General features: G+C 57.4%; 52 protein-coding genes, 1 tRNA gene and 1 other annotated feature (1 of these 54 cut by a window edge). Of the genes, 10 read left to right on the top strand and 43 right to left on the bottom strand.

Features of this window, described 5'->3' with window-relative positions; genetic code table 11:
* Positions 1-107, bottom strand: a binding site (T-box leader); it reaches 151 nt to the left of the window's first position.
* A 139-nt stretch (positions 108-246) separates the two neighbouring features.
* On the top strand, positions 247-1,323 hold the full coding sequence (locus CDO73_RS14735) for a HEAT repeat domain-containing protein (protein WP_088489283.1): 1,077 nt from the start codon (positions 247-249) through the stop codon (positions 1,321-1,323).
* A 139-nt stretch (positions 1,324-1,462) separates the two neighbouring features.
* Here CDO73_RS14735 and CDO73_RS14730 read toward each other — a convergent pair whose 3' ends face one another.
* The 7 genes from CDO73_RS14730 to CDO73_RS14700 form a co-directional block, all read right to left on the bottom strand.
* Positions 1,463-2,317 carry a methyl-accepting chemotaxis protein gene (locus tag CDO73_RS14730; RefSeq protein ID WP_088489282.1) on the bottom strand — a complete coding sequence of 285 codons (855 nt, stop codon included), beginning with the start codon at positions 2,315-2,317 and terminating at the stop codon, positions 1,463-1,465.
* An 86-nt stretch (positions 2,318-2,403) separates the two neighbouring features.
* Complete coding sequence (locus CDO73_RS14725; RefSeq protein ID WP_088489281.1) at positions 2,404-3,123, bottom strand: hypothetical protein; 720 nt, start codon at positions 3,121-3,123, stop codon at positions 2,404-2,406.
* Positions 3,120-4,031, bottom strand: a complete 912-nt coding sequence (locus CDO73_RS14720; protein WP_088489280.1) for an ATP-binding cassette domain-containing protein — start codon at positions 4,029-4,031, stop codon at positions 3,120-3,122. Before CDO73_RS14720 ends, CDO73_RS14725 begins: the two co-directional genes overlap by 4 nt.
* Before the next feature lie 266 nt (positions 4,032-4,297).
* Entirely contained in the window at positions 4,298-5,869 is a 1,572-nt protein-coding gene (locus CDO73_RS14715) for an ABC transporter substrate-binding protein (protein WP_088489279.1), read from the bottom strand.
* A 75-nt stretch (positions 5,870-5,944) separates the two neighbouring features.
* Positions 5,945-6,865, bottom strand: coding sequence for a carbohydrate ABC transporter permease (locus CDO73_RS14710; protein ID WP_088489278.1), 921 nt, complete (start codon positions 6,863-6,865; stop codon positions 5,945-5,947).
* A gap of 15 nt (positions 6,866-6,880) precedes the next feature.
* Positions 6,881-7,819, bottom strand: a complete 939-nt coding sequence (locus tag CDO73_RS14705) for an ABC transporter permease (RefSeq protein WP_256972712.1) — start codon at positions 7,817-7,819, stop codon at positions 6,881-6,883.
* A gap of 304 nt (positions 7,820-8,123) precedes the next feature.
* Positions 8,124-9,194: a LacI family DNA-binding transcriptional regulator gene (locus CDO73_RS14700; RefSeq protein ID WP_088489276.1), complete on the bottom strand. Its 1,071-nt coding sequence runs from the start codon at positions 9,192-9,194 to the stop codon at positions 8,124-8,126.
* 387 nt (positions 9,195-9,581) lie between these two features.
* Between CDO73_RS14700 and CDO73_RS14695 the strand changes: the two genes are divergently transcribed.
* Positions 9,582-9,655 (top strand) — tRNA-Pro (locus CDO73_RS14695).
* A 72-nt stretch (positions 9,656-9,727) separates the two neighbouring features.
* On the opposite strand, the gene CDO73_RS14690 is transcribed toward CDO73_RS14695, so the two are convergent.
* From CDO73_RS14690 to CDO73_RS14620, 15 genes are all read right to left on the bottom strand, one after another.
* Complete coding sequence (locus CDO73_RS14690) at positions 9,728-10,207, bottom strand: DinB family protein (protein WP_088489275.1); 480 nt, start codon at positions 10,205-10,207, stop codon at positions 9,728-9,730.
* Between the two features lie 80 nt (positions 10,208-10,287).
* Positions 10,288-11,466 carry an amidohydrolase gene (locus tag CDO73_RS14685; protein WP_088489274.1) on the bottom strand — a complete coding sequence of 393 codons (1,179 nt, stop codon included), beginning with the start codon at positions 11,464-11,466 and terminating at the stop codon, positions 10,288-10,290.
* Positions 11,467-11,737: 271 nt separating this feature from the next.
* Positions 11,738-12,490, bottom strand: a complete 753-nt coding sequence (locus CDO73_RS14680) for an amino acid ABC transporter ATP-binding protein (RefSeq protein ID WP_088489273.1) — start codon at positions 12,488-12,490, stop codon at positions 11,738-11,740.
* On the bottom strand, positions 12,487-13,197 hold the full coding sequence (locus tag CDO73_RS14675) for an amino acid ABC transporter permease (protein WP_088489272.1): 711 nt from the start codon (positions 13,195-13,197) through the stop codon (positions 12,487-12,489). Before CDO73_RS14675 ends, CDO73_RS14680 begins: the two co-directional genes overlap by 4 nt.
* The gene (locus CDO73_RS14670) at positions 13,197-13,991 is read right to left on the bottom strand and encodes an amino acid ABC transporter permease (RefSeq protein ID WP_088489271.1); all 795 of its coding nucleotides are present in this window, start codon (positions 13,989-13,991) and stop codon (positions 13,197-13,199) included. Before CDO73_RS14670 ends, CDO73_RS14675 begins: the two co-directional genes overlap by 1 nt.
* Before the next feature lie 52 nt (positions 13,992-14,043).
* Positions 14,044-14,904, bottom strand: a complete 861-nt coding sequence (locus tag CDO73_RS14665; protein ID WP_088489270.1) for a transporter substrate-binding domain-containing protein — start codon at positions 14,902-14,904, stop codon at positions 14,044-14,046.
* A gap of 61 nt (positions 14,905-14,965) precedes the next feature.
* Positions 14,966-15,490, bottom strand: coding sequence for a GNAT family N-acetyltransferase (locus CDO73_RS14660; protein WP_088489269.1), 525 nt, complete (start codon positions 15,488-15,490; stop codon positions 14,966-14,968).
* Between the two features lie 254 nt (positions 15,491-15,744).
* Positions 15,745-16,656, bottom strand: coding sequence for a response regulator (locus CDO73_RS14655; RefSeq protein WP_088489268.1), 912 nt, complete (start codon positions 16,654-16,656; stop codon positions 15,745-15,747).
* A gap of 4 nt (positions 16,657-16,660) precedes the next feature.
* On the bottom strand, positions 16,661-18,016 hold the full coding sequence (locus CDO73_RS14650) for an ATP-binding protein (protein ID WP_088489267.1): 1,356 nt from the start codon (positions 18,014-18,016) through the stop codon (positions 16,661-16,663).
* Positions 18,017-18,118: 102 nt separating this feature from the next.
* Entirely contained in the window at positions 18,119-20,305 is a 2,187-nt protein-coding gene (locus tag CDO73_RS14645) for an HD domain-containing phosphohydrolase (RefSeq protein ID WP_179218712.1), read from the bottom strand.
* Positions 20,306-20,386: 81 nt separating this feature from the next.
* Positions 20,387-20,698 carry an STAS domain-containing protein gene (locus CDO73_RS14640; RefSeq protein WP_088489265.1) on the bottom strand — a complete coding sequence of 104 codons (312 nt, stop codon included), beginning with the start codon at positions 20,696-20,698 and terminating at the stop codon, positions 20,387-20,389.
* 37 nt (positions 20,699-20,735) lie between these two features.
* The gene (locus CDO73_RS14635) at positions 20,736-22,808 is read right to left on the bottom strand and encodes a FapA family protein (protein WP_179218711.1); all 2,073 of its coding nucleotides are present in this window, start codon (positions 22,806-22,808) and stop codon (positions 20,736-20,738) included.
* 36 nt (positions 22,809-22,844) lie between these two features.
* Positions 22,845-23,975, bottom strand: coding sequence for a PP2C family protein-serine/threonine phosphatase (locus tag CDO73_RS14630; RefSeq protein WP_088489263.1), 1,131 nt, complete (start codon positions 23,973-23,975; stop codon positions 22,845-22,847).
* Positions 23,976-24,093: 118 nt separating this feature from the next.
* Positions 24,094-24,633 (bottom strand): chromate transporter, encoded by a 540-nt coding sequence (locus CDO73_RS14625; RefSeq protein WP_088489262.1) that lies wholly within the window; start codon positions 24,631-24,633, stop codon positions 24,094-24,096.
* A gap of 53 nt (positions 24,634-24,686) precedes the next feature.
* On the bottom strand, positions 24,687-25,328 hold the full coding sequence (locus CDO73_RS14620; protein WP_088489261.1) for a chromate transporter: 642 nt from the start codon (positions 25,326-25,328) through the stop codon (positions 24,687-24,689).
* Positions 25,329-25,603: 275 nt separating this feature from the next.
* Here CDO73_RS14620 and CDO73_RS14615 point away from each other — a divergent pair, with 275 nt between their 5' ends.
* A complete protein-coding gene (locus CDO73_RS14615) occupies positions 25,604-26,791 on the top strand; it encodes an ROK family protein (RefSeq protein ID WP_088489484.1) in 1,188 nt (395 codons plus the stop codon).
* 130 nt (positions 26,792-26,921) lie between these two features.
* Here the strand turns inward: CDO73_RS14615 and CDO73_RS14610 are convergent, their stop codons facing one another.
* Positions 26,922-27,797: a helix-turn-helix transcriptional regulator gene (locus CDO73_RS14610; RefSeq protein ID WP_256972704.1), complete on the bottom strand. Its 876-nt coding sequence runs from the start codon at positions 27,795-27,797 to the stop codon at positions 26,922-26,924.
* A 175-nt stretch (positions 27,798-27,972) separates the two neighbouring features.
* Here CDO73_RS14610 and CDO73_RS14605 point away from each other — a divergent pair, with 175 nt between their 5' ends.
* Positions 27,973-29,955, top strand: a complete 1,983-nt coding sequence (locus CDO73_RS14605; RefSeq protein ID WP_088489260.1) for a glycoside hydrolase family 127 protein — start codon at positions 27,973-27,975, stop codon at positions 29,953-29,955.
* A 290-nt stretch (positions 29,956-30,245) separates the two neighbouring features.
* A complete protein-coding gene (locus CDO73_RS14600) occupies positions 30,246-32,822 on the top strand; it encodes a beta-L-arabinofuranosidase domain-containing protein (protein ID WP_088489259.1) in 2,577 nt (858 codons plus the stop codon).
* A 74-nt stretch (positions 32,823-32,896) separates the two neighbouring features.
* Here the strand turns inward: CDO73_RS14600 and CDO73_RS14595 are convergent, their stop codons facing one another.
* The gene (locus tag CDO73_RS14595; RefSeq protein WP_218821629.1) at positions 32,897-33,379 is read right to left on the bottom strand and encodes a hypothetical protein; all 483 of its coding nucleotides are present in this window, start codon (positions 33,377-33,379) and stop codon (positions 32,897-32,899) included.
* Between the two features lie 232 nt (positions 33,380-33,611).
* Between CDO73_RS14595 and CDO73_RS14590 the strand changes: the two genes are divergently transcribed.
* A complete protein-coding gene (locus CDO73_RS14590) occupies positions 33,612-34,181 on the top strand; it encodes a TetR/AcrR family transcriptional regulator (RefSeq protein WP_218821628.1) in 570 nt (189 codons plus the stop codon).
* A gap of 120 nt (positions 34,182-34,301) precedes the next feature.
* On the opposite strand, the gene CDO73_RS14585 is transcribed toward CDO73_RS14590, so the two are convergent.
* The 4 genes from CDO73_RS14585 to CDO73_RS14570 form a co-directional block, all read right to left on the bottom strand.
* Positions 34,302-35,276: a glycoside hydrolase family 43 protein gene (locus CDO73_RS14585; RefSeq protein ID WP_088489258.1), complete on the bottom strand. Its 975-nt coding sequence runs from the start codon at positions 35,274-35,276 to the stop codon at positions 34,302-34,304.
* 17 nt (positions 35,277-35,293) lie between these two features.
* Positions 35,294-36,151: a carbohydrate ABC transporter permease gene (locus tag CDO73_RS14580; protein ID WP_088489481.1), complete on the bottom strand. Its 858-nt coding sequence runs from the start codon at positions 36,149-36,151 to the stop codon at positions 35,294-35,296.
* Between the two features lie 25 nt (positions 36,152-36,176).
* A complete protein-coding gene (locus CDO73_RS14575; RefSeq protein ID WP_088489257.1) occupies positions 36,177-37,070 on the bottom strand; it encodes a carbohydrate ABC transporter permease in 894 nt (297 codons plus the stop codon).
* A gap of 105 nt (positions 37,071-37,175) precedes the next feature.
* On the bottom strand, positions 37,176-38,513 hold the full coding sequence (locus tag CDO73_RS14570; protein WP_088489256.1) for an ABC transporter substrate-binding protein: 1,338 nt from the start codon (positions 38,511-38,513) through the stop codon (positions 37,176-37,178).
* A gap of 418 nt (positions 38,514-38,931) precedes the next feature.
* Here CDO73_RS14570 and CDO73_RS14565 point away from each other — a divergent pair, with 418 nt between their 5' ends.
* Complete coding sequence (locus tag CDO73_RS14565; protein WP_088489255.1) at positions 38,932-39,900, top strand: ArsR/SmtB family transcription factor; 969 nt, start codon at positions 38,932-38,934, stop codon at positions 39,898-39,900.
* A gap of 151 nt (positions 39,901-40,051) precedes the next feature.
* Here CDO73_RS14565 and CDO73_RS14560 read toward each other — a convergent pair whose 3' ends face one another.
* From CDO73_RS14560 to CDO73_RS14550, 3 genes are all read right to left on the bottom strand, one after another.
* Complete coding sequence (locus CDO73_RS14560) at positions 40,052-40,972, bottom strand: carbohydrate ABC transporter permease (RefSeq protein WP_088489254.1); 921 nt, start codon at positions 40,970-40,972, stop codon at positions 40,052-40,054.
* A 36-nt stretch (positions 40,973-41,008) separates the two neighbouring features.
* The gene (locus CDO73_RS14555; RefSeq protein ID WP_088489253.1) at positions 41,009-41,971 is read right to left on the bottom strand and encodes an ABC transporter permease; all 963 of its coding nucleotides are present in this window, start codon (positions 41,969-41,971) and stop codon (positions 41,009-41,011) included.
* 67 nt (positions 41,972-42,038) lie between these two features.
* Positions 42,039-43,655, bottom strand: coding sequence for an extracellular solute-binding protein (locus tag CDO73_RS14550; protein WP_088489252.1), 1,617 nt, complete (start codon positions 43,653-43,655; stop codon positions 42,039-42,041).
* Positions 43,656-43,988: 333 nt separating this feature from the next.
* Here CDO73_RS14550 and CDO73_RS14545 point away from each other — a divergent pair, with 333 nt between their 5' ends.
* Entirely contained in the window at positions 43,989-44,849 is an 861-nt protein-coding gene (locus tag CDO73_RS14545; RefSeq protein WP_088489251.1) for an AraC family transcriptional regulator, read from the top strand.
* Between the two features lie 99 nt (positions 44,850-44,948).
* Here the strand turns inward: CDO73_RS14545 and CDO73_RS14540 are convergent, their stop codons facing one another.
* The 12 genes from CDO73_RS14540 to CDO73_RS14485 form a co-directional block, all read right to left on the bottom strand.
* Positions 44,949-45,731: a class I SAM-dependent DNA methyltransferase gene (locus CDO73_RS14540; RefSeq protein WP_088489250.1), complete on the bottom strand. Its 783-nt coding sequence runs from the start codon at positions 45,729-45,731 to the stop codon at positions 44,949-44,951.
* Positions 45,732-45,811: 80 nt separating this feature from the next.
* Positions 45,812-46,729: a CvfB family protein gene (locus tag CDO73_RS14535; protein ID WP_088489249.1), complete on the bottom strand. Its 918-nt coding sequence runs from the start codon at positions 46,727-46,729 to the stop codon at positions 45,812-45,814.
* The gene (gene rsfS, locus CDO73_RS14530) at positions 46,726-47,073 is read right to left on the bottom strand and encodes a ribosome silencing factor (protein WP_088489248.1); all 348 of its coding nucleotides are present in this window, start codon (positions 47,071-47,073) and stop codon (positions 46,726-46,728) included. The genes CDO73_RS14535 and rsfS overlap by 4 nt, the downstream gene beginning before the upstream one ends.
* Positions 47,074-47,076: 3 nt before the next feature.
* Entirely contained in the window at positions 47,077-47,697 is a 621-nt protein-coding gene (gene yqeK / locus CDO73_RS14525; protein WP_088489247.1) for a bis(5'-nucleosyl)-tetraphosphatase (symmetrical) YqeK, read from the bottom strand.
* Positions 47,669-48,271, bottom strand: a complete 603-nt coding sequence (locus tag CDO73_RS14520; protein WP_088489246.1) for a nicotinate-nucleotide adenylyltransferase — start codon at positions 48,269-48,271, stop codon at positions 47,669-47,671. Before CDO73_RS14520 ends, yqeK begins: the two co-directional genes overlap by 29 nt.
* Positions 48,272-48,315: 44 nt before the next feature.
* On the bottom strand, positions 48,316-48,606 hold the full coding sequence (gene yhbY / locus CDO73_RS14515; protein WP_088489245.1) for a ribosome assembly RNA-binding protein YhbY: 291 nt from the start codon (positions 48,604-48,606) through the stop codon (positions 48,316-48,318).
* A 126-nt stretch (positions 48,607-48,732) separates the two neighbouring features.
* Positions 48,733-49,599, bottom strand: coding sequence for a shikimate dehydrogenase (gene aroE / locus CDO73_RS14510; RefSeq protein WP_088489244.1), 867 nt, complete (start codon positions 49,597-49,599; stop codon positions 48,733-48,735).
* A gap of 32 nt (positions 49,600-49,631) precedes the next feature.
* Entirely contained in the window at positions 49,632-50,756 is a 1,125-nt protein-coding gene (gene yqeH, locus CDO73_RS14505) for a ribosome biogenesis GTPase YqeH (RefSeq protein WP_088489243.1), read from the bottom strand.
* A complete protein-coding gene (locus CDO73_RS14500; RefSeq protein WP_088489242.1) occupies positions 50,753-51,280 on the bottom strand; it encodes a YqeG family HAD IIIA-type phosphatase in 528 nt (175 codons plus the stop codon). The genes yqeH and CDO73_RS14500 overlap by 4 nt, the downstream gene beginning before the upstream one ends.
* 108 nt (positions 51,281-51,388) lie before the next feature.
* Positions 51,389-53,626: a transglutaminase TgpA family protein gene (locus CDO73_RS14495; RefSeq protein ID WP_088489241.1), complete on the bottom strand. Its 2,238-nt coding sequence runs from the start codon at positions 53,624-53,626 to the stop codon at positions 51,389-51,391.
* Positions 53,623-54,879, bottom strand: coding sequence for a DUF58 domain-containing protein (locus CDO73_RS14490; RefSeq protein ID WP_088489240.1), 1,257 nt, complete (start codon positions 54,877-54,879; stop codon positions 53,623-53,625). The genes CDO73_RS14495 and CDO73_RS14490 overlap by 4 nt, the downstream gene beginning before the upstream one ends.
* A gap of 3 nt (positions 54,880-54,882) precedes the next feature.
* A complete protein-coding gene (locus CDO73_RS14485; RefSeq protein ID WP_088489239.1) occupies positions 54,883-55,839 on the bottom strand; it encodes an AAA family ATPase in 957 nt (318 codons plus the stop codon).
* Between the two features lie 279 nt (positions 55,840-56,118).
* Here CDO73_RS14485 and CDO73_RS14480 point away from each other — a divergent pair, with 279 nt between their 5' ends.
* Both CDO73_RS14480 and CDO73_RS14475 read left to right on the top strand, forming a co-directional pair.
* The gene (locus tag CDO73_RS14480) at positions 56,119-57,192 is read left to right on the top strand and encodes a M42 family metallopeptidase (protein WP_088489238.1); all 1,074 of its coding nucleotides are present in this window, start codon (positions 56,119-56,121) and stop codon (positions 57,190-57,192) included.
* A 128-nt stretch (positions 57,193-57,320) separates the two neighbouring features.
* Positions 57,321-57,578, top strand: coding sequence for a helix-turn-helix domain-containing protein (locus CDO73_RS14475; protein ID WP_088489237.1), 258 nt, complete (start codon positions 57,321-57,323; stop codon positions 57,576-57,578).
* Positions 57,579-57,671: the final 93 nt, after the last annotated feature.

The following is a 57,671-nucleotide window of genomic DNA, read 5'->3' as shown; positions in this document are numbered from 1 at the left end:
CATATCTCCGAGGCGAGTTCGCGCAGGATTCGTTACCGGGCTTGCACCGACCGCCGGCTCTCTAATCAAACGTTTCCCTGACTACTATTCCTCATCATCGACAAGTATGGATTTTTTGCTTGCAATGCCCCTATTATATAGAAAACAAAAGCGAAAAGTCAATGACTGCGCGACCGATTCGCCCAAGCTGTGGTATACTGATAGGCGCATTCGACGACCGACGCATTTTTAGGAGGAATCCATATCATGTTTACGCCCGAACAGGTCAAACCTTTTATCACGCACGCCGACCCCCTTGTCAGCAACGCGGCGATCGTATTTTTGGCCGAAACGTATAATTACCCGAAGGACGCTGCCGCTCTGGTGCTGGAGAAACTGGTAGCCGCCCCGGACAAGCAGGACGTCTACCTGCATCGCGCGAGATCGTTTCCGCAGACTCCGATTACCGTACAAGCGATGCTGCATCTCTTCAAGGCCGGAATGGTTACGGGAAACGCGCGAATCTTCCTTTCTTATATGCTGCTCGGCAGCAGTCCGGAGCTGCTCAAGCCCGTGCTGAAGCAAATCCAAGAGATCGACGAAGATTGGTACGAAGAAGCGGCGCAGCGCGTACGCATCTCGGAACTCGGCGACGACGAGATCCGCAGCCTCCTTAATGAAGAAACGCGAAAAAACAGCGGGCGCGATTACGGCGATATCGACTACGATCTGCTCGATTTCCTGCTGAGCGAATTGATCGAACGCGAACTGCTCCAGCCGCGCGAGACCATGGACGAACTTCAAGAGCTGTATACGCAGGACCCGACGAATATTCGCACGATCTATCTGATTCAGGCGGCCAGCAAGCTGAAGATCGCTTATGTGCTGCCGCTGCTCTACGACGCGCTGAAATCCGATAACGATCTGCTGGCCGAACAAGCGGCGGACGCGCTCGTGCGTATGGGCAGCGACGAAGTGATCGAATATCTGGTGAAGATGTATAATGAAGAAAAAGACGGCTTCCTTCTGCTCGCGATCGCCGACATCTTCGCCCGCATCCTGCTGCCTTCTTCCGAAGAAGCGCTGATCGCCCTGCTCGAAAAAGAAGATCATTTCACCCGCATCGCCAAGCTCGCCGACAGTCTCTGCCGACTCGGTTCCGAGAACGCCGTCCCGGTCGTGCAGGAATTGGTCAAGATCGGTTACGACAAAGACTACGTGGAGCTGAAAGAGTCGATCTATGCGAGCTGCGTGATGCAAGGCCGCATGCTGCCGGAGCTGGATCAATGGCGCCGCGAGATCGCGGAAGAAGACGAAGCCCGGGAGAAAAGGCTGCGGGGTTGAGCGGCAGATTATAAGTTCGTGCTGTCATCAAGCCGTCTTTGGCGCAAATAAAGTCTCGATCTTCATTCTTCATGCACCAAAAAGGGAAGCAGCGCGGCAGGCTGCTTCCCTTTTATGCGTTTGGTTGTTTTTCGACTATTCACAGCACTTTCGCGATCTGCCGGATCTCCGTCGCGGAAGTCGTGAACTGCTCCATCGAAGCCGCGATTTCTTCCGTGGCGGCCGCCTGCTGTTCGCTCTGCGAAGAGCAGCGCTCGAGCGTATCGTCGAGCCGTCCGATCCGCGTGCGGATCGTTTTCAAGATCGTCTCGATCTCGCGCGCGGAAGAAGCGCTCGATTCCGCCATCTTGCGGATTTCGGAGGCGACGACGCCGAAGCCTCGTCCGTGGTCGCCCGCGTGAGCCGCTTCGATCGACGCGTTGATGCCGAGCAGCGTCGAATTCTCCGAGACTTCGCGGATGAACGACAAGATCTCGTCCGTCTTCTTCAGCTCGGTCACGACGCTGCGTCCCAGTTCTTGAAGTTCGGCGATCTCGGCAGCCAGTTCGGTCGCCGTTCCGGCGATCTCGTTGGTCGCCGAGCGGACTTCTTCCGAACTGAGCGCCAGATTCTCGGCCGCTCCTTCCAACGCCTGCTGATGGCGCAAATTAATGCCCAGCGTCAGCACGCCGGCCGGACGTCCGTTCCCCTGCCGCGTTCCGATCGGTTTGGAGACCGATTTGAACGCCATGCCGTAGACTTCCGCGCCTACGTTCGCGCTTACGGTCCGTCCCTCTTCGAGCGCCTGCCGGATTCCGCCTTTCGACGGAATCGCCGCACCCGGTTCGATCGGGACTTTCACTTCCTCGCCGGGCAGGTAGGTCAAGAATCGCTCGTCATCGGTCAACGCGAACATCACGTCGATCGGGAAGATCTCCTGCACGATCGGCAGGACCAGATCGAACGCCTGCTTGAGCCGTTCTACCTCTTCTCGTCCGGAAATTGCTTCGTTCATTATTCTCCCCCTTCCTTTCATCCAAAAGTATAGCACGGCTTACTTTTTACGGATGCGCACTTTATCGCAGCAAGCAGGCATTTTTTTTACTCTCCGGGATAATCGAGCTGCTTGCGGTTCAAGACGAACAGAAACAGGCTGATCGACAAGGCGGCATAGAGGGCGGCCGCTCCGATCGGCAGCCACTTACTTCCCGCGGACAATTCTCCGTAAGCCGTCAAAGCATGCATCGTCAGCGGCACGGGCGGCAAAGCGTGCGCCAGCCACGCGAGCGGTTCCGGCAGCGAATTCGCGATCCCGCCCGCTCCCAGACCGAGCGCCGTCCAGATGCATAATCCGAGAATCGCATAGAAGCGGGAATAGATCAGTTTGACGCTGAACCAGCCGGACAAAGAAACGCCGAGCAGCGCCATCGCCATATGATACAGCATCCCCATCGCCAGTTCTTCCGGATACGGCAGGCGTTCGAAGCGTCCCAGAAGAGTCGGGTACAAGACGGCCGCAGCTCCCAATGCGCAGGCGAAGATCCAAGCATACAACAACTTGGCGCCGCCCAGCCGCACGATGCTTCGGGCATGAGCCAGCGTCGCCATCTCTTGATTGGCCGTTTCGACGTCGATCGTCAAACTGCCGATCGCGGCCGCCGCGACGAATAGCAGCGCGGACGTAAACGCGTAGCTCTCCATGATCGGATTGGGTACCGTGCTGTAGATCAGCAAAATAATGCCCAGATAGATCACGCTCGGCGCTCCGTAACGATAAGAACGAATAAAGCAGCGATGAATATAAGCGAGCAGCGCGATCATGGCGTTCCCTCCTCGCGGCGCAGCGACAGCAGCGTGCCGCCCGCCGCCCAGAATCCGCGCATGAAGTCTTCGCAAGCCGTATCGGGAATCCCGCATCTCAAGACCGATCCGGCCGCCGTCCAGAGCACCGCCGGGAATTCCGCCGCCAATGCGGCGCGTCCGGTCTCCGGCAGCAATCCGTCCAGCTCGTAATACGCGGCGATCCGCACGTCGTCCGCAGCCCGATTCTTTTCCGGAACCAGACGCCCTTCGCGCAGCCGATAAGTCAGGCTTACCGACTCCCAAGACGGAAGCGGATCGTGCAGAGCCGTAATAACGGCCGCTCCTTCAGCGCGCAGGCCGTGCAGCAGCTTCAGTAATCGGGCCGAAGACTCCGAATCCAACCCGGAGAACGGTTCGTCGAGCAGCAGCAGCTTCGGTTCGTTCAGCAGAGCCTGCATCAGATTGACTTTCTGAAGCATGCCTTTGGAATAATGCAGCAGCATCGAAGCATTTCCTGCCGGCAGTTCGAGCAGCTCGTGCAGTTCTTCGATCCGCTGCGCCAACGGCGCTTTCGCCATGCCCGCGATCCGTCCCATATGCGTCAGATATTCTTCCGACGTCATGCGCAGTTTCGGCAGCCGGTCCGGCGCGAAACCGATAGACAGATCGCGCTGCCGAACGACTTCTCCGGAACTTGACGGGATCATGCCCGCGGCCAGCTTAAGCAGCGTGCTTTTGCCCGAACCGTTGCCGCCTCGCAGAATGACGCTTTCGCCTCCGGTCAAAGACAGCGTGATATCGTTCAGCACCGTTCTTGCGCCGTAACGCCGGCTGACGCCGCTTAGCACCAGCAGCGGCCGATCCGCTTCTGCCTTTGCGCTCGTCGCGTTCGGCGCGATCGACTTCCGACTCCGTAAATTCAGCATTTCAGCAACACACCTATCATCTCCTTCTTTTCCATCTTAAAGGAGTCGGCGGCTGTTTTCAAAATAGCGGACGCAATGCGCGGGGCGAGGCCCGGACGAACAGCAGATCGTCGGCGGATTCCGTATATGCCAAAATCCCGACCCTGCGATTGCAGGATCGGGATTCGCGCTGAACCGAAACCTTCGGAACAGAGAACTGGCCTTCGCCGAGACGTTCAGGACGCTTCGGTTAGGTCGCTTAGATTGCGGCCTGTTCCTTTACCGAATTATTTGGCCGCTTCCATTTTGGTTTTGTATTCATCCAGTTGTTTTTGCAGCTCGGCTTTGACTTTGTCGTAACCGGCCGTTTTCAGTTTGTCGCGGAATTCTTGTACGGCTTGCTCCGGATCGGCAACTTTACCGAAGTTGATTGCCGGACCGAGTTCGCCCGCTACCTGCGAGATCGCCGTCAGTTCGCTTTCGACCGGCGTCTTGTCGAAGACGAATTGGCCGTAAGGGTAAGGGATCTTGATCTTGTCGTATTCGGCATACAGATCGCCGATCTTATCCCACGTCGTGTCGCTCGGGATTTCGTATTTGTCCATGCGGCCGCCCCAGAAGTCGGAGTAGAATTGGTCGCGGGCTTCGTCGTAAGCGGCCGGACGCGTTCTTTTGCCGTCTTTGAGTTCGTACTGCGTGCCTTCCAGACCGTAGTTGATCAGATGGTAGATCTCTTCGTCGTTGCGGATCAAGTCGTATGCCATCAGCGCGCGTTCCGGATTTTTGCTGTGCGCGCCCAGCGAAGTGCCGCCGTGCGTGATCGACAGTTCCGTCAGGTTTTTGCCTCCGGTCATATTGAACGGGAACATTTGCAGTTCGGAACCCGGCTGCGCTTTGTCCATTTCGACGCGCAGACCCGAGAAGGTTTGCGTATGGTGTTGATCGAGACCCGACAGACCGGCTTTGAGCGCGACGCGGTTGTCGTTCTTGTTGTTCAGGGCGTCTTCTCTCCAGAAGCCTTTATCCGCCCAACTCTTCATCAGCTTCGCGTAATCGAGGAACGTATCGCTGAAGATCGGCTCGGCTACCGTATATTTCTCGTCGTTCGATTTCGCCGTGAAGACCGGCATGTAGCCTGTCGAGATCGGCAGTTCCAAGTTATCCGTGTACGATTGCACGTAGCCGCCCCAAGTCTGAGCGCCCGAAGCCATATCCCACGGAATCACGTCCGGTTTGTTGTCTTTGATGTATTGCAGATATTTGCCGATGGTTTCCCAATCTTTGATCGGCTCGGTAATGCCGGCTTCTTTGGCCCAGTCTCCGCGGTAGAAGAACCCGTGGTTGACCCATTGCGTGTACTGGTCTTCCGGAATCAGCACGATCTTGCCGTTGTATTTGCTTTCGTTCCAGTGGTCCTCGGACACTTCGGCCCAAGTCTTAGGCGCGTATTTCGGCAGCAGTTCGTCGAGGTTCATGAACGCTCCGCGCTGCGCGTTGGCCCAAGTATCCAGCCAGTCGGTGCCGATCGTGATCAGGTCCACCGGTTCGCCGGAAGCGAGCAGCAGATTGTATTTCGTCTGCCAATCCGCCCATTCGACCCATTTCCATTCCAGTTCGGCGTTGATTTTTTCTTTCATCAGCGCGTTGACTTTCTCCATCACTTTCTCGAACTGTCCGTTGGTCGGCTTGTCGCCGAGCACCACGTAACTGATCTTCACGAATTTGGACGTGTCCGGCGTGCCGTCCTCGTTCGTCGCTTGCGTGGAAGCCGCTGGTTTGCCGCCGCCTCCGCAGGCCGTCAGCGCGACCAACAGGACTACGCTCAGCAGCCATGACCCTCTTTTTTTCCACTTCGACATTCGTATACCCCCTCTGAATAAGTTGGTTCTGTCCAAAATGTTCAAAACGGTTGGCTTATAGAACGGAAGCGGCGATCAACCTTTGACCGCGCCTACCGTGATGCCCTTAATGAAGTAACGCTGAACGAACGGGTAGAATAAGATGACCGGGCCGGTCGCGATGACGGCGATCGCCATCTTCATCGTTTCGATCGGCACGTCGCTGAGCGGAACGTTCGAGGCGGCGGCCGAGTTGCGGATCGCGTCCGCCTTGGTCACGACGTTGTACAGATAGAGCTGCAGCGGCCGGTAATCCATATCGGCCGACAGGAACAGCATCGAGTTATACCATTCGTTCCAGTAGCCCAGCGCGATGAACAATCCGATCGTCGCCAGCGCCGGCGTGGTCATCGGCAGGATCAGTTTGACGAAGATGGTGAAATCGCCGGCTCCGTCGATCTTGGCCGATTCGGTAATCGCGTGCGGGATCGAACGGACGAAACTCTTCATCATGATGATCAGGAACGGACTCAGCAGTCCCGGCAGCAGCACGGCGAGATAGTTGTCTTTCAAGTGCAGATATTGCGTCATCAGCAGGTAGAACGGAACCAACCCGCCGGAGAACAACGTGGTGAAGTAGATGAAGAACGAGATCTTGTTGCGGAACAAGAAATCGGGACGCTGCAGCGCGTAGCCGGTCATGGCGACGATCAGCAGGCCGACCGCCGTGCCGACGACCGTGATCCCCATCGTGACGGCGTAGGAACCGAGAATTTGCGTCGGATTTTCCAGCACGATCTTATAAGCGAACGTACTGAACTCTCTCGGCCAGAAGTTAAAGCCGAATTTCTTGACGGCGGCTTCGGTGGTGAAAGAAGTGCCGAGGACCAGCAGAAACGGAAGCAGGCAGCACAGCGCGAACGCGCCGATAAACACATAGCTGATAGCCCCGATCAATAAACCGCTGCGGTCCGTTGCTCTGCGGGTGCTCTTCACCCGATCGTCTATAACGCCCATCGTATGCCCCTCCTTCTAAAAGAGTGAATTTTCCGGCGACAGCTTGCGCACCAGCCAGTTGGCCGTCAGTACGATCACGAAGCCGAAGAGCGATTGATACAAGCTGACCGCGCTGCCGAGCGAGAAGTTGAAGTTCGTCATCAGCGAGCGGAAGACGTAAGTCTCGATAATGTCGGTCGTGGCGTAAAGCGCCGTGTTGTTGGCTCCGACCAAGTTGTAGATCAGACCGAAATTGCCTTTGAGGATGCCGCCGAGCGAGAACAGCAGCAGGATGATAAACGTCGGTTTCAGCCACGGAAGCACGATATGGCGGATACGCTGGAACGCGTTGGCTCCGTCGATCTCGGCCGCTTCCACGATCTCGTTATCGAGACCCATGATGGCCGCGAAATAGACGATCGAACCGTAACCGGTAGCTTGCCAGAGGTAGGTCAGCACGATGATGAACGGCCAGGCATTCGGCGACGAATACACTTTGAGCGGTTCCATGCCGAGCGCTTGCAGAACGTGGTTGAGCAGACCGTAGTCGTAGCTCAGGATGTTGTAGGCGATCAGGCCGATCAGAACGGCGGAGATGAAGTGAGGCAGGAACATCAGCGTTTGGGAGATTTTCTTGAACCATTTGCCCCTGAGTTCGTTAAGCAGCACCGCGACCATGATCTGGAGCAGGTTGCCGAGCAGGATGAACGCCAGGTTGTACGCGACGGTATTGAAGGTGAGCCTCCATAAGTCGCCGGTGATGACGAGGAAGCGGAAATTTTCGAAACCGACGAACGGGCTGTGGAAGATGCCGTCCGAATAGTTGTACTTGATGAACGCCAGGTAAAGTCCCGGCATCGGCAGATACGCGAATACGATAAAAAACGCGATTGCCGGCAAGCACATAATCAGCAGCGTACGATTGTTCTTGAACTTTTTCCACCATGAGCCCGTCCGCTTGTTGGCGTATTCCATGCTCGATTCTTTCTCGGTCAATACGGACATTTCATTCCCCTCCTTCGATGTCAACAGCAGGTGCCGCAAGCGATTCAGAGTGAAACCGATTACATTTTTGAAACCATAAAAGGGAGCCTATCCTTCAGGTTTATGCGATCTTCTCATACCCAATCTACGAGTTAAGGCCATAATCCCGGGCGGCTCCCTGGCGTGCTACGAGTTTTAGTGAAACCCGTTTCATTCTGAATTGAAATGTAAGGGCTTTCTTTTGACAACAGAATAATCCCTGAACAAGCGCTTGTCAATCTTTTTCGCAAAAAAATTAACTCGAAGGCCCCTGATACGGAGCGGTCGTTTCCCGCACGATCAGTTCCGGCACGATCGTCTGGAGCAGCGGAACTTTCTTGCCGGCGATCATTTTATCCAGCGTCCGCGCGGCTTGACGTCCGGTTTCCTGAGACAGCAAAGACACCGTCGTCAGCTCCGGAATGCAGTACGTCGCCTGCGGAATATCGTCGTATCCGACGATCGAGAGCTGTTCCGGCACGGAGACTCCCGCACGGTGCGCCGCTTTCAAAGCGCCGATCGCCAGCAGGTCGTTCATGCAGAAAATCGCCGACGGACGGCGTTTCGAATCCAGCAGTCGCGAAGCGAATTCTTGTCCTTTTTCCACGGAGAATCCTTCGGTCATCACCCATTCGCGATGCACGGGCAGTCCGGCGTCCTTCATGGCGGTCCGGAATCCGGCCAACCGCTGCTGCGTATTGGTCATCTTGGAGAAGCCGCCGATCACGGCGATATCCCGGTGTCCCAGATCGATCAGATGCTGCACGGCGAGCTGCGCGCCCAGCTTCTGGTCGGCGGCGACCCGGTTCAGCTTGGTCTTCGGCAGGCTTCCGTTCAGCAGCAGCACGGGCACGCGCTTAGCCAATTCTTCCAATTCCTGAGCCAATGCCGGTTCCGGCTTGGCCAAGTCCACGCGTCCGCCGATCATGACGATGCCGTCGACCTGCTTCTCCATCAGCAGGCTCAAATATTGGGATTCCCGTTCGTACTGCCGATCGTAGAGCCGCTGATTCTCTTCGTTGGTCGAAATGGTGTCGCAGAGAAAATACGTATAACCGAGCTTGCGCGCCTCGTAATCGAAACCGGACAGCACCTCGGGGAAAAAAGGATTCGTGATGTCGGGCAAAATAAAACCGATCATGCCCGTTTCTTTGCGCGTCAAGCTTCGCGCCAACGCATTGGGTTGAAATTGATGTTTGTGCATGAGCGCGACGATCCGGTCCCGCGTTTCTTTCTTGACAGGCGCCGTGTTGTTGAGCACCCGCGACACGGTCGCTACCGACACATTGGCTTCCCTTGCGATATCGTATACGGTTACAGGTCGCATGTCCGATCCCTCCCCAGCGAAACCCTTTTATGAAACGGGTTTCATTTTGCTCATAATTATACGCTTGGCAGGGCCGCGAAAGCAATCGAAATCCTTCATGAAAAAGCAGGCAAATTCTACTCTTTCGGCGCGCGGATCGAATCTTGTCGTTCAAGCGCGATAAGTCAGTTTTTCGCTCGAATCGTTCACCGATTTCGGCGGCGGATCGATATACTCTGTCGTCCGGGCGAACGCTCGAAACGCAGCCGCGCATCAACCTCCGGCGCGCGTTCCTTTTCCGTATAAGGAAAATAGCTTGTCGCGCCGAAACTTTTTATATTTTTCCGAGAAAGTGTTGACACCAAGCAAGCAGGAGCGTATAATCTAGTTTTGTAAGAAATGAGTCGTCGAGACGTAGCTCAGCTTGGTAGAGCGCTTGCTTCGGGAGTAAGAGGCCGCAGGTTCGAATCCTGTCGTCTCGATTCATAACAGAAAGAGAAGGTTCGGCTATTGCCGGACCTTCTCTTTTTTTTGCGTTATGCGAAAGCAGAAGATCACAAACTCGGACTGGCCGCTTTCTGCGCCGCTTTGATCCGGTCGATCTGACCGAGATGCCGGTCGACATGCGCCGAGAATCCTCGGACGATATCGGCGATCCGCACCGTTTCTCCTTTGACGTTGACTCCGCTTTTCTCCCACTCGTGCGGCTCGAGACGGCGCAGCAGTCGTCCGTTATACTGAAGCTGCGCTCGGAAAAAGTCCAAAATATCCGCCGCCGACGCTTCGTTCGTATGCTGGCTCTCTACCCATTCGTTCTGCGAAAACGCGGGCAGCGTCTCCGCCGCGCCGGCCAGAACGGCGCGAAGCCGGAACGAAACGACGATCGCATGATCCGCCAAGTGGCCTAATACTTCCGTAATGCTCCAACTTTCTGCCGCCGCTTTCCACGTTAAACGGCTTTCGCTTTCTCCTTCGATCGCTCGCTGCAAACGCGCATGGGTATCCAAGAAATCTTCAATGATCGGTTCGCTCATCGCAAATCCCCCTTTTTCGTTTTCTTTCGGAGTAAACTTTGATTTTCTATTATGAATTTTTCACATCCTGATTGATGAGATTATGTTGACGTATTCGGCTCGGCCAATCGATATAATGTCCGTTCGGCAAGATCCGCCAGCAGGGCGGCCGCATCCGGCAGCGCGGCTTCGTCCAGTTCGAACGCCGGATGATGCCATTCGCGGCTTCCGGAAGTTCCTACGAACAGAAAAACGCCCGGGACGTGCCGCTGATAGAAAGAGAAGTCTTCGCTGGCGGGCGAAGTCACGCCGCCCCGCGCCGTCAAGCCGAGCGCGGCGGCGGATTGCTCCGCCAAGCGGGTCAGTTCGGCGTCGTTGACGACCGGCGGCGGGCCTCCGCTCCAGCGTACGGAAGCTTCCGCGCCGTACGCGGCGGCCACGCCCGCGGCGATCTCTTCGGCGCGTTCGCGGACCCGGGCGTGCAGGGTCTCGTCGAAAGTGCGGATCGTGCCGCTCAGCACGGCCGTATCCGGAATGACGTTCCACGTATTGCCGGCGTGGATCTGCGTCACGCTCACGACCACCCGTTCCTGCGCGCCGATGCTCCGCGAAGGAATCGTCTGAAGCGCCGTGACGATCTGGGCGGCGGCCACGATCGGATCGATGCCGCTTTCCGGCACCGCGGCATGGGTCGCCGTGCCGCGGACGGTTACCGTAAAACCGTCCGACGCCGCCATGATCGGCCCGGGCGTGATGCCGATCGTGCCGACCGGCAGATCCGGCTTGTTGTGCTGGCCGATAACGGCGCCGACGCCTTCCAGCGCGCCGGCTTCGATAAGCTGCTTCGCGCCTTTGGCCCGCTCTTCCGCGGGCTGGAACAGCAGCCGGACGGTGCCCGGCAGCCCGCTCTCGCGCAGCTTGAGGCTCTGCGCCGCGCCGATCAGCGCGGCGGCGTGAAAATCGTGCCCGCAGGCGTGCATCCGCCCCGGATGCTCGGATGCGAAAGGCAGCCCGGTCTCTTCTTCGATCGGCAGCGCATCGATATCGGCCCGCAGGGCGACGATCGGCCCTTCTCCGCCGCCGATCTCGGCGACCAGCCCGGTCTTCAAGCCGTAATCGGCGACGCGTACGCCGATCTTCTCCAAGACCGCCTTCAGGTAGGCGGTCGTCTCGTATTCTTCCCCGGACAGCTCCGGGTAACGGTGCAGATGCCGCCGGATCTCGATCCAGTCGGCGGCGGCAAGTACGACCGGCTGCGTTTCGGCAGAGCGGCTGCTCATGGCGGACGCCTCCTTCCTTTTGCTGAAAGTTTGACTCTTCGGACTGCTTCGCCGAAGAGGAATCGCGCGTTCGGCGCGGCTGCGGCCACATTTGGTCTTCGTCCTGTCTCAACTGCGGTGACTTCGGCACGGCTCGCCCTTATTCGGGCTGCGCATCATCGAAGTCGCGTGCGTTCCACACGGCTCGCCCCTATCCGGGCTGCGCATCATGGAACGCTGGATACGTTCGACACGGTTCCGCCCTTATTCGGGCTTCACCTTGCCGAAGTCACTAAATACTATAATTAGCCTCCGGAGTAATCCGGCGAAGAAACTGCTTCGTCCGTTCTTCTCTCGGACGCTGGAACACTTCGTCGGGCGTGCCTTCTTCGACGATCAAGCCGCCGTCCATGAACACGACGCGGTTCGCCACGTCGCGGGCGAAGCCCATCTCGTGCGTCACGACGATCATCGTGATGCCTTCTTTGGCGATGGCGCGGATCACTTCCAGCACCTCGCCGACCAGTTCGGGATCGAGCGCCGACGTCGGTTCGTCGAACAAGATCACTTCGGGTTCGAGCGCGAGCGCGCGGGCGATGCCGACGCGCTGCTGCTGGCCGCCCGACAAGCGGCTCGGATAAGCGTCCAGCTTCGCGCCGAGGCCCACTTTCTCCAGCAGTTCCACGCTGCGGCGGCGAGCTTCGGCGAGCGGCAGCTTTTTGACCACGAGCAGAGCTTCCATCACGTTCTCCAGCGCCGTCTTGTGACGGAACAGATTATACTGCTGGAATACCATCGCCGTTTTGCGCCGCAGCCGCAAAATATCGCTGCGCCGCGCGCGGGAGCAATCGACCCTTAGATCGCCTACGGCGATCTCGCCGCTGCCCGGCTTTTCCAGATAATTGATGCAGCGCAGCAGCGTCGTTTTGCCCGATCCGCTGGCGCCGAGAATGACGACCACTTCCCCCGTGCCGACGTTCAAGCTGATATCCCGAAGAACCGGATTCCGTCCGAACGATTTGGAGATTTTGCTCAACTGGATCATGCTACACCTCCCCGATTATACGCGCCGACTCTTTTTTCGATCAGCGCCGCGGCCCGTTCGATCAGCACCGTCAAGCCCCAGAAGATCAGCGCAGCCGCCAAGTAAGCTTCGAAGAACTTCCAGTTCGTCGAAGCGACGATCTGCGCCTGAGCGTTGATGTCCACGACCGATACGGCGAACGCCAGCGTCGAACCGTGCAGCATCCCGATGACGGAATTGGCCAGGTTCGGCAGCGCGGCCGCCAACGCCTGAGGAAACACGATGCGCCGCAGCGATTGGATCTGCGTCATGCCGACGGACTGCGCCGCTTCGAGCTGCCCGCGGTCTACCGCTTGAATGCCCGCCCGCACCACTTCCGACATATAAGCTCCGGCCGTGATCGAGAACGAAATATAGGCGAAGCCGATCATCGGGATCGAGACCGCGCGGAAGCTCCAGCCGAACTGCGCGGCCAGCGCGTCGATGATCATCGGCAGACCGAAATAGATCAGCAGCAGATGCGTCAGCATCGGCGTCCCGCGAATGAACGTGACGTAAGCCGACGCGATCTGGCTCAATACCGGAACCCGGTACAGCCGCAGCAGCGCCGTGACCGTACCGATCAGAAATCCGGCCGAGACGCTGACGACCGTAATGGACAGCGTCGTCGGAATCGCGCCCAAGAGCTGCACGAAAGCCGTCCAGATAAACGAAGGATCAAGCTGCATCAGATTCCGCCTCCTTTTCCCGCGTCCGCTTCGGCCAGACTATTCCATACCGAACGGTAGGAACCGCGCCGCTTGAGCTTGAACCGTCCGGCGCTGCCGGAACGCTCCCGGATCTCGTGCCGGGTCAACCGGCGTTCCGCCGCCGCCAGCAGCCGTTCGAGCGTAAAGCTGATGATCAGATAGATGAACGCAAGCGCGATATACGTTTCGATAAAATGCTGGGTCAACGCGCCGAGCGTCTGCGCTTTGCCCGTCATCTCCATGACGCCGAGCGTGAACGCGAGCGACGTGTCTTTGAGCAGCGCGATGACCAGATTCGAGAACACCGGCACCGCGATGGCCAGCGCCTGCGGCAGCACGATGCGCGAGAAAGCCTGATAAGGCGTCATCCCTGCCGCGTAAGCCGCTTCGACCTGTCCGCGATCCACCGCTTCGACCGAAGCGCGGATCATCTCCGCCGCGTAAGCGCCGGTATGCAGGCCGTAAGTCAGTATGACGAAGAACATCACGGGAGCCCGCGTCAGATCGAGTCCGACAAGCTTCAGGATCTCCGGCAGTCCGTAATAGAACAAGAAGAGCTGGATCAGAATCGGCGTTCCGCGGAAAAAAGACAGATAGATGCCCGATAACGTCCGCAGCACGGGAATCTTGTACATGCGCGGGAGCGCGACCAGAAATCCGGCCACGAGCCCCGTCAGCAGCGAACCGGCGACGATCAGGAGCGTGACGCCGAGCGTCTCCAGCAGCTTCGGCAGGAACGAAAAGACGTAGCCGATATCAAAAGGCGCGCCCATAACTCAAACTCCTTTCGTTTGGCAGGTAATCAGAACGATCGTTTGCCGATCTTTACTCGGCATGGTCTCCGGTCACGTCGCTGCCGAGCCATTCGGTGCTCAGCTTGCTCAGCGTGCCGTCTTCTTTCAGCTCTTTGACCGCGCCGTCGATCGCGTCGGACAGCGCCTTCTCGTCGGCTTCGTCTTTGCGGAACACGTAGAGCACGTCGTCGGAAGACAATTCGTCGCCGACCAGCTTCAGCTGTTTCTGCGGATCGATGACCGGGACCACGAAGTCCGCCGCGATCGTCGCGTCCACGCGTCCCGAGACGATCTGGCTGACCGTATCGTTCGCCTGTCCGCTCTGGTACACGATATCGATTTTCGAGTCGTGGTCTTTGTTGTAGTTCTCCAGAATCTGCGCTTCGGCGCTGGTCGCGCTGGTCAAGACTTTTTTGCCGGCCAGATCGTCCAGCGATCGGATCGAATCGTTGTCTTTCGCCACGACGATCCGGTTGCGCCAGTGCGCGTACGGCTCGGCGTTAAAGGCGTATTTCTGTTCGCGTTCCGGGTTCTTCTCCATGACGTGGGCGACCAGATCGATCTTGTCCGTCTCCAGACTGAGCAGCAGATTGCTGAAATCCATCGTCTGGAATTCGAATTCGTACTGCGGCAGCAGCTCGTCGATCTTGCGCAGCAGTTCCACGTCGAAGCCGGTCAGTTTGCCGTTCTCGTCGATAAAGCACACCCGAGGAAATCCCGTGCCTGTCCCGACCACGATCTTGGTGACTTTGCCGGACGTTTCTCCCCCGCTTCCCGAAGCCTGCGCCGCCGGTTCTCCGCTCGTGCCGCAGCCGGAAGCGACCAGCATCAGAGCAAGCGTCGCGAGACTCAACCATTTTTTGTTTTTGCTTTTCGTCGTTTGGAATTTCATCTGTATTTATCCCCTTCGAATAGAATGTCTTTTTTGCCGGAGCCTGACGGGAACTCTTGGTTTATGCGCGGCCGCGAACAGGATCGGCGTAACGGTACTCGGCGATATTTTTGCGCAGCAGGTACATGATGCCGTCCCCGTTCTTGGCGTCGATCTCCAAGATGCGCTCGTAACCGCGGCGTTCGTACATCTGTACCAGCCACGGATGTTTCTGAGCGGTCGCCAGCGTCACTTCGGAATGGCCGTGCCGCCCGAAGACGATCTCTTTTTCCACCCAATCGAGCAGCCGTCCTCCGTATCCTTTATTGGAACGGTCGGGATCGGCGGCGAACCATTTGACGAAAGGCAGGTCCGTAATCGCTTTGGCTTCTCCGCTCGTCGACAACGTCACCGTCGCGACCGGTTCGCCGCCCGCTTCGAGCAGATAACATTCGTTCTCCTCGATATTTTTCAGCACCAGCGGCAGATCGGCATGGGCCGCAGGCCATCGCAGCCCCAATTCGCGAATCAATCCGTATGCCCGGTAGGTAATATCGACCAATCGCTTTGCATCTTCCGGTACGGCTCTCCGATACACTTCACTCATTTCGCTGCTCCTTTGCGCCTTAATTTTACAACACCTATTTGTTTACTCGGGATTGATTGCTGTTAACTTTATCACTCTCGCCTTCCTCCCGCTAATAGACTTTTTCGATTTGCTTATACAAAACATTGATAAGCAGCGTCCGGTCCGAAGACTCGCTTCCGCAAGCGCGCCGCTTCTTGTTCGCCGGGGCCGCCGATAGGATTGCACGCCGAAAAGGAGAGCCGAAAGCTCTCCTCGGTTTCTTCTTATGCGGCTTAACCCGTCTCCAGGCGGTCGAGCATCTCCAGATACATAACCTGCAAAAACTTTTTGATGCTGACTTTGGTTCGGCCTTCGCCGTGCGCTTCGTCGATCTCTTTCATCTTGGCCCGAACATCTTCGAAGTCGAAATACAGCGGCGCGTAATGTTCGAACTTGGGGTTGCCGTAATCGGTCAACCCGATCGACGCCAGATGGGTCAGCGCGGCGGAGACCGTACGCCGAATCCGCTGCTCGGCGGCTTTGGCCTCGCGTTCGATTTCGCGCGGCGTTCCGCCCCGTTGCGCCGCCGCTTCTTCGTAGAGCTGGCGCAGAGGCGGGAATTCGCCGCGTTCGTCGCGCCGGATCAAGCTCTCCATAATCGCCGTGATGTCCGCGCAGCCCGCTTCGCCCAGAATGCCCAGATTCATATAGATCGGACGCAGCACCTCCGCCGCTCCTCTCCGTTTGGCCGCCGAGATTCCGCCGCGGCCCTCGGTCTTGCCGACGCCGCCCAACTTGGAGAGCGAGGCGCGCAGTTCGGTCAGATACCGGCTCAACTCCGCATGCTCGCTCACCTTGGACAGCACCGCCTCCACTTCGATCCGGTTGATCGGTTTGCGCAGGAAAAATTCGATGCCCGAGCGATAAGCTTCTCCGACCATCTCGCCGTCCTCGATCTGCGAGATCATGACGCATTTGCCGCCGAATCCTTGCTCCCGCAGCCGCTCCAGCGTCTCGATGCCGTCTTGGTCGGGCATCAGCCAATCGATCAGCACGATATCGGGCGACGTCTCCGTCACCACCCGAACGCCTTCTTCGCCGCCGCGCGCCGTGCCGACCACCTCGCCCAAGCCTCCGCTTTCGATGATCTGCTCCAACATCGCGCGCACGGCCGGATCGTCGTCGATAATACAATAAGACGCCATGCGTCTATTCCCCCTTTTTCAATCGCTCCGTCGGAAAATCGGCTTCGAACGCCGTCGTCCATCCGTCTTCTCCGCTCGGCAGCAGCCGGATGTCTCCGCCCAATTCATGCGCGATATCGCGCACGTGCGACAATCCGATTCCGGTCGCCGCGGTTCCGCTCTCGCCGAACTTGGTCGTGAACCCCGGTTCGAACACCAGCGACCGGTTCTTCTCGGGAATGCCTCGCCCGGTGTCGCGCACCGTCAAGCGCGTGCGGCCGTCGGCTTGGCGAATCTCCAAGCCGATCACGCCGGAACGCTCCGTCGCTTCGACCGCGTTCGCGAGCAGATTGTTCAGCAGCGACAGCAGCGGCAGATGCTGCGCGGTCGCGTAATCGTCCGATGCTTCTACGTCGAACAAGATCGGCTTGCCCAGCATCGCCGCGTATTTCCGATTGCCGCGAAGCGCGTAGTCGGCGATCTCCGTAAGCGTCAGCAGCGTCTTCGATTCCTGATCGAACAGCTTGAGCAGCCCCGCCGCGATCCGCTGCGAATCTTTCTTGACCTCGTGCAGTTCCTGCGTGAGCTTCAACTGCCGCCGTCCCATTTCTTCCGATCCTTCGCGCTTGAGATCGGCATACAAGCGATAACTGTCGCCGGTGACGCGTTCGATGGCGGCCATCGACTTGCGCAGATAGAAGATTTCTCCGTAAAGGCCCGAGTTGACGGTCAGCATCTGTTCTATCCGTTTGCTTTGTTCCAGGTGCAGCGCCCGAATCTGGCTGACCGCGATGCTGCTGTACAATCCCGTGACGAAAAATCCTCTCGCGAGTCCGACGACCGCGATATACCCCCATGTCGCGGGATTGGCGATATCCGAACCGTTCAGCAGCCAGCGGCAGACCATCTCCGCCCCGTTCGATACCAGATCGATGCCCGCGCAGCAGGCGCCGAGCGCTAACGCGTTCATGCTACCGATCCGGCGCTGAAGCGGCAGAAGACCCGCAGCGAACACCAAATAATACAAGCCGCTCGACGTATGCATCCGCAGGCTGTTTTCCAGAAGGAAATCGCCGGGCGCGAAAATCAGATCGAGCAGCACGCGAAACAGAACCACCGTGACGGCCGCGTACAGTCCTGCTTTGACGTACGGCAGGCGATTCATCAACAGCAGAAACAGCAGGAACGCGCTCCCGCCGAGCGCGATCCGAAACAAATCGCCGGGAACCGGATTGATCTTGAACTCGCCCGCGGCCGCCGTGCCCAGCGCTACCGCGAGAAGCTGTACTTTTTCGTTGCGGAAAATGGCATGCACGAATCCTCCGCTCTCCTTTTTCGGACGGATGCTCCGCCTTTTTTGATCGCTTATCCATGGTATCATATTCGAAACGTTTCCTTTTCCGGCCGCAGCAAAAAAAGACGGACGTCGCGTCCGCCTCGATTCGTTTTGCCGTCGCTCCCGGCAGATCGCGAGCCGATTCCGTCAAGCTTTGACCGTATTAGGCATCTCGCCGCTTGCTTTCCGAATTTCGGCGGCCGCCGAATGCCTGCCTTCGAATTCGAGCAGCAGCTGCGTGCCGCTCGGGTCCGTGTAGAGAAAAAGCCGGTCCGCCGAAGCGTACATCACGCCGAACCCGCGCCCCAACGAGCGTTTGCTGCTGTAGCCGGAAGCCACGAACGTCTTCGGCAGTTCGTGCAGCGCGATCCCCGAACCTTCGTCGCGAACCAGCACTTGCAGCGAATCGCCGCGCGCGAACGCGGTCACTTCTCCGCCGAGCGCGTGTTTGAGCATATTGGTCGAAGCTTCGGATACCGCCAACTTGACCTGCATCAGCCGCTTGGGATTCTCCTGCGGCATGAAGGAAGCGGCGAGGTCGCGGCTGCGGGCGATATCCGCCCGGGCGGTCACGTTCAGACCGTCCAGACGTTCTCCCAGACGCTCGCGCAATTCTTCGGCGCTGCGGCACAACTCCACTTTGCCTTCCGACAACGCGAAGATCACCTCCCGATAAGCAAGCAGCGTCTCTTCGCGCAATTTCTGCCGATAAGCGAACGCCGGCGTAATATCCGTCAGCGCGATGCGCACTTCTCCGTGACCGGGGTAAAAATGGGCTTCGTAGGTCCGGCCGGCATGCGTCAATCGTTCATAGAACGATTTCTGTTCCGCTTCCGCCCGCCGGGCCATGCGCATGAGCGAAGGTTCCAGCGCCGGATCTTCCAATCCGTACAGCAGCCCGTCCGAAGCCAGCTGCAGCTGAATGCTGGACCCTACGTAATCGCCGTAGTGATCGCTTTGCGGTTCTTGAGGCGTACCGGAAGCGGATCGGAGCGTCGTCGCGCCGCGATCGCCTATATCCGTGCGCTCGGCTGCTTGATCCGGATTCCCGAACGAAGCGGCCGCCTCCAGCCCTTGACGAAATAACTGCTCGCGCAGCCAATGCACGAAGTGAACGTTGACGACCGCGGCCAGCTCCGGATCGATTTCCCGTCCCGCCAGCTTGCGAACCTGTTCGCACACGGCTTCGTCGTCCGCTCCGCGATGCAGCAGATGGTCCAAACGGCTGCATAACGCCAAGATTCGGGACTCGTAAGGAATGGCTTTGCCTTGAAGCCCGTCCGGGAAGCCTTTGCCGTCCCAGCGTTCGTGATGATGCCGCACCCAACGCGCCGCGCGTTCGTCTTGCGTGAGCGTCAGAATGATCTCGGCGCCTTTCTCGCTGTGGGAGCGGTACTCGTCTTCTTCCGAGAGCGACAACGCGCCCCGCTTATTGAACAGGTAAGCCGGAAGCGCCGATTTGCCGATGTCGTGTTGAATCGCCGTTTGAACAAGCACCCTTTTCTTGTCGCGCGGATAAGAGAGCCGGTCCGACAAGCAGTCGGCGATCGCTCCGGCGCGCATGCCGTGACCTTCGAGATCGGGCGAGAGACGCGATTCGAACAACAAACTGAATCGTTCGTACGTTCGGCGCCAACCGGCGACTTCGCGTACGTAAATATTGGAGAAATACAAAATAAAGAACAAAAACAATCCCGTATAAGCAAGTTCCGAAACGGAATCGTCTTCAAGCAAGCGGCTCAGAAAATGCGGAATGACCGCGATGCAGAGCAGAATCGGAACGACCGTCTCGCGCAGCCGCCCGCGAATCCCGGCCCATACGGAAGTGCCGGTCAAGATCTTGCGCATTCCGGCAGCCAAAGGAACCTTGACGGCTTTGAAAGCGAGTGCCGCCGCGGCCGCTTTGGCGTATATGGACGCATCCGGCCAAATCCCCTCCAAACCGTGAAGCGCCAGAGCGGCTCCGCAGGTGCTGAGCGTATAGATGCCGATACGCGCCAACCAGCGGGTCGGATCGAATCCTTTCCGGCGGAATCCGCTTTGACGCGCTTCGTTCGACAAGCAGCTGATAAACACGCCGAGCAGCGCGGTGTACAAACCGAAGCCGATCAGCAGCGTCAGGAACCCGATCAGACCTGCGGCGAATTCGTCTCCGCTGATCAACCGGATCGGAAACAAATCGAGCAGCAGCGTCAGAAACAAGATCGGCAGAACGGACGCCCACAAGACCTGACCGGAACCGACGGCGAGAATCGCCCCGTACACAAATCCGGCCAGCGCCCAGAACGGATAAGGATTTCCTTTGCCGTTTGCCGCGTTGGGTAATGTATTCAAGCTCATCGGTTCCTTTCTTGTAGAATGTCCGGTGCGCCGCATTCTTCGCGATCCCGCTTCCTGCCGACACTCAAGCTTTTGTTATTCGAAGACTTCTTCGCCGAGAATCTCGCGGATTTGCAGCAGTTCGAAGACTTCCATCACTTCGGGGCGGATCTGTTCGATCTTGACGGAACGCCCGCCTTCCCGCAGCTCGTCGACCATGCGAATGATCAGGCCGATCCCCGACGAATCGACAAAATAAATTTCTCCGAAGTTCAACCGGACCTGGTCATACTCCGATACGACGGGCAAAATATCTTCTTCCAGCATCTCGCCGCTGTCGATGTCGAAATCGCCTTCCAACATCACGACGGCTTCCGTTTCGTTTTTGTGGATCTGATACGCAAACATGAACATCCTCCCTTTATTCGCAAAATGTCCGTCCTTCTCAAAATAACAGCAGTTCTTCCCGAGAGCCCAAACGCGCGTGCACGTTGGATGCGGCTTCGACGAACTGGAACGAACGCCGGCCGATCTGAACGACCGTGCCTTCCAGAACCCGCGCGGCGCGAATCGCGGATTTTTCCGGAACTTGAAGCTTGGTGGATACGCCGCCCGGAGCGCCGACTTCTTTGACGTTCATTCCTTTGGCCGCGAAATAGACGCCGCCGCGCAGCGTGCCTGCCGTCTCCAACTTCCCTTGACAGTAGATCGTGGCATTGTAAGCGCCTTTGCCGATCCGAACGTCGCCGCCGCAGTAAATATGACTGTTATGGGTATATTGAAGCTCGGCGAACACCGGACGGTCCTGCGGACCGCAGAAGCCTTCGGTGATCTCCAGCGTGCGGCGGCGGAACGCGTCCAGCTCGGCGGCATTGCGGAAACCGCCGTAACGCAGGTCGAGAAAGCCGAATTTCAAGCTTCCCGCGTATTCTTTCCATTCTTCGTCCATCTGCGTTTCGTTTTTCGCGGCCAGCTCGACGAAACGCGACAGCACGCTGTGCAATCCTTTGAACTTTCCTCGCAGAAGGACGCTTAACAGCGCGCCCAGTCCGCCCTGCTCGATATCGTTAAGCTTGAACGCGGCGGTCTGGCTCAACTGTTCGATCGCCGATTGAAGAAGCTGCGTCTGCGAAGCGATCTCCAACATCAACGGTTCGACTTGATCGAGAAATTCGCTGCGGCGGCCGACGTTCACCTGAGCGCCGATGAGGCTTCCGGAAGCGATCAAGGAATACGAAGCGTCCACGGCCGCCCCGCTGACCGCGCCGCGAATCGCGATGCTTCCGAACGCTTCCACCTTCATGCCGTTCTGTACGCCGCCGGAAATCTCCACGTCTCCCCGGAAACGGATATTTCCGGATTTCAAATCGACGTCTCCGCGATGTTCGAGCTTCGGCAAGACGGATAAATGGACGCGGTATCCCTGCTGCTTGATGCGCGGCATGCCCTGCCGCATCGCGACCGCCCGGCGGCCGTCTTCGCTTACCGATACGCCTTCGCCCGCGGCAAGCGCAATGGATTGAACCTGACGAGGCAGGATCGGGCGATCCATCACGTCCCGTCCGGGACGTCCCGGCTTGGCCGGAAGCGTACGCACCAACACCTGCCCTTCGATCACGGTAGGGAACTCCACGATCTCCCGATAATCGATCGTGCCGTCTTCGCGGCTTTTCGGACTCGTCCGCTTGGTTTCGGTCTCGAAATTCGTATCGAACTTGCCGTCTTCCCCCTGCACGGCAGGCGCTCCTTCGGCAACGACGAACGTTCCGGGATGCTCGGAGCGGCAGGCTTCGGCGATCGCCGCGGCCCGAATGCCGAATACGACGCCCATATCTTTCAACCGGCCGCGAACCTCCGCTTCGTCGATCGGCATCAACGCGCGGGTCTCCGTTACCGGAACCGTCAGATGCGGCTGCGCTTTGCTGTCGACCAACGAGAAGCGGCGTTCGAATCCCGGCTTGACGTGCATCTCGGCGCGCAAGCAGGCTTCGTCGAGTTCGATCCGCCAGACCGGCGGCTCCGCGATCGGCGAGGTATCCAGCTCCAACTCGTCGCCCGGCGCGACCGACACTTTGCTTCCGACGGGCACGCCGTTCTTGAGCAGCACGGCGCCCGCGGGAGGAGTGAGCAGCGGCAGGCGGCCGCCGGAAGCGGCGATGCGAAACCGGCCGTTCACGATGGCGATCTCGCCGGACTCTTCTTGCGTTTCCCGCGCCGCCTCTTCATCGGCCCTGCCGTACGAAGCGACGGGCTTTGCCGGCCCGCTTGAAGCCGTTTCCAACGTTTCGGGCGCGAGTTCTTGCTGCGCGGAGGACGGTGCGGCAGGCGTTTGCGCAGCCGGGATGTCCAAGACGGTCACTTTGACGACAGTCAGTCGATTGCCCAATCCCAACATGCCGCGCCCGCCGGGATCGACGATCTCGATCTGTACCGATTCGCGCGGCACCGCCAGCAGTTTCAGCGCTTCGTCGACCGCGATTTCCGCGTTTTTGGCTCTCGTTATAACGGATCTTTCCATCGACATTCCTTCCTTTCCCCCGCACCGCGCTTGCCGTCAGTTCAATTGAACCGATACGATGCAGACGTCGTCGTTCTTGCCTTGTCCGAGCACCGCCAGTTTCTCGGCGAACCGGTCATTGGGCAGATAGCGAATCCGGGAAGCGTATTTTTCCAAGTCGGCGATTCCGCCTCTGATCGATTGCCTCGGCGTCTCCACCAAGCCGTCCGTATACAGCAGAATTTTACCCGGCGCGTCGTAGCGGCAGATCCCGCCTCGGCCTTCGATCGTTTTTCGAATGCCCAACGGCACGCCGGTGTTCTCCAAATACTGCGCTTTGCGGTCCGCTTGCAAGAACAGGGCGGGCGGATGTCCGGCATTGAAATAGCGGATCTCGCGCGCTTCTTCGTCGATCAACAGATAAATGGCGGTCAGATAGATGGAATCCCGGCTGCCGCCGAACAAACTCCGCACCTGCCTGTTGAGTTCCAGATAGACCCGAGACGGCTCGGAGAGGCGTTTGACGATGCCGTCGAGCAGCGAACGGACGGACATGCTTATGAGCGCGGAAGACAAGCCGTGTCCGGCTACGTCGATCAGCATGATGCCGCAGCGTTTCTCGTCGATCCGCGTCCAATAGAACATATCCCCCGACACTTCGTCCGACTGGATATACTGGGCGTGAATCTCGATTCCCGATTCGATCAGCGGAGGAGGCAGCACTGTTTTTTGGACCCGTTTGGCTAGCTGAAGTTCTTTGCGCAGCCCGATTTCGCGGCTTTTGCGAATATCGGTTTCTTTTTTGAGACGGATGGCCGACTGCACGCGCGCGAGCAGTTCGTATTCCGGCGCTCCTTTTTCGATGAAATCCATGCCGCCCGCTCCGAAAGCTTCTTTGAAGTGACGACGGTCTCCCGTAAGGAAAATGATCGGCAGATCCGTATACGGCGGACAAGACTTGATCAGGCGGCACGCTTCGATTCCGTTCATGTGCGGCATCACGATATCCAGCAGAATCAGATCGAAAGCGGCCGCTTTGCGAGGAACGCGTCCTTCGCTCATCCCGAGCCGGGAAAGCGCGTCTTCCGCCGAAACGGCCGTCTCGATATTCGAATAGCCGGCCTCCGATAACACCTGTTTGAAATAAGCGAGGTTCAACATCGAATCGTCGACGATTAATATGCACATGGCGCTTCTCCTTCAGCGAAAACTCGCGGTCGATAAGCTTCGGGGCCAATCATAAGATCAAACTGGATTTATCTATATCATCGACGGAAAGGAAAGAAATGTTAAGCGAAAAGAAGCTTTAGAAAATAACGATGCCGGCAACCGCAGCCAGCAAAATGACCGCGAAAGGATGAAATTTGTAGCGTACGATCGCCAGCAGGCATCCTCCGCAGATCAGCAGCATGCCGAGCGTCTGCCAAGCGAACAGGCTTCCCGATCCGGCGGAGCCGCCGAACCCGAAATGAAAGGCCGCGTAGAGGATCAACGCCGTGACGACGGGCCGCAGCCCGTAGAACAAAGCGCGCACGCTCGGATGATCATGAACGCGCACGAAAAAAGCCGCCAGCGCCGCGACCAGAATCAGCGAAGGCAAAGTGATGCCCGCCGTCGCGATCAGCGCGCCGGCCGTTCCGGCCCGGTCATAACCGATCAGCGTCGCGCTGTTGGCCGCGATCGAACCGGGAGCCATTCCCGCCAACGAGCCGATCTCCCGAAATTGCGCGGAATCGATCCAGCCTCTGCTCGTCGCTTCGCGTTGAATCAGGCTCATCGCGGCATATCCGCCGCCGAAAGCCATACAGCCGACTTTGAAAAACAAAACAAACAATTCTCCCAGCATCATCGTTCTCCTTCGATCCGTTGCGATTCGGTTCCTTCTTATTCGGTTCTGTCTTAAATGTAATATTCGGGCAGCATCGTTTCCGGTTCGTCGCTTCGGCGGACCGGTTCCGTGCGAAGATCCAACTTGTTCATTCGGCGGATCGCTACGACGATCATTCCGACCGCGGGTCCGCCGGCAATCAGCCAGATCGAATGAAGCGGCGTGAAGAGCAGAAGCCCCAGCGCGGCCGCGCACAAGGCATACGTCACGGTATCGAACAGCGAAGATCGGACCATTTTCCATCCGGCCAACAGAATCAAAGCGACGACGGCGGCATGGACGCCTTTGAGGGCGGCTTCCACTTTGGCGTTATCGCGGAATGCCGAGTAAGTCAGACTCAGCAGCAGCACGATCGCCGCCGTCGGAAGCGCGATCCCGACGACCGCCGTCAGCGCGCCGATCGCGCCGCCCAGCCGATAACCGACGAAAGCCGCCGAATTCACGGCTACGCCGCCCGGCGCGGAACCCGCGATCGAGACCATATCGCCCATTTCTTCTTTGTCCATCCATCCTCTTCGTTCGACGATCTCCCGTTCGATCGTGGCGAGCATGGCATAACCTCCTCCGAAAGTCGAAGGGCCGATCTTCAGAAAAGCCATAAAAATTCGCGGCAGCATGTCGAGATTCGTCCCGCTTCGCAAAGCCGATTTCATCTTTTTCGTCTCCTTTCCCGTTCCAACGTCCGTTCGAGTCGTTCAGACTATCATCATAACACATAATTTCATTTTGGATTTAAGTAGAATGAAAAATCATTGAAATAAAGCGAAAAAAGTCGAAAAATAAGTCCTATCCGCTTTATGACGCGAACTATAAACCAAATTGAAAATAAGTTGATTATTCGCATGTTTTTAGTGTAGTAATCGACGTCCCGCTCCTTTATACTGATGAATAACCAACTAACAAACTCGGAAATGGAGAGATAGATGTGATAACCGCTCGTTCTCAAACTTCGATCCGAAAGGACGTGTATCGGCGAATTCTGGAGCTCGGTACCGTATCCAAAGCCGAGTTGATGCAGGAATTCACTTTGACCAGCAGCAGCATGACCCGGTTGTTGGACGACTTGACCGCGCAGGAAATCATTCGCGTATCGGGACTGGGCAGTTCGACCGGCGGACGGAAGCCGATCCTGTTCCAGACCAATCCGACCTATCGTTATCTGCTCGGTCTGGAGATCTCGCGCATCTATTCCACGCTCGGGCTCTACGACATGCAGCTGAATTCCTTGACCTCCAAGCGCTGGAAGATGGATGCGACGATGACGCCGGAGCGGCTTGTCGAACAGGTCGGCGAACAAACCGAACTTTTTCTGGCCGAACAGAAGATCCCGAAGCAGAAGCTGCTCGGAATCGGCGTCGGCTCCGTCGGACCGTTGGACCGGGAAAACGGACGGATTCGAAAACCCGAATTTTTCCCGGCCGCGGGTTGGGAAGAAGTTCCGATCTGCGAGCTTCTGGAAGCCCGTCTCGGCGTGACCGCCAAGCTCGATAACGGTTCGAATACCGCTCTGCTCGGCGAACATTGGGCGCTGCGCGGCCGAAGCCCTCGGCATCTGCTGTATCTGCATGCCGGCGTCGGGCTTCGCGCGGCCATGATGTCCGAAGGCCGGTTGATTCGCGGCGCGGCCGACGCGGAAGGCGCGATCGGCCAGATGATCATCGCGACCGACGGCCCTCGTTTCGAAGGACGCGGCAATCACGGGGCTTGGGAAGCTTTCGTTTCCGTCCGCGCGCTGGAGCATCGGGTACGGACCCAGCTCAAGATCGGGCGGCCGAGTCTGCTCGGCGACCGGCATCCGGACGAGATCCGTTTCGCCGATCTCACCGAAGCCCTGACTGCCGACGATCCGTTGGTCAAAGAGCAGTTCGCCGAAGCCGCCGCTTATCTGGGGATCGGATTGGCTAACCTGATCAATGTCCTGCATCCGGATATCGTGGTGCTCGGCGGGCCGCTGATCGAGGCGCATCCGCTCGTATTGGAGATCGCCGAAGCGACGGCGATCAAGAATATCGCGAGCGGCGGCGATTACGCGCCGGCGTTCTCGCTGGCGGAGCTCAAAGAAAACGCCGTAGCGGCCGGGGCGGCTTTTATGCTGCTTCAAGAGTGGGCGGTATAAGCGCGCCGTCTCGGTTCGGCGGCATGGACGAGATGAAAAGCAAAGACCGGGAGCGAAATACGCTCCCGGTCTTTGCTTTTTGCGAAACGAGCCGAAGTTCTCGGACGCGCTGCGCCGTCGCGACGCCCCGTCAGCGCGTATACCGCTGGCGAAATCGCAGCGGCGGCACGCCGAACCGCGCCGAGAAGCGGCGCGAGAAATAAGGCGCCGTCTCGAAGCCTACCCGCTCGGCGACGGCCGCGACCGGAGTTTCGGTACGCAGCAGAAGCAGGCGCGCCTGCTCCAATCGGTACTCTTCCAGATATTCCATCGGCGTCAGGCCGTTGATCCGCTTCATGCAGCGGGTCAAATAATTGTAGTGAAAATGCAGCGCCTCCGACAGCGAAGCGGCCGTCAGCGGCTCCGCGTAATGAGACCGCAGATACCGTTCGGTCCGTTCGGCTATGCTCTCCGCCGGACTTCCGGACGGTTCGCGCCGGCGCAGATCGAGCGAACGCAGCAGTTCCTCGAATACCCGTTGGCGTTCCCATACCGCGCCGGACAGGCTCCGCTCTTCCAGACGCAGCAGCCGTTCGCCTTCCGCGCTCCCTCCGGGAAGCCTGCCGAGCTGCGGCAGCCGAATCGTATACGGCGGCGTTCCGAACTCGGCGGCATGCCGTTCGCGGTCGGCGAAAGCCGGTTCCGCCGTATCGCCGATCCCCCATTCGCCCAGCGCGCGAAAATGAATCCAAACGAAACTTGTCCGTGCTTCGCAAGGCCGGACCGAATAATGGTAGCGATCCGGAAGAAGCAGCAGCGTATTCCCCGCTCCCGCTTCCCACTGCCTGTCTTCTTCGCCGATATGCAATCGCCCTTGTTCGACGAGGATCAAATCGAACATGCCTAGACCGCTGCGATCGGGATGGGCATCCCCCGGTTCGTAGACGGTTCTTCCGCATTCCATGAAATACGGGAACGGCGGTACCGCCAGATGAATGGTCGTTTCGATCGGGGACAAGCTTCTCACCTCTTTCACGGATCCGATTCGAATTTCGGGAAACCGTATTCATCATTATACCCGCCGAGTGTGAAATCGGACAAAAAATCGGGTCATTCTCTCGTTCGTCCCTTTCGCTCCGACTGCCTATAATGGAGTCGTACCCGCAGATCGCTATCTATTACTTTCGAAGGGAAGAATCCGAATGAACTCCATCCCGCACCGCTCCGCAGCGTCCCGAGAAGCCGCCGTTTCGCCGACGGGCGTCAAGGTGAACGACGAATTCTGGTCCGGCTATACCGATCTCGTCCGAAACGTGGTCATTCCTTACCAATACGAAGCGCTGCATGACCGCGCGCCCGGCGCGGAACCGAGCGGCGCCGTGCAGAACTTTCGCATCGCCGCCGGGCAGGCCGAAGGCGAATACGTCGGTTGGGTCTTTCAAGACAGCGACGTCGCCAAATGGCTGGAAGCCGTCGGCTACTCGCTTCAGATCGAACGCGATCCCGATCTGGAACGCCGGGCGGACGAGCTGATCGACCTTGTGGCGGCCGCGCAGCATCCGGACGGTTATCTGAACACGTATTTCACGATCAAAGAACCGGGCAAACGGTGGACCAACCTGACGGACTGCCACGAATTGTACTGCGCGGGACATATGATCGAAGCCGCGGTGGCCTATTACGAAGCGACCGGCAAAGACAAGCTGCTGAACGTCATGAAACGCATGGTCGACCATATCGGGACCGTGTTCGGACGCGAAGAAGGCAAGCTGCGCGGCTACGACGGTCACGAAGAAATCGAGCTGGCGCTGGTGAAGCTGTATCGGCTGACGGGCGAAGACCGTTATCTGAAATTGGCGGCTTTCTTCATTAACGAACGGGGGCAGGAGCCGAACTTCCTGCGCGAAGAATGGGAACGGCGCAAACGGCGCGGGCATTTCAATCCCAATGTTCAGGATCGGTTGGACGCCGCTTACTTCCAAGCGCATAAGCCGGTACGCGAGCAGTCCGAAGCGGTCGGCCATGCCGTTCGCGCGGTCTATCTGTACACGGCGATGGCCGATCTGGCCCGGCTGACCGGCGACGCCGAACTGGAAGCCGCCTGCCGCAGATTATGGTACAACGTCACTCGCACGCAGATGTACGTCACCGGCGGCATCGGCTCCACGCATCACGGCGAAGCGTTCACGTTCGATTACGATCTGCCCAACGATACGATCTATGCCGAGACCTGCGCGTCGATCGGCTTGATCTTCTTCGCGCAGCGCATGCTGCTGCTGGAACCGGAAGCGGAATACGCCGACGTCATGGAACGGGCGCTCTATAACAACGTGCTGGGCTCGATGGCCCAAGACGGCAAACATTATTTCTACGTCAATCCGCTCGAAGTCTGGCCGCAGGCCTGCTCGTGCAATCCGGGCAAACATCACGTGAAAGCCGAGCGGCAAGCTTGGTTCGGCTGCGCCTGCTGCCCGCCGAACGTGGCGCGGCTGCTGGCTTCGCTGAACCGCTACGTCTATACGCGGCGCGGCGACACGCTGTACGCCAACTTGTACGTCGGCAGCGAATTGTCGGACGAGTTCGGCGGCGTTCCGGTGCGGATCACGCAAAGTTCTGAACTGCCGTGGAGCGGCTCGGTGCGCTTCGCGATCGAGAGCGAACGCGAAACGACTTTCTCGCTGGCGCTTCGCGTTCCGGGTTGGTGTCCCGGCATGACGGTCGCCGTCAACGGAGAACGCGTGATCTTAAGCCCCGATCAGATGCAAGGCGGTTATCTCATGCTGAAGCGTTCGTGGCGCGGAGGCGACGCGATCGAAATCGACCTGACGATTCGAACTTCGTTGGTCTATGCCGACGTTCGCGTGCGCGCCGACAACCACAAAGCCGCGATCCAACGCGGACCGTTGGTCTACTGCGCGGAGAGCGTCGATAACGGCGAGATCGTCGCGGCTCTCGGTCTGCGGCAAAACGCGGCGTTCTCCGAACGTCCCGCTTCCGATCTGCCGGGCGGCGCGATCGCCGTCGAGACCGAAGCTTGGCGAAGCGTCTCGGAAACGTCCGATCTCCTCTACCGAACCGAAGCGCCGACCCGGGAAAACGTTCGGCTTACGGCGGTTCCTTACTTCTTGTGGGGCAACCGGGGACGCGGCGAAATGACGGTGTGGTTGACGGCGCAAAGCGAATAAACGATCTGACGTTTTGACACCCGTTTTCGAACCTTTGAACCGGACGCTTTCATGCCCGCACGACCGCGAAAACGCGCGTCGGAAGCCGCTTTCCGCTTCCGGCGCTTTTCGCGCTTCGTTTTTCCGATCGCTTCGACGGCAGAGACTCGAATCGAAAAATCTAACCTTTTCACCCTTATTCGAACGTTGCGCCATTTACCGAAACCTTGAGCGCCGATAAGCTGAACATGAACGGAAGCGTCTTCGCTTTCGGCTGGATTATACAACTTTGATCAACGGGGAGAATGGATATGGCTATCGACTTTTCTTCGCCGATCGGGCTGCTGGACGACTATCGTCCGGATCAGGTTCGGATCGACGATCTTTACCTCTGCAACGCTTTCGACAAAGAAATCCGCTATTTGAAAAGTTACGAATCCGACCGGCTGCTCGCCGGTTTCCGCGAGACTCGCGGTCTAGCGCCGCTCGCAAGCAAATATCCGGGCTGGGAAACGACCGAAATCCGCGGACATACGCTCGGCCACTATCTCAAAGCGGCCGCTCAAGCTTACGCGGCTTCCGGCGACGCCGAGCTGCTCGCCAAATCGGAAGCGCTGCTCGACGGTCTGGCCGCCTGCCAATTCGAGAACGGTTACCTGTCGGCGTTTCCCGAAGAGCTGTTCGACCGGATCGAACGCCGGCAGCCGGCTTGGGTGCCGTGGTATACGCTGCACAAGATTCTGGCCGGCCTGACGGCGGCTTACGAACAAGCCGGCCTCGCCCGGGCGCTCGATATCGCCTCCCGTCTCGGTGATTGGGTCGCCGCGCGAACGTCGGCTTGGACGCCGGAGATCCAGTCCATCGTCTTGTCGGTCGAATACGGCGGCATGAACGACGCGCTGTACGATCTGTACAAGCTGACCGGCAAGCCGGCCCATCTGGACGCCGCGCACAGCTTCGACGAGCTGACCTTGTTCGGTCCGGTGCGCGAAGGCCGCGACATTCTGCGCGGCAAACACGCCAACACCACCATTCCGAAGTTTATCGGAGCGCTGAACCGCTACCGCACGCTCGGGGAAAGCGAACGTTTCTATCTGGAAGCGGCGGAGAGCTTCTGGCGCATGGTCGTCGAACATCATAGTTACGTGACCGGCGGCAACAGCGAATGGGAACATTTCGGCGAGCCCGATCTGCTCGACCGCGAACGTTCCAACTTCACCGCCGAGACCTGCAATACGTACAATATGCTCAAGTTGACGCGGGAGCTGTTCAAACTGAGCGGCGACGCCAAATACGCGGACTTCTACGAAAATACGTTCTTGAACGCGATCTTGTCGTCGCAGCATCCGCATACGGGCATGACGATGTATTTCCAACCGATGGCGACCGGCTATTTCAAAGTCTACAGTTCGCCGTTCGACCATTTCTGGTGCTGCACCGGCACGGGCATGGAGAGCTTCACCAAACTGAACGACAGTTTGTATTTCCGCGGCGGGAACGGCATCACGATCCACCAATATGTTTCTTCGGAACTGATCGACGAAGAACGGGGCTTGAAGCTGAAGCAGGAAGCGTCGCTGCCGGACTCCGATCTCGTGACGCTGACGGTGTCGCCGACCCGCCGGACGCCGGTTCGCGCGGCGCTGCGCTTGCGTCTGCCGGAGTGGCTGGCCGGCGAAGCCGAGCTGACGCTGAACGGCAGCCGCCTTGCCGACGTCCGCGCGCAGGACGGGTTCGCCGAAGTCGACCGCGTCTGGAACGAAGGCGATCGCCTTACGCTTCGCCTGCCGATGACGATGCGCGCGATCGGCCTGCCGGACGCGCCGCACGCGGTCGCGTTCAAGTACGGCCCGGCGGTGCTCAGCGCCGGGCTGGGCCGGGAGGACATGACGGAGTCCGCTACCGGGGTCGCGGTCAGCGTGCCGACGAGAAGCATGCTCGTCAAAGATTTCGTGACCGTGGACGGAAGCCCGGACGAATGGCTGGAGTCGTTCTCCGCGCGCTGGGCGAAGCGCGAAGGCAAGCTCGAATTCGTGCTGCGGGGCACCGACGAGGACGATCGTCTGGTCTTCGCGCCGCATTACAAGCGGCACGGCGAACGTTACGGGATCTACTGGCGGATCGTCGAGCGGGATTCGCCGGAGCTTCAGCGGCATATTCTGGAGGCCAAGCGCAAGAGCCGCGCGGAAGACGCGACCGTCGACAGCCTGCCGGTCGGCAACGACCAGTACGAGCTCGAGCACAAAGTCTGCGGCGAGAAGACGTTCGTGGACGTCTGGGACGGCAGCACGACCCGCCGCGCCGAGAACGGCGGCTGGTTCGGGTATACGCTCAAGGTTCGTCCGCGCGAAGAGCAGATTCTCGAAGCGACGTTCTTCTCCGGCCATCGCGGAGACCGGCCGATCGCGATCGAAGCCGGAGGCGCGCTGATCGCCGACGGCATTCCGCCTTCCGATACGCAGCGCGGTTTCCATACCCACCGCTACCCGTTGCCCGCCGAACTGATCGGCGATCGCGATTCGCTGGATATCCGCTTCCGGGTAACCGAACAGGAGACCGGCGTCTTCGATATTCTGCGAACGATGACGCCGTACGACGGCGACCCTTCGCTGCGCCTTCTGGAATTCGGCGAAGGAACGCTCGATGATCCGTTCGAACCGTCGCGAACGCGATATGTTTTGACCGTGTCCGCCGACACGGAGCAGGTGACGTTCTCGGCTTCGCCGCTGCGCAAAAACGGCTTGGTCCATGCGAACGGCGTGCTGATCGAAGATACGCTGCGGCGCGAACTTGCGCTTGCCGATCAGGAAACGCTGCTGCGGCTGAACGTGCTCGCCGAAGATCACGAGACGGCGAAAGAGTATATCGTCCGAATCGTAAAATCTTAAGCCCGACCCGATACGGCTTCGACAGAAAACACCGGCAGCTTCGGACGAAAAATCCGAAGTCTGCCGGTGTTTTTTTATCGAATCGCTTTTCGGCTCATGCGGCGAATCCCGATCCAAGCCAGGATCAATAAGATCTGCGCTAAGACGACCAGCCATAAGATCTGCGTATACCCGCCGATCAGGCAAAAGACCGTGTTGGCCAGCGGGAACCCCAAGAACGTGAACAGGATCGGAAAATCTTTTCGGGCATCGAACGAATCGCGAACTTTCCCGTCCCAGAATTTGAAGAAAGCCAGCGCGAGCATTCCGGCCGAAACGGCAGACAGCGCGATCAGCATCACCCACTGCATATCGGAAGTCCGCGGGAAGAACGGTCCCATATAATTCAAGAAGTTCGACAGCGGCGAAAACATGCAGATCGACGACAGGATCGCGGCCAGAAACGGATACAGATACCCGACCGCGCGGCTGTAGCCTTTCTTCTTATGCCACCATTCGCCGATCAGAATAAAGGTCGTCCAATAGCCGGCGATATAGATCCAGCCCGTGAAATTCATGACCGGTTCCCCGTAGATCAAAGGTTCGCCGGGCAGCGGATCGAACGACCATCTCGCGATGACGCCCTCCGTTTAAAATTGGATTGTATCGAACGTTCGAACAAATTATAATTTCACTGTGTAAGTAAAACAACAGGTAGTTCGATAACTTTCTGTTCGTTATCTGACACGCCGCTCTGCATCTGTTCGTTATCCGGTTATCGTTCATCATTTTTTTGTTCGGGAGGAGATTATGACGGAACCCAAAGTGGATCATCGGGTGAGATACACCAAGATGGTGATCAAAGAAAGTCTGCTGAAACTGCTGAAAGAACGTTCGATCAACAAGATTACCGTGACCGATATTTGCAAAGAAGCCGGCATCAACCGCAACACTTTTTATACGCATTACGCGAATCCGTTCGAACTTCTCTCTTCGATCGAAGACGCGCTGTACGAGGAAATCAAGCAGGTCGCGACGCTGTCTTCGTCTCCTCGGAAGCTGTCTTACGAGATCTGCAAATACATCAAAGCGAATAAAACGTTATGCGAAGTGCTGTTCTCGGAAAACGGCGACAAAGAATTGTTGGAACGCATTCTGTATATCAGCCACGATCTGACGATCGAAAAATGGATGGAACAAACCGAAAACTTCGATCGGCAGCAATTCGAAACATGGTATGCGTTTACCGCGCACGGCAGCATCGCCATCATCAAAAAGTGGGTAAACGGCGGTCTCAAAGAACGTCCCGGCGATATCGCGGCTTTTATCGACAAAGCGACGGAAGCCGTCTCCAAAGCTTTTTATACGGAAAAGGCGTAATCCCGCCGATCCGCCGACGACAAAAAAAGCTCTTCGCCCGTCCGTTCAGGACGCCGAAGAGCTTTTTTGCGCAAACCCGTTCTCTATGTCGCGAAGCGAAAATCGTTCGAGTACGCCGGCTTACCGTCCGACGGTCGCTTCCGTATCCGGCTGCGGAATTCCGAAGTCCGGCAGACCGTCTTCCCGCCATCCGAACGCTTTGACCCGCGCGTGGCGGTTCGGGTCGTACAGCGGATCGCCGACGATCGCTTTGTAGCTGCGGGCATGATAGACCAGCAGGTCTTCCCCGTTTTCCCCCGTCGTAAAACTGTTATGTCCGGGACCGTACTGCCCGTTCTCTTCGCTGGTCGCAAAGACCGGTTCCGGAAGTTTGGTCCACGAAGCGGCGTCCAGCAGATCGGCCTCTTCGTCTGCGAACAGCAGGCCCATGCAGTAATGATGATCGGTCGCGCTCGCCGAGAACGTCATCCAGATCTTCCCGCCGCGTTTGATGACCGCCGGTCCTTCGTTCACCAGAAACCCGATTTTTTCCCACTCGTATTGCGGCTGCGAGATCATGGTTTGCGGTCCGGTCAGCGTCCAGCCGTTCTCCATCTCGGAGATGTACAGATTGGAGTTGCCTTCGATCTCCGGATCTTTCTGCGCCCAGACGTAATACGTTTTGCCCCGATGTGCGAAAACGGTCGCGTCGAGCGCGAACGATTCCCACTTCGTCACGACTTGTCCTTTTTCCGTCCAAGGCCCGTCCAGCGGGTTATCGGCTGCGCATTCGAGCGCGTACATCCGGTGATCGAACAGTCCTTCGTTCGTCTCCGCCGTATGCGCCGCCGCGAAATACAGATACCATTTGCCGTCGATCCGGTGCAGTTCGGGAGCCCAGATATTGGCGCTCATCGGCCCGGTCCCGGGTTTGCGCCAGACGATCTCGCGCTCCGCGTCCCGCAGCCCTTCGAGCGTCCGCGAACGCCGCAGTTCGATCCGGTCGTACTCGGGTACCGAACCCGTGAAGTAATAATAACCGTCTTCGTGCTTGTAAATGTAAGGATCCGCCCGCTGCTCGATCAAAGGGTTGGAATATTGTCCGGATACGTTCATCGCCATCTCTCTCCTTCTCAGCCTTTTACGGCACCGGCGGTCATCCCGTCGATAAAGTATTTCTGGAACGCCACGAACAGCACGAAGATCGGAATGATCGAGAAAAACGATCCGACGATCAACAGGTCGTAGTTATTGCCGTAAGGCGTCAGCAGCGTTTTCAGCCCGATCGGCAGCGTGTACTTGCGTTCGTCGCTGAGCACCATGAACGGCCAGAGGAAGTTGTTCCAGCTGTTCATCCCGTTGAGGATCGCCATCGCCGCGAACGAAGGTTTCATGATCGGCAGGATCAGGCGCAGATAGATGCCGTATTCGCTCGCTCCGTCGACCCGGCCGGCCGCGATGATCTCTTTGGGAATGCCGCTCAGATACTGCCGGAAAAAGAAGATGGTCGCCGCGCTCGCGATGCCCGGAAGCACGATCGCCGAATACGTGTTCATCATGCCCAGATTGAAAATGAGCGTATACAGCGGCAGCAGCAGAATCTCGAACGGCACCATCATGATCAACAGCACGCAGATGAACAAGAAGTTCTTGCCTTTGAATTCGTAAGCCGCGAACCCGTAGGCGACCGTCGCGCTGATGATCAGCGTCAGCGCCACCTGTACCACGGTCAGCAGCAGCGAGTTGAAGAACCAGGTGAAGTAAGAATGATCGCCCGTGAACAGATACGCGTAGTTGTCGAAGCTCATCACCGACAGATCGAATTTCAAGTTGAGGCCGTAGCGGATCAGTTCTTCCCCCGGCTTGAAAGAAGACAGCGCGATCGCGTAGAACGGGACCAAGATCACTCCGCATAAAGCGGCGAATAGAACGAACAGGCCGATTTTCAGCGGAAGATGTTTTTTGACCGAGATTGACGAACGTTCGTTCATCTTCAGCGTCGCTTCTTTTTTCATCTTAATCCTCCTTCTTGAACAGGCCGGAGAATGCGAGCTGGATCATGTTGATCGTCATCGCCAGCACCAGCAGCACGATGCCGACCGCCGCGGCGTAACCGAGGTTGCTTTTCTCGATGCCTTGACGGTACAAGTAACCGACGATCGTGAGGCCGATATTTTTCGGAGAATTGTTGCCGTTCCAGATCATCAAGCTCTCGATAAACATGGCGAGTCCCGCATAGATGCTGATCGTCAGCACGTAGATGGTCGTCGGCTTGAGCAGCGGCATGGTAATCATGCGGAACTTCTGCCAAGCCGAAGCGCCGTCGATCGAAGCGGCTTCGTAATAATCGTCCGGAATGCTTTTGAGGCCCGACAAGAAATACAGCATGTTTACGCCGAGCCAGCGCCAAGTCGCCAGCGTCAGCAGCGCGATAAAGCCCGTCGTCTGCCCTTTCAAGAATTTCACGGGTTCGATGCCGAACAAGCCCAAGAAACTGTTGATGAGCGAGCCGTCCATTTCCCCGAACATCAGGCGGAAGATGGTGCCGGCCACGACGACCGAAGTCAGCGCGGGGAAGAACAACGAAGACTTGAAGAATTCGCGTCCCCACATGAACTTGTTGTTGATCAGCACGGCCAGCAGCATCGGCAGCGGAATGAGGATCAGCAGCGTGCACAGCATATACACGGCGCTGTTCATGACGGCTTTGAGGAAAATTTTATCGCCCAGCAGCTTGGTGTAATTGTCCAATCCTACCCACTCGGCTTCTTGGCCCAACGTGATTTTCTGGAAGCTCATCGTCACCGAACTGCCCAGCGGATAGACCCAGAAGATCAGGAAGACGAGGATAAAAGGCAGCACGAACACGTACGGCGCGACTTTTTGCGAATAAAGAAATCGTTTGATCATCGTTTTGCACCTTCTTCGTAAACGGTCTCCCGCCGCTCCGGCCCAGGAAAAGGCGAGGAACGCGGGAGACCCGTTAGGATGTGGAAACGGTTATGCGCGATCCGACTATTGCAGCTCTTGTTCGATCTGCGCCTGAGCGTCGTCGAGCGCCTGCTTGATGTCTTTGCCGTCTTCGAAGATTTCGTTCAAAGTGACGGTGCAGAGCACGTTGTTGATCGTCGGCGAAGCCGGAACCGATTTGACGTATTTGATCTCGTCGCGAATTTCGTTCAAGACGTCGAACGGATTGTTTTTGAAGTATTTCACGAATTCGTTCTCCGGATTGTGCGTCACTTCTTTCATGTCCCAGACTTTCATGTTGACCGGGTCGAAACCGAGCGTGTTCCAGATCTCGATATTGGCGTCTTCGGACAGTTTCGCGTAAGCGAGGAAGTCTTTCGCCAACTGCACGTCTTTGGCCGTTTTGGTGACTACCGTACCCGTACCGCCGCCGCCGACCGAACGAGGCATGCCTTTTTCGATGACCGGAATCGGCGCGATCGCGATCTTGCCGGCGAGATCCGGCATGTAGTTCGTGAAGCGGGACATCATCCACAGCGGCATGAAGGCGGTTGCATATTCGCCAGAATTGTATTCGCCGTAAGCTTCTTCGGTATCCGGCTGGCCGCCCGCGATCGTGGCGATCGCGTTGGAATCTTGCAGATCTTTGAGCACTTGAAGAGCTTTGACCATCTCCGGCGAGTTGACCTGCGGTTTGCCGTCGGCGTCGGTGAAGTCGGAACCCTGCTGCGCCAGCAGCATCGATTCCTGCCACATCGCGCTGGTGTCGGCCGTGCCCATATGTTTGCCGGTTTTCTCGTAGACTTGTTCGCCGGCTTTTTTGAAGTCGTCCCAAGTGACGATCTTCGTGTAGTCCACTCCGGCTTCTTCGAGGATTTCCGTATTGTAGAACGCGACCGAAGCGCCGACGTGCGTCGGAATCCCGTAGTTCTTGCCGTCTTTGCTGTAGATATCGATCCGCGACTTGACGATCGTATCGCGGTAAGGATCGATCACGTCGTTCAGAGGTTCGAGCTGCGGCGTGCCTTTGAGGAAATCGGGGAATTTGCCGAGTTCGATATCGGCGATGTCCGGCGCTCCCGTGCCCGTTTGCAGCGCGATCGACAATTTGTTATGCATATCGTCGTACGGCATGACGGTAACGTTCAGCTTGATCTGGCGGTCCGGATTTTCTTTATTCCATTTCTCCAGCATTTTCTCGAAGTGCTTGCCGTGCAGTTCGACGAACGTCCAATAAGAAAGCTCGGTCGCGTTTTCGCCCGCGCCGGCGTCGATGACCGATTTTTCGCCCGAAGCGGTATTGGTGGACGATTTGCCGCAGGCCGTAAGCAGCGACAGCACTAACGTAAGCAGCATCAATAACACGATTCCTTTTTTCTTCATTTCTGACCCTCCCGAATATGGTTTGTCCTGCGCGATGCCCGATTCCGAACCTGTTATGCAGAATAATTTTTATTTCAGTATAAACTAAAATAATTCATGTTATACTGAATGTATCCGCTTGCAAAATTAAAATAGCACACGTTTTTGAGGTTGTAAACAGAAGAATCTAAATCTTTTTAGCTAAACCTAAAGGTTAATTTGCATTTTCCGCGTCTTCTCGTTTCGATTTGGAAATAATAACCTGCTGTTTTAATTTCAATTTTATTTAAAAGTAAAACCGATTTTGAACGCTTATTTTGCGGGTTTGTACGGATTTTGTAGGCGGAGGGGGAAATATTTGGTTTAGAAACGTTTTCGGTTTATACTGACATAAAATAATAAACACGTCGGAAATCCAAAAGAAAGCGGGGATACGGCCATGATTTACATCAAAGATTTAATGAGCGGCATCGAGATTTTCAAAGCGCTCGGCTCGGAAATCCGGATTCAGATTCTGGAACTGCTGGCCGGAAACGAAGAATTGAACCTGAACGAGATCGCGCGCAAACTGGGACTCAGCAACGGGGCGGTCACTCTGCATATCAAAAAACTCGAAGAATGCGGGCTGATCGAGATTCGGACGGCCGGCGGCAAACACGGCATCCAAAAACTCTGTTACCTCAATAAAGACAAACTGATGGTCGACCTGCGCAGCAAAGACACCGACAATCTGTACGAAGTCGAGATTCAAGTCGGCCATTACAGCGACTACAAAGCGCTTCCGACCTGCGGTCTCGCCACCAAAGACAGCATTGTCGGCGACTTCGACGATCCCCGTTATTTCGCCGATCCGCAGCGGATCTACGCCGAGATCATCTGGCTCGCCGAAGGGTTTCTGGAATACCGGATTCCCAACTATCTCAAAGCCAACCAGAGTTTCCGCGAGATCCAGATTTCGCTGGAGATCGGGTCGGAAGCGCCGGGATACAACAACTACTATCCGTCGGATATCCATTTCTCCATCAACGGCATCGAATTGGGCTGCTGGACCAGCCCCGGCGATTTCGGCGACGTGCGCGGCACGTTCAACCCCGACTGGTGGCCGCCCCATCTCAACCAATACGGCATGCTGAAGCTGATCCGGATCAACAGCGAAGGCAGTTTTATCGACGGCTGCCGCATCTCGGACGTCACGCTGGAAGATATCCGCCTCGATTACCGAAGCGAATTGACGTTCCGGATCGCGGTCACCGAGCAGCCGACGAACAAACGCGGCTTGACGCTGTTCGGACGCAACTTCGGCAACTACGGCCAACATCTGCTGGCCCGCGTGCTCTACAACGTTCACGAAGGCAGCTTCTCGGCTCAAGGCGAGCCGGAATCCGTATCGTCGGCCGCTCAAGATTAGACGGCCTGCGGGAATCTCCCGCCGTAATCAAAGGACCGATTCTTCGGTCCTTTTTGCCGTTCTAAGCCGACTGAACGCAAAAAATCCTTTTACCTATAGCGTTCGCCGCGGTATTCGGCGAAACGCGAGTAGATAAAAGGATTCCGGCAAATCAGCCTTTGACCGAACCGATCATGACGCCTTTATCGAAATATTTTTGCAGGAACGGATAGACCAGCAGGATCGGCAGCGTCGAAACGATGATGACCCCGTATTTGACCTGATCGGCATACTGCTGAGCGTAACCGCCCGCCGCGCCGCCCGCTCCCGCCCCTTGCGAGAACACTTGGTTGGACAGCAGGATATCGCGCAGCACGATCTGAAGCGGTTGAAGACCGTTGCTGCGGATATAGATCAGGCCGGTAAAGAAGTCGTTCCAATGCGCGACCAGATAATACAAGCCGATGACGGACACGATCGCTTTGGACAGCGGCAGCACCACCGATCCGAAGTAGCGGAAATGCGAGCAGCCGTCCATCGCCGCGGCTTCGTACAGTTCTTTCGGAATCGAACTTTCGAAGAACGAACGCGCGATGATCAGATTATAGACGTTGACGCTGAACGGCAGAATGAATACCCAGATCGTGTTGATCAGATGCAGGTCTTTCATCAGCAGGTAAGTCGGGATCAGACCGCCGCCGAAGAACAACGTCAAGACGAACGCGAACATGATAAAACGTCTGGCGCGAAATTCCTGCCGGGACAGCACATAAGCCGCGGGCAGCGTAAACAGCAGGTTCACGAACGTCCCGAGCACGGTATACAGAATCGTGTTTCCGTATCCCGTCCAGATCCGTTGGTCTTTGAAGATCTCGGAGTATCCGAAGAAACTGATTTCTTTCGGGAAGATCGTCACCTGCCCCGTCGAGACGAGCGTCGAATTGCTGATCGAAGCGATCACGACGAAATACAGCGGATAGACGATGCTCAGGAAGATCAGCAGACAAAGCGCGAATACGACCGCATCGAACGCCCACTCTCCGAAATTCCGTTTATGCGCGGTCGCTTTTTCTTTTTTCTGCACGAGCTGCATGACGAGTTCTCTCCTTTCTTGGCCGAAGCGGCCGCGTTACCACAGGCTGGTCTCCGACGTCTTGCGGGCGACCAAGTTCATCGTATACAGGAAGAAGAAGTTGATTAACGTATTGAACAGCCCGATGGCCGCCGAATAACTGAACTGGTTGCTTACGATCCCGATCTTATACACATAAGTCGCGATGACTTCGGATACCGGGAGATTGAGCGAGTTCTGCATCAGGAAAATTTTCTCGAAACCGGTACTGAGCACGCTGCCCATGCTGAGCACGAACAAGATGATGATCGTCGGGATCAACGCCGGAATTTCGATATTGCGGATGGTCTGCCAGCGGCTCGCTCCGTCGATCTTCGCCGCGTCGTAGAGCTGCGGGTCGACGGTGGACAGCGCTGCCAGATAGATGATGCTGTTCCAACCGCAGTGCTGCCAGATCTCCGAGATGACATAGACCGGCACGAACGTCGAAGTGGAACCGAGCAGATTGACGTCGCCGAGACCTACCGATTGCAGCAGATGGCCGATAACGCCCGAGTTCGGCGACAGCAGCACGTTCAGCAGGCCGACCATGACGACGATCGAGATGAAGTGCGGCAGATAGACGGTCGTTTGCAGCGCTTTTTTCGCCCGTTTCCAGCGGAGCTGATTGATCAGCAGCGCCAAGATGATCGGAGCCGGGAAACTGAGCACGACGGTGGACAAACTGATCACGACCGTATTTTTCATCAGATCGGCGAATTGGTAGCTCTCGAAGAACTGTTTGAAATAGAACAATCCGCGCCATTCGCCGCCCGTCAATCCTTTGGCGAAATTGTAATCGCGGAACGCCAACTGAATGCCGTACATCGGAATGTAGTTGAAGATGAAGATGACCACGATCGCCGGGAAAATCATGATCCATAACTGATAATCGCGTCTGAACGTGTTCAGCACCGTCGGTTTTTTCTTTTTGTAAGGCCGCAGGTTGACCGGGTGTTCGTAAGGATTCTGGGGAACCATCGTCTAGTCGCTCCTTTCGCGAAAACGGGGACCGCCCCCGGCATGCCGAAGACGGTCTCCCGATCGATTAATTTTTGCTCATATAGTCGTCGTAGTACTTCTGGATGATCTCGACGTTCTTCTCGATTCCGGTCTTCTTGACGTTGTCGAGGTATTCGTTCCACTGGTCTTCCACGCCGCCGTTGGTTACCCATTCCGCCCATTTGGCCATTGTGAGCGACAGCATCGCCGTATTGTTGAGCGTCATCGTATTGTTGTCTTCCACGCTGTATTTGATGAACATCGTCGGCAGCACGTCTTTTTTCTTGTCGATGCCGTCCAGCGCGGCTTTGAGCGGTTCGGTCTGCGAGCCGACCGACTGCATATCCGTGCCCAACGTCAGCTTGAGCGAATCCGAGATATACATCGGACCGTTATCCGCCCAAGTGCTCGTCCATTTCCAAGTGCCCGGGTCCATCGCTTTGTCTTCCGGAGGCAGCACCGAATAAGAGCCGTCGCCGTTGTCTTTGATATTGGTGCCGAGCGAACCGAACAGCACCTGCATGCTGACGGTCGGATCATAGAGTTCGTTGATGAATTTCATCGCGGCTTCTTTGTTTTTGGAAGTCGAAGCCATCGAGACCATGTTCACGCCGTAGTTGAGCGAGTTGTAATCGTAAGACCATGTCGGTTGAACCGTCGAATCGGCGCTTTTCTTCAGCGGAGCGAGCGACTCGTACTGCGGCGCCAGCGCGTTGCCGACGCGGTCGGTCACTTCCCAGCCCCAAGTGAAGCCGACGGCCGCCGTATCGCCGCTGCCTCGGGCGACGGATTGGTATTTGGTATAATCCTGCGTGAACACTTCTTTGCTGATCAGTCCGGCCGCGTAGCATTTGTGCAGGAAAGCCACGAGGTCTTTGTAACGCTCGTCGGTGAAGAAGTTCTTGATCTTGCCGTCTTCCACGAAATACCCTTGCCCGCTGTTGTCGGTCATCGTGAGCCCTTCGCTGCCCAGCAGCATCGTCGGCATGAACGCTCCGAAACCGCCCGTGCCGCTCGGCGCGAAGTCCATCGGAATCTCGTCGTTCGGATCGCCGTTGCCGTTCGCGTCTTTTTCTTTGAACGCGACCAGCACGTCGTACAGCTCGTCCCAGTTCGTCGGTTCTTTCAGTCCCAGATTGTCGAGCCATTTCTTGTTGATATACTGCCGCGTCGTCGTGTCGGGCCAGAAGCGTTGATATTTCGGCAGCCCGTAGATCTTGCCGTCCAACTGCGTCGCGATCGCTTTCGTTTCCGGTTTCTCGTCGAACATCTTCTGGACATTGGGCCCGCTTGACGCGATCAGCGGAGTCAGGTCTTCGAACAGTCCCGGGAACTGCGCGTAATCGGCGTCGCTGATCGCGTTAGGCCCGATGATGAGATCCGGAATATCCCCGCCCGCGAGCAAAGCGCCTTTTTTCTGTCCCCAATCCGCGCTGACTTCCTGCCACTCGATCTGCACGCCGGCACGCTCTTCCGCCTGCTTGAGCCATTCCATTTTCGAAAATTCTTGGGTCAACGAATGTTTGGTCATGATCGCGGTCAGTTTGACCTTGCCGTCGGGCGTCGTCCCGCCGCTCGCGCCGTCTTCGTCCGAACCGCCGCAGCCCGAGAGCAATCCTGCTCCGAGCGCGAGAACCGCCAGAACCGATAAACTTTTCTTCATTCCGATTCCCTCCGTTTTCATTTGCCGAAATGACGCGGAGAAGCGTTAAAATGTACGGATATAACGCTCCTTCGTCCCATTACGAGCCCCTTTGAGAGTGGTGTTTTCGGTCAAATCGGCTGTCTCGACTCTTTTCTGTATCCGCTTTCAATTCGATTTGACGACTCTAGCTTAATCTCATTTCCGGGCCGAACAAATAGTTTAAAGTTCGAATAAGTGTCAAAAGGTTAGGTCTGCGAGGCTGGCGTCTAGCCGTTGGAAGCGTTTTATGATAGCTTTACACTAAGCAGAATCGTTTATAAAAATGTAAATCAAACAAAGGAGGTTGCGTTGATGATTGCGTACGAACTGTCCGTCGACACTCCCGTCGAGCTGGCGATTACCGGAAAATTCGTAGCGCCCGACGCCAACTGGATTCATCTGAGCCGCACGCTTATGGATTACGAACTGATGGTCGTGACGGAAGGCGTATTATATCTGGCCGGCGGCTCGCAGCGGTTCACCGTCTCCGAAGGCGAATATCTGCTTCTTCCCCCTTCGACCGAGCAGTACGGCTACAAAGTCTCGGCGTGCAGTTTCTATTGGCTGCATTTCTCCGTCAAAGACCCCGCGATCGTCACCGTCGACGCGACGGCCGGCGTACCCGACAAAGAAGGACAAAAGATCGTGCTCCCGCGTTACGGCAAACTCAAAAGCCTCGAAAAAATGATCGTGATGATGAAACAACTGCAAGATTCCGTTCGCAGTTACGACACGTCGGCGCTCAACAATTACATGTCCACCGTCATCTTATGCGAACTGTACAATCAGCTTTTTCATGCCGACTCGTCCGCCGCGGTCAAGAAAACGCGGCAGGAGCAGCTCTATCACGACATCGTCGACTATATCAAATGGAGCCGCGGCGAACCGATCAAAGTCTCGCAGATCGCGGAAACGTTCGGCTACAACGAGAAGTATCTGTCGCATCTGTTCTCTTCGATCGCCGGCGTATCGCTCAAGCAGTATATTTTGCAGCAGAAAATGGAACTGGCGAAATATCTGCTGACCGACACCAACCAGAATATCAGCGAAGTCTCGGTAAAACTCGGATACACCGATTCCCATAATTTCATGAAAGCGTTCAAGAAGATCGTCGGCTTGACGCCCAGCGATTTCCGGAACGCTTACGCGAAGCGGCTGCTGTTCTACGAGTGAGCCACGTCGCCGAGAAGCGCGGACGCAAAAAAAACGGATTCCCCCGGAAGGAGATCCGTTTTTTGTCGTTCGTACATTCTACATTCGTATAGAACCGATTTATTTGACGGCTGCATAAAACAATCGTTCCGCTCCGGCTTTCGGCGCTTCCCATTCGAAATCGGCGTAGCATTCCGCGCTGGAGAAGCCGGCACGCAGCAGCGCTTGACGCAGCCATTCCGAATCGTAAGCCCGCTCCACGTGCACTTCGTCGAAACGATCATACACATCCGAAGTTCCGCTTCCGCCCTCGGCGGTTCGGCGCACGAAGATCCGCAGATGATGTTCGATCTCTTCGCGTTCTTCGTCCATGCCGCAGGTCCAGATGTACGAGATGCCGTCTTCGTCGAGCACGAAAGGCTGCTCTTCTTCGTAACGCCGCAGCGTATCCGGATGATGCACGTCGAACAGGAACGTTCCGCCGGGCTGCAGCCCTTCGTACGTCGCTCGGAACACCGCTTCGATCTGCTCGGGTTCAGTCAGATAATTCAAGCAGTCGCAGAACGAGATCACCGAATCGACAGGCTCCGGCGCTTCCCATTCCGTCATGTCCTGCCGCACGAAACGCAGGCTTCCGCTGCGCAGCAGCCCTTGAAGCGGCGGACGTTCTTCGGCTTTGTGTTGCGCGACCGCCAGCATGTCTTCCGACAAGTCGATTCCCGTCATTCGGTAACCCTGCTCCGCGAGCATGACGGTCAGCGTACCCGTTCCGCAGCCCAATTCCACGACGTCGCCCGGGTTTCCGTATTTCTCCCAAGCTTCGAGCGCGAATCGTTTCCATTTCGCATAAGGCATATCCTGCATCAGTTCGTCGTATACATAAGCGAATTTGCCGTAAGACATTCTGTCTCCTCCGTTCTTTTCCCGCAAAAAAACGGCTTCTTCCCTTCGCCGGAAAGAAGCCGTGCTCTGCAATATCTGGCTTACTGCTCCGAGTCCGAAGACGTTTGGCCGTCGACCTGCTTCAGGCGCGTCCAGTTCTCGTCCTGTTCGATCAAGCCCTGCTTCATCAGACGGCCCAGCGCCCGCTTGAACGCGGCTTTGCTGATGCCGAAACGCAGCTTGATGATGTCCGGACCGGTCTTGTCGGAATACGGCATCGCGCCGCCGTCGCGGCCGCGCATATACGCCAGAATCTTCTCGGCGTCTTCGTCCATGCCGATTTCTTTGCGCTGCGCCATCGACAGATTGGCGCGGCCGTCTTCTTCGCGAATGCGGGCGACGCGCACGTCGACCGTCTCCCCGAGCCGAAGCAGGCGGGAACGCTCCGAAGAATGGATGAATCCGATCGCGCCGAATCCGAGAACGCCGCCGTCGATGATCACGAACGTGCCCATCTGAAGCGGACGGTACACGGTCGCTTTCATCCACTGGTTCTGCCACGATTCCGGCACGTTGAAGCACAGCGGCGACAATTCTTCTTCGCCGCAGGTGCGGGCAAGCAGGCGGCCCTGCTTATCGCGGTCCATCCGTACGAAGATATGATCGCCGACTTCCGGCTGAAGTTCGGGCGTCTCCGGCAGCTCGCGCTTCGGCAGCAGCAGTTGGCGGCCCAGCCCCATCTCCAAGAAGCAGCCGAGACGCGGATGGATATCGGCCACTTCCAGCTTGGCGATCTCGCCGAACGTCAGCAGCGGCTTCTTCATCGTCGCGATCAGCCGATCTTCGGAGTCGTGATGGATGAAGACGTCCGTCTGCTGGCCCGGACGGAACTTCATGTTGCCGGTACGTTCCGTGTACGGAAGCAGCACTTCTTCTTGGCCGTCCGTCATGAAAAAGCCGTGCGGCGAGACTTCCCGAGCGACGGTAAGTTTGACGATCGTGCCCGCTTCGAGACTCATACCGTTTCCACCACTTTCGCATCCGACCAGACGCGTTCGATATTGTAATATTCGCGTTCGTCCCGGTGGAAGACGTGCACGATCACGTCCCCGAGATCCATCAATACCCAGCGGGCCGAATCCATGCCTTCGATGCCTCGGATATTGGCGCCGGCTTCCACCGCGCGCTTGCGCACTTCCGTCGCGATCGCTTGCACCTGCGTATCGGAGTTGCCGTGGCAGACCACGAAATAATCCGCGACCATCGAGATGCCGTTCAGATCCAACGCGACGACGTTCATCGCTTTTTTGTCCGCGACGGCTTCCGTCGCGATATGAAGCAGTTCTTTCGAGTTTACGCTCATTCGTTATCCTCCCTTATTTTCGGTCACCGGCCGGGTCTGCCCCGCCTGCTCGCGAGCGGCGAGCTGACGGATCAGATCGTTGCGTGCCAGTACCGTTGTCGGAAATATCGTTTGTCCCCGTTCGAGCAGCACCTTGACGGTAGAGTCGAAACCGGCGATCAGTCCTTCTTCCAAACTCAATAACGCTTTCTCCCGAATCCGATCGACGCCGGGAAAGTCGCGTCCCGGCTCGATATAATCGGCCAAGCAGACGACTTTGTCCAGCAGCGTCATTTCTTCGCGGCCCGACGTGTGATAGCGGATCGCGTCGATAACCTCGCGGTCTTCGATTCCGTATTCGTGTTCCGCCACGTAAGCGCCGACTTCCGAATGCCACAGCGGCGAATCGTAATTCAGCAGTTCCGCGTTCAGGCCGTTCTCGGCAATCACCGCCGCTTGACGCTGCACCGGCCAATATTTGGCTACGTCGTGCACGATCGCCGCCTGCTCCGCGCGCTGCGGATCGGCGCCGTAACGTTCCGCCAGCTCGATCGCCGATCGCATGACGCCGAGCGTATGCTGCCAACGTCTGGCCGGCATCTGCGAAGAAACGGCTTCAATCAGTTGTTCGCGCGTAAAAGGCATGATTACCGCTCCTTTGCAAATAATCGTAGACCTTCTCGGGTACCAGATAACGGGCCGAACGGCCGCTTTTCAGCCGGCTGCGGATCTCCGTCGAAGAAATCTCGAGCTGCGGCATATCGAAGTAATCGATGACCTCCGCCACCGCGTCCGGAACGACTTCTTCGTGCAGCTCGTATCCGCCGCGGCCGACCGCGGCGAACCGGGTCAAGCCCGCCAGTTCTTCGATCCGGTTCCATTTGGGCAGATAGTTCACCATATCCGTGCCGATGATGAAATGAAAATCGGCATCCGGATATTTCGCGGCCAATTCGCCCATCGTGTCTACCGTATAAGAAACGCCGCCCCGGCGCAGTTCGATGTCGAGCGTGCGAAACGCGGGCTGCGTCCCGATCGCGAGTTCCACCATCTGCATCCGTTCTTCCGCGGAGAATCCCGCTTCGGCCTTATGCGGCGGGATATGGGAAGGCATAAACCAGACTTCGTCCAGTCCCAGCCCTTCGCGCACCGTCTCGGCAGCGACCAGATGTCCGATATGAATCGGGTCGAACGTGCCGCCCATGATTCCGATCTTCAAGCTCTTCACTCCCTACTTCAGCCTCTATGCGACGGTTATCCCGATTACGGCAGTTCGATTTGTTTGTGTTCGCGCGATTCTTTGTACAAAATGATCGTGCGGCCGATGACTTGAACCAGTTCCGCTTCGGCGGCTTCCGCCAGCTCCGGTCCCAATTCTTTCGGTTCTTCGTCGCAGTTGTTCAGCACGGATACTTTGAGCAGCTCGCGCTGTTCGATCGCTTCGTTGATATGGCGAACCAGTTGATCGTTCAGACCTCCCTTGCCGATCTGGAAGATCGCGTTGAGATGGTGGGCCTGCGAACGCAGGTAGCGTTTTTGTTTGCCTGTCAGCATAAGTGTGTGACTCCTCTTTTTTGAAAAATGCCGCGTCGCGCCGCGTTTGACCGGGCGCGAACGAACGGCTGCTTATTTTACTTTTACCCCTATTTGCTCCGAAAAGCCTCGAATAAGCCGAAGACGTTACTTCGGCTTCGCCGCGACGTTCATGTCGCGCAGCACGGCGGCTCGCATCGCTTCGACCGGAGCGGGAACTCCGGTCCAATATTCGAACGCGTAAGCGCCTTGATAGACGAACATTCCGAGACCGCCGTGAACGCGGCAGCCTTTGTCGCGGGCCAGACGCAGCAGCTTGGTCTCCAGCGGATTGTAGATCAGATCGCTGACGATCTCGCCGCCGCGCAGCAGCGCCGGATCGAGCGGCACTTCGTCGACGTGCGGATGCATGCCGACCGATGTCGTGTTGATCACGATATCGGCGCTTTGCAGCGCCTCCGCCGCGCGATCCGCGGGCAGCGCGGCGATATCGGCAAGGTCGCTCCACTCGCGAGCCAGCGCTTCGGCCCGCTCCGTCGTGCGGTTCAGCAGCACGATCCGCTCCGGCGCTTCGGCGGCCAGCGCGTAGATGATGCCGCGCGCCGCGCCGCCGGCGCCAAGCACAACGATGCGGCGGCCCTCAAGCATGGCCGCCGCCTCTTCCTTCAGGGAACGGACATAGCCGATCCCGTCCGTATTGCGGCCGATCAAACGGCCGCCTTCGTTGATGATCGTATTGACCGCGCCGATTCTTCGGGCGTCTTCGCTCAGTTCGTCCAAATGGCGCATGACGTTTTCTTTGTGCGGGATCGTGACGTTGATCCCGCGATATTCTTCTTCGCGCACGGCCGCGATCATATCGGCAAGCCGCTCCGGCTTGATATGCAGAGCCGCATATTCGCCGGCGATGCCGCTTTCGCGAAGCGCGGCTTCATGCATGACCGGAGATTTGGAATGGGCGATCGGATCGCCGATGACTCCGAGTTTGAGCGGACGAACATGTGGTTGATTCAATGCTTTTTCCTCCCCGTCCGTGCTTCATGCTTCTAGAGCAGCGAACCGCGCATGATGACCTTGACGCCTTTCGGCGCATGTACGGCGACTTTGGCTCCGGTCTGGCCGTTGGCTTTTATCCAACCGAGACCCGAGATGAACAGATCCTGCGCGCCGCCTTTGGGCACCCGGAATTCGTGACGCGTCCACTCCGGCAGCTTCTCCGCTTCTTCGCGCGACGGCGGAGACAGCAGTTCGCCCAGATGGTTCGCGTACAGATCGTCGGCGCGGCCCAGCTTCGTACGATGCAGCTTGAGCGCTCCGCTCGTATAGAACGTAAACGACTGATGCGCGCCTTCGATAAAGTCGAAACGCGCCAGACCGCCGATAAACAGCGTCTGTCCTTCGTCCAGTTGGTAAGCGGCCGGTTTGAGCGGCTTCTCCGGCATGATCTTGACCAGATCTCCCGAGTTGACCAGCTCCGTATAACGCGAAGGATACACGATTCCCGGCGTGTCGACGATGTAATGTCCGTCGTCCAGCGGGATATTGACCATGTCGAGCGTCGTGCCCGGATAGCGGGACGTCGTCAATTCTTCTTCGAGATCGCTGTAATCCGTAATCAGGCGATTGATCAGCGTGGATTTTCCCACGTTGGTCGCGCCCACCACGTATACGTCGCGATCGCCGCGCCGATCCGCCACTTCCTGCAGCAGACGATCGAAGCCCAGATTTTTTTTCGCGCTGCACAGCACGACTTCCTCGGTCTTGAGGCCGAGTTCTTTGGCCTGCTGCTGCACCCAATTGCGAAGCTTGTTCCAGTTCGTCACCTTCGGCAGCAGATCGATCTTGTTGACCGCCAGAATCACCGGATTGGTGCCCACGAAGCGCTGCAATCCGGTAATCACGCTGCCTTGGAAGTCGAACAGGTCGACGATATGAATCACCAGCGCTTTGCGTTCGCCGATCTGACCGAGCATGCGCAGGAATTCGTCTTGATCGACGGCCGACGACGCGACTTCGTTGTAATTCTTGATCCGGAAGCAGCGGCGGCAGATCTGCGCGCCTTCTTCCTTAAGCTTCGGAATGTAACCGGCTTTGGCCGGGTCTTCCGTTTGAAGCACGGCTCCGCATCCGCTGCAGCGGACGACGGCCGAACCTTCGAGTCTTTCTGTCATTTCTTCTTTTCCTCCTCGAGCCATTTGCCCATTTTGCGCAGACGTCCGATCGCGATGCGTTCGACCCGTCGATTAAAGCGCGTACGCCAACCTTCGTCGCCCAGCGCGATCGGCAGCACCAGTACGGTGTACAAACCCAATCGATTGCCGCCGAGCACGTCGGTCAGCAGTTGATCGCCTACGACGATCGTTTGCCGCTCGTTCAGATCCATCAGTTTCATCGCCTTGACGAAAGGCGCGTGAGACGGCTTGCGCGCGGCGTGCACGAAACGAATATCCAGCGGCGTCGCGAAAACGGACACCCGGTTCATATTGTTATTGGATACGATCACCAGTTGGAAACCCAGCTCTTTTACTTTCGCAAACCATGCGATCAGCTCGGGAGTCGCGTTCGGGGCTTTCGCTCCGACCAGCGTATTGTCCAGATCGGTCACGATTCCTCGATAACCCTGTCTGTACAATTCTTCCAGATCGATATCGAATACCGTGTCGACTTGCAGCTTCGGCAGCAGTGCTTCGAACAAAGTTGAGTCACCTCGTTGGAATCCGTCCCGGACGCAAGGTTCGGCGGCCGGGACGGGATCTCTCATTTAGTCTTCAAACTTAAACTATATCACAGCAATAGCTCCGCGTCAGCTAGGGGATTGAGGCAATTTCGGCGCAGCCGGATAATAACCTTTCCAACCTTTCCGCAGTTCGGACGCGATACGCTGCATTTCCGTCCATTCGTCTTCCGTAATGCGTTCGGGACTGTAACGCGCTTTTTCGAACAAAGCGAGAACCGGCGATACCGCGATCTCCGCGCCCGTCACGGTCTTATCCCAACGCGCGACCGATTCCCGCAGCGTCTCGTGTTCTTCGCGCCGCAGCCCTTTGCGTTTGAGGAAACGCAGGAAGCGTTCGGTCTCGAGCACGATCTTCTGATCCGCAGTCAGCGGGCCGCCCATGCGCAGACCCATAATGAAGAAGTAGATCGAACGACGGCGAACCCACAGCAGATAAATGCCCCATGCGGCAACGACGAGAGCCGCCGCAGCCACGACGATCGGCACGATGTTCGAATCTTCTTCGACCGGATCGGCCGCCGCGGCCTGCTGTTCTTCTTCCTCCTGCTGCTCCGGCTGTTGCTCCTGCTGCTGCTCCACGTCGGCGTCCGCCGGCGTGACCGATTCTTGCAGCAGAGGCACGGAGAATCCGCGCGTCGCTTCGACCGGCACCCAACCGTAGCCGCCGAAGTACACTTCCGCCCACGAGTGGGCGTTGGCGTTGGTCACTTCGTACTGCATGCTGTTCTCGTTGAACCGCTGCGGCATGTCGCCCGTCGCGTTGCCCGGCGCATACCCTTTGACCCAACGTGCGGGAATGCCTTGCGAACGGGCCAGCATCACCATGGCCGTCGAGAAATAATCGCAATAGCCTTCTTTGATGTCGAACAAGAAACTTTCGACGAAATCGTCGCTCTGGCGGCGGGACAACGTCGGATTGTTGGTATACAAGTAATTTTGCTGAAGATACTGCTGAAGCAGATAGACTTTTTCGTACGGCGTTTTGCCGTTCTTCGTTACTTCCGTTCCGAGATCCGTCACCCGTTTAGGGAACCCGCGCGGAATCTGGACGTATCTAGGATCGACGCCGTTCGGATACAACTGCTCGTAAGTCGCTTCTTTGATCTTGTCGACCGGAACGATCGGCACTTCCGAGGTGATCGTGTACGTTTTCGGATACACCATCGTTCCTCGGCCCGCGCGCTCCTGCCAATGCAGCTCGCTCTGTTCCGGTTTCCATTCCATGCGCGACTCGCCGTTCTCGATATCGAGATTCTCGACCCGGCTGATCGAATACGCGCCGAAAAGCACCGGGTACGTATTATCCGTCTGCATCGTCACGCGCTGGGTCACCGTTTTGGTCGGCGTCAGCGGAGCCGCTTCGCGTTCCAACGCCGTCTGCTGCGAGACCTGCTCGAGCGTTCCCCAGCCGCTGTCGGCGTCCCAACCGCTTCCGGTATACGTCATCCGCGTCTCTCCGCGCCAATAGCTGCGCTCGGTCGATTCGATCGTCATCACCGGAGTAAAGTCGAAGTTGAACCCGCCGCCGAGCTGCCCGTCTTCCCGGCTGTAGCCGGATGCCGACGCTTGGCCTTGCAGCAGGCCGCCCGCATTGAACGCGACGTTCGACGTTCCCTGCATCTGCCGCCAAGCCGTATACGGATCGGTCAGGATCGGCTGAACGAACGGCATGTTCACGCCTGCCAGAATGACCAGCGAGAACACGACCGCCGTATTGATCAGCAGCTTGAACGGATTGCGGCGAATCGCTTTCCACCCTCGGGGAAAACGCGTCTGGAATCTGCGAAAGTGGTCGCTGACCAACCAAGCCATCGTCGCGAAGACGATCCAAGCCACCTGTTTCCACAGCGAGACCGTCGTGAACGAATCCAGCGCGGCCATCGGCACGATGTTCAGAAAAGCGAAAATCAAAATGCGCCGCTGACTGTTCACGAGCCTGATGAAAAATTCGAACAGCAGCCACGCGATCAAAGCAAACCAAATATACGGGAACATCGCCTCGGAAAATTGCTCCGCGCGTTTCGCCAGATAACCTTCCGGCTGAAAAATCCCGTAGCGTTCCAGCGTCGTGTACAAGATCACGACGAAAGCGGCGGCTTTCAAGCCGATGCGCAGCCACGACATTTGCGGCAGCAGCACGTGAATGACGGCCACCGCCGTCAGTACGCCCAATACCAGCGCGTTCGTCTCGTCGAACCAGATCGTGCGCGTGTAGGTCAACCACTGAATCGAGATGACCATGAGCCAAACGGCGGACAGCGCCGTATACCAGGACGATTTGAACGATTCGACCCACTTGTTCATCGGGTTCCTCCTTCCAGCGCGGCGGGCAGGTCGTCCAAGCTGCCCGCGCGGTAAGCGGCCACTCCTTTGGCGCGCAGCGAAGCCGCCCATTGGCGGGAAGCGTCGCCTTCGCGCTCCGACGTTTCCGCGATTTGAATATGGCTGAAGCTCATCTGCTGCGTCTGAGCGAAACGTACCAAGTCCATGATCGGTCCGCCGGCAAGCGGCGTCACGAGAACCAATACGGCGCCGCGGGGAAGCCGGGTCCGCGCCGACTCGAGCGAAGCGAGCAGCGAACCGCCGCCTTTGGGATCCAGATCGACCAGATGGTCCATCATGGCGTGCATCCGGGAACGCCCCTGCGTCGGTTCGAATACCTCTACGCTTCGTCCCAACGAACACAATCCCATCGGAATGCCTTCCCGACCTCCGTACTCCAGCAGCGAAGCCGCCGCCGAGACGGCCGTCTCGAACTGCCGAGCGGAACGATAATGTTCTTCGAACGCGTCGAGCACGATCATCGTCTTGGGGATCGATTCGTATTCGAATTCTTTGGACTTCCATTCTCCCGTCCGGGCCGTCGCGTTCCAGTGGATCCGGGAGATTCGGTCGCCGTACACGTAATCCCGCACGCCGCCGACCTGATTGGTCTCCCGTCCGCTCACGTTGCCGACGGACTGCGGCCCGAGCAGCCGATTGCGGCGATCGAGCAGCTGCCATCTGGCGATATGCACCGTTCTCGGCAGCACGCGGAATTCGCCGCGCGCCGCGAACGAGCCGCGGTGCTCGATCAGACCGAAGATGTCCTCGGTCAGACATTCCGTATCGGAGAACGCGTAACGCCCCCGTTCGAGCGGCGGCGTCTGGAACAGCAGTTCGCCGCGCCCGTTCATGCTCGGCACGAGACTTTCTTCGAACGACCAAGTCTCGCCGCTATGGCGTTTGAGCGTTTCGCGCACGATCACGTAAGGCAGCGGAAGGAAGCCCGGAATCTCCAGACGCAGCCGAACGCGGATCTGATCGCCGGCATGAAGCACGCCTCCCCAGTCGCCCAGACCGCCGGAGAACTGACGCTCTCCGCGGGTCCGGCCGATGCCGTTCAATCCGCCGAACAGCAGATAAAGACCGAACAGCGTGACCATCGCGAACAGCATGACCGAGGTCTTGCCTCCCTGAAACAACAGATAAAACAGGCAGCAGATCCAGACGGAGACCAGCATCGACATTCGAACCGGCGAAAGTTTCGGTTTGAACAGATTCCAGATTTCCTTCATTCGTCAGCGCCCCATCGACACCGGCACGCTGCTGGCGGCCAGCAGATTGCGGATCAACGATTCGGCGTTCAAGCTGTCGAGCCGGGCTTCCGGACGGATCAAGATACGGTGCGGCAGCACGTAAGGCGCCAATTCTTTGATATCGTCCGGAAGGACGAAATCGCGTTCGTTGATGAACGCGTAAGCTTTGGCGGCCTGCATGAACGAGATGGACGCGCGCGGACTGGCGCCCAGCAGTACCGACGGATGTTCGCGCGTCGCGCGGATGATGCCCAGCATATAGGTGGTCACGGCGTCGCTCATATGCACTTCGCGCACTTCGCGCTGAATGCCGGCGATCGTCTCCATGTCCGTCACCGCGCGCAGTTGATCGGCCGGCTGGCCGACCCGGTTGGCGGTAATCAGATTCTTCTCCGTTTCCAGATCCGGGTAACCCATATGCAGCTTCATCATGAAACGGTCGAGCTGGGCTTCCGGCAGCACGTACGTGCCTTCGAAGTCGATCGGGTTCTGCGTCGCGCACAGCATGAACGGATGCGGCAGCGGATGCGTCTCGCCGTCCACCGTCACGCTGCGCTCTTCCATCGCTTCGAGCAGCGCGGACTGCGTTTTGGTCGTCGCGCGGTTAATCTCGTCGGCGAGCAGAATATGGGACATGATCGGTCCCGGCCGGAATTGAAAACGTTCTTCTCGGGGATGATAAATGGCGACGCCGGTAATATCGGTCGGAAGCAAATCGGGGTTGCATTGCACGCGCCGGTAGACGCCTTCCATCGAGCGCGCCAGCGCTTTGATCATCTGCGTTTTGCCCGTGCCGGGCACGTCTTCGATCAAGACGTGGCCTCCGGCGAGCAGCGCGGTCATCAGCAATTTTATCTCAAAGGTTTTACCTAATATACAAGACTCGAGATTCGTTCTTACGGCAGTCACGATCTGCATCGATTCGGAACTTACGGACATATGGCCAACCTCCTCAGTCATTCTCCTGCAAGAAACCTTAAGCGGCAGGTATGCTTATATATTGTACATGATCGAAAGGTCGAACGCACATTTCCGGCTGGAAAAAGCGGATTTATCTTGCTCCTTCGGGGCGAAACGCCAAACGGCAACAGACAAAGCGGCGAGTTCCGCGAAGATCGGTTCGCTTTCGTGACTTTTTCCCCGTAACCCGGCATACTAGAAGAGATGAGCGGACGCGGGGCACCCCGCGTCCCGACTTGAGGATGGGAGAGTGCAAGCATGAATAACGAAACACTGGCATTGTTTAAGGAACTGACGGAATTCCCGGCGGCTCCGGGATTCGAACGCGATCTGCGCGCCTTGGTCAAAGACAAGCTGTCCGCTTATACGCAGGAGTTCGTTCAAGATCGTTTGGGCAGTCTGTTCGGCGTGATGCGCGGCCAAGAAGACGGACCCAAAGTGATGGTAGCCGGACATTTCGACGAAGTCGGCTTCCTCGTCAACGGAATTACCGAAACCGGACTGGTCCGCTTTCAACCGCTCGGCGGATGGTGGAGCCAAGTCGTGCTCGGGCAGCGGCTGCAGATCATTACCGAAAACGGTCCCGTCGTCGGAGTAGTCGGCTCGACGCCCAAGCATCTGCTCGGCGAAGCGGAAGCCAACCGTCCGGTCGATCTCAAAACGATGTATATCGATCTGGGTGCCGACGACCGCGCGGAAACCGAAAGTTTCGGTATCAAGGTCGGCCAACAGGTGCTGCCGATCTGCGAATTCACTCCGCTGTCCAACCCGAAGAAAATCATGGCCAAAGCTTGGGATAACCGCTACGGCGTAGGTCTGGCGATCGAACTCATGAAAGAACTGCACGGCGAGAAACTGCCGAACACGCTCTACAGCGGAGCCACCGTTCAAGAAGAAGTCGGGCTTCGGGGCGCAAGAACCGCCGCGAACCTGATTCAACCGGATATCTTCTTCGCGCTCGATTGCAGCGCCGCCAACGATATGACCGGCGATCGCAACTTGTTCGGGCATCTCGGACAAGGCGCGCTGCTGCGCATTTTCGACCCGACCATGATCACGCATCGCGGACTGCTCGAATACGTGCAGGACACGGCCTCCACCCACAAGGTCAAGGTTCAACCGTTCATTTCTCCGGGCGGAACCGACGCGGGCCAAGTGCATTTGAGCGGAATCGGCGTGCCGTCGACCGTCATCGGCATCTGCGGACGCTACATCCATACGTCCTCGTCGATCATCCACACCGACGATTACGCGGCCGCCAAAGAACTGCTGATCCGCCTTGTTCGCGGTCTGGACCGCACGACGCTGAACACGATCGTCGAACGCGCTTGATCCAATCGTAAAAGTCAAAGATCCGTCAAAAAAACCAGATCTTTTTTAAAATTTTTAACCTTTGGTTGCTAAAAAACCTTTAGAAAAAGACATGCACCGTCCGATATAAGTCTTAAGGGGTGGTTTTAGTGGCAACCAAAGGACAAACTTTCTGCAAGTACAGCTACGAAACGAAGCTTAGAGCCGTCCAAATGCGTATGGACGGAATGACGAAAAAGCAGGTGGCAAAAGAGCTGGGCATCTATGATCTCAATCGTTTGAAGATCTGGATGCGTAAATATAAGGCTGAAGGCGAACTAGGCCTTATTGACCACAGAGGAAGACGCGAAGACGATTTCTTGGAATCCGATTTCGCCGAAAACGAGTTGACTGCGCAAACCGTTTAATGATTTTAGTCTTTGTTTTTCTTCGCGAGACGCACAAAAAGCGGCAGACCCGAATTTAAGCTGAACGATCAGCCGGGGGATGCCGCTTTTTGG

The sequence above is a fragment of the Saccharibacillus sp. O23 genome, from assembly GCF_002205895.1.
In the GTDB taxonomy this organism is placed as follows: Bacteria; Bacillota; Bacilli; order Paenibacillales; family Paenibacillaceae; genus Saccharibacillus.
This window is presented reverse-complemented; position numbering and strand designations above follow the sequence as displayed.

Excerpts from the sequence above, each read along its gene's own strand:
- CDO73_RS14735 (WP_088489283.1), top strand. The coding sequence starts at position 247 with ATGTTTACGCCCGAACAGGTCAAACCTTTTATCACGCACGCCGACCCC.
- CDO73_RS14730 (WP_088489282.1), bottom strand. The coding sequence starts at position 2,317 with ATGAACGAAGCAATTTCCGGACGAGAAGAGGTAGAACGGCTCAAGCAG.
- CDO73_RS14725 (WP_088489281.1), bottom strand. The coding sequence starts at position 3,123 with ATGATCGCGCTGCTCGCTTATATTCATCGCTGCTTTATTCGTTCTTAT.
- CDO73_RS14720 (WP_088489280.1), bottom strand. The coding sequence starts at position 4,031 with ATGCTGAATTTACGGAGTCGGAAGTCGATCGCGCCGAACGCGACGAGC.
- CDO73_RS14715 (WP_088489279.1), bottom strand. The coding sequence starts at position 5,869 with ATGTCGAAGTGGAAAAAAAGAGGGTCATGGCTGCTGAGCGTAGTCCTG.
- CDO73_RS14710 (WP_088489278.1), bottom strand. The coding sequence starts at position 6,865 with ATGGGCGTTATAGACGATCGGGTGAAGAGCACCCGCAGAGCAACGGAC.
- CDO73_RS14705 (WP_256972712.1), bottom strand. The coding sequence starts at position 7,819 with ATGGAATACGCCAACAAGCGGACGGGCTCATGGTGGAAAAAGTTCAAG.
- CDO73_RS14700 (WP_088489276.1), bottom strand. The coding sequence starts at position 9,194 with ATGCGACCTGTAACCGTATACGATATCGCAAGGGAAGCCAATGTGTCG.
- CDO73_RS14690 (WP_088489275.1), bottom strand. The coding sequence starts at position 10,207 with ATGAGCGAACCGATCATTGAAGATTTCTTGGATACCCATGCGCGTTTG.
- CDO73_RS14685 (WP_088489274.1), bottom strand. The coding sequence starts at position 11,466 with ATGAGCAGCCGCTCTGCCGAAACGCAGCCGGTCGTACTTGCCGCCGCC.
- CDO73_RS14680 (WP_088489273.1), bottom strand. The coding sequence starts at position 12,490 with ATGATCCAGTTGAGCAAAATCTCCAAATCGTTCGGACGGAATCCGGTT.
- CDO73_RS14675 (WP_088489272.1), bottom strand. The coding sequence starts at position 13,197 with ATGCAGCTTGATCCTTCGTTTATCTGGACGGCTTTCGTGCAGCTCTTG.
- CDO73_RS14670 (WP_088489271.1), bottom strand. The coding sequence starts at position 13,991 with ATGGGCGCGCCTTTTGATATCGGCTACGTCTTTTCGTTCCTGCCGAAG.
- CDO73_RS14665 (WP_088489270.1), bottom strand. The coding sequence starts at position 14,904 with ATGAAATTCCAAACGACGAAAAGCAAAAACAAAAAATGGTTGAGTCTC.
- CDO73_RS14660 (WP_088489269.1), bottom strand. The coding sequence starts at position 15,490 with ATGAGTGAAGTGTATCGGAGAGCCGTACCGGAAGATGCAAAGCGATTG.
- CDO73_RS14655 (WP_088489268.1), bottom strand. The coding sequence starts at position 16,656 with ATGGCGTCTTATTGTATTATCGACGACGATCCGGCCGTGCGCGCGATG.
- CDO73_RS14650 (WP_088489267.1), bottom strand. The coding sequence starts at position 18,016 with ATGATACCATGGATAAGCGATCAAAAAAGGCGGAGCATCCGTCCGAAA.
- CDO73_RS14640 (WP_088489265.1), bottom strand. The coding sequence starts at position 20,698 with ATGTTTGCGTATCAGATCCACAAAAACGAAACGGAAGCCGTCGTGATG.
- CDO73_RS14635 (WP_179218711.1), bottom strand. The coding sequence starts at position 22,808 with ATGGAAAGATCCGTTATAACGAGAGCCAAAAACGCGGAAATCGCGGTC.
- CDO73_RS14630 (WP_088489263.1), bottom strand. The coding sequence starts at position 23,975 with ATGTGCATATTAATCGTCGACGATTCGATGTTGAACCTCGCTTATTTC.
- CDO73_RS14625 (WP_088489262.1), bottom strand. The coding sequence starts at position 24,633 with ATGCTGGGAGAATTGTTTGTTTTGTTTTTCAAAGTCGGCTGTATGGCT.
- CDO73_RS14620 (WP_088489261.1), bottom strand. The coding sequence starts at position 25,328 with ATGAAATCGGCTTTGCGAAGCGGGACGAATCTCGACATGCTGCCGCGA.
- CDO73_RS14605 (WP_088489260.1), top strand. The coding sequence starts at position 27,973 with ATGAACTCCATCCCGCACCGCTCCGCAGCGTCCCGAGAAGCCGCCGTT.
- CDO73_RS14600 (WP_088489259.1), top strand. The coding sequence starts at position 30,246 with ATGGCTATCGACTTTTCTTCGCCGATCGGGCTGCTGGACGACTATCGT.
- CDO73_RS14595 (WP_218821629.1), bottom strand. The coding sequence starts at position 33,379 with ATGAATTTCACGGGCTGGATCTATATCGCCGGCTATTGGACGACCTTT.
- CDO73_RS14590 (WP_218821628.1), top strand. The coding sequence starts at position 33,612 with ATGACGGAACCCAAAGTGGATCATCGGGTGAGATACACCAAGATGGTG.
- CDO73_RS14585 (WP_088489258.1), bottom strand. The coding sequence starts at position 35,276 with ATGAACGTATCCGGACAATATTCCAACCCTTTGATCGAGCAGCGGGCG.
- CDO73_RS14580 (WP_088489481.1), bottom strand. The coding sequence starts at position 36,151 with ATGAACGAACGTTCGTCAATCTCGGTCAAAAAACATCTTCCGCTGAAA.
- CDO73_RS14575 (WP_088489257.1), bottom strand. The coding sequence starts at position 37,070 with ATGATCAAACGATTTCTTTATTCGCAAAAAGTCGCGCCGTACGTGTTC.
- CDO73_RS14570 (WP_088489256.1), bottom strand. The coding sequence starts at position 38,513 with ATGAAGAAAAAAGGAATCGTGTTATTGATGCTGCTTACGTTAGTGCTG.
- CDO73_RS14565 (WP_088489255.1), top strand. The coding sequence starts at position 38,932 with ATGATTTACATCAAAGATTTAATGAGCGGCATCGAGATTTTCAAAGCG.
- CDO73_RS14560 (WP_088489254.1), bottom strand. The coding sequence starts at position 40,972 with ATGCAGCTCGTGCAGAAAAAAGAAAAAGCGACCGCGCATAAACGGAAT.
- CDO73_RS14555 (WP_088489253.1), bottom strand. The coding sequence starts at position 41,971 with ATGGTTCCCCAGAATCCTTACGAACACCCGGTCAACCTGCGGCCTTAC.
- CDO73_RS14550 (WP_088489252.1), bottom strand. The coding sequence starts at position 43,655 with ATGAAGAAAAGTTTATCGGTTCTGGCGGTTCTCGCGCTCGGAGCAGGA.
- CDO73_RS14545 (WP_088489251.1), top strand. The coding sequence starts at position 43,989 with ATGATTGCGTACGAACTGTCCGTCGACACTCCCGTCGAGCTGGCGATT.
- CDO73_RS14540 (WP_088489250.1), bottom strand. The coding sequence starts at position 45,731 with ATGTCTTACGGCAAATTCGCTTATGTATACGACGAACTGATGCAGGAT.
- CDO73_RS14535 (WP_088489249.1), bottom strand. The coding sequence starts at position 46,729 with ATGAGTCTCGAAGCGGGCACGATCGTCAAACTTACCGTCGCTCGGGAA.
- rsfS (WP_088489248.1), bottom strand. The coding sequence starts at position 47,073 with ATGAGCGTAAACTCGAAAGAACTGCTTCATATCGCGACGGAAGCCGTC.
- yqeK (WP_088489247.1), bottom strand. The coding sequence starts at position 47,697 with ATGCCTTTTACGCGCGAACAACTGATTGAAGCCGTTTCTTCGCAGATG.
- yhbY (WP_088489245.1), bottom strand. The coding sequence starts at position 48,606 with ATGCTGACAGGCAAACAAAAACGCTACCTGCGTTCGCAGGCCCACCAT.
- yqeH (WP_088489243.1), bottom strand. The coding sequence starts at position 50,756 with ATGACAGAAAGACTCGAAGGTTCGGCCGTCGTCCGCTGCAGCGGATGC.
- CDO73_RS14495 (WP_088489241.1), bottom strand. The coding sequence starts at position 53,626 with ATGAACAAGTGGGTCGAATCGTTCAAATCGTCCTGGTATACGGCGCTG.
- CDO73_RS14490 (WP_088489240.1), bottom strand. The coding sequence starts at position 54,879 with ATGAAGGAAATCTGGAATCTGTTCAAACCGAAACTTTCGCCGGTTCGA.
- CDO73_RS14485 (WP_088489239.1), bottom strand. The coding sequence starts at position 55,839 with ATGTCCGTAAGTTCCGAATCGATGCAGATCGTGACTGCCGTAAGAACG.
- CDO73_RS14480 (WP_088489238.1), top strand. The coding sequence starts at position 56,119 with ATGAATAACGAAACACTGGCATTGTTTAAGGAACTGACGGAATTCCCG.